This is a genomic window from Geobacillus sp. WSUCF-018B, assembly GCF_002809985.1.
Taxonomy (GTDB): Bacteria; Bacillota; Bacilli; order Bacillales; family Anoxybacillaceae; genus Geobacillus; species Geobacillus thermophilus.
The window spans coordinates 1-55,564 of sequence record NZ_PIJF01000029.1 but is presented as its reverse complement, the minus strand read 5'-3'; the positions used below and the strand labels follow the sequence as shown (position 1 = coordinate 55,564).

Annotated in this window: 52 protein-coding genes and 2 CRISPR repeat arrays; of the genes, 3 read left to right on the top strand and 49 right to left on the bottom strand. The window is 50.8% G+C overall.

Annotated features, from left to right (window positions below):
* Positions 1-190, top strand: a 190-nt coding sequence (locus CV944_RS17610) for a hypothetical protein (RefSeq protein WP_233204990.1), incomplete at its 5' end; no start/stop codon positions are given.
* A 210-nt stretch (positions 191-400) separates the two neighbouring features.
* Here the strand turns inward: CV944_RS17610 and CV944_RS10135 are convergent.
* From CV944_RS10135 to CV944_RS09915, 45 genes are all read right to left on the bottom strand, one after another.
* A complete protein-coding gene (locus tag CV944_RS10135; RefSeq protein WP_044743599.1) occupies positions 401-1,303 on the bottom strand; it encodes an Rpn family recombination-promoting nuclease/putative transposase in 903 nt (300 codons plus the stop codon).
* Between the two features lie 174 nt (positions 1,304-1,477).
* Positions 1,478-2,494: a CRISPR direct-repeat array (repeat unit 30 nt; unit sequence GTTTCAATCCCTCATAGGTACGATAAAAAC).
* Between the two features lie 182 nt (positions 2,495-2,676).
* Positions 2,677-3,612, bottom strand: a complete 936-nt coding sequence (locus tag CV944_RS10130) for an AEC family transporter (RefSeq protein WP_100664129.1) — start codon at positions 3,610-3,612, stop codon at positions 2,677-2,679.
* Positions 3,613-3,687: 75 nt separating this feature from the next.
* Entirely contained in the window at positions 3,688-4,374 is a 687-nt protein-coding gene (locus CV944_RS10125) for a response regulator (protein ID WP_021321534.1), read from the bottom strand.
* 72 nt (positions 4,375-4,446) lie between these two features.
* A complete protein-coding gene (locus CV944_RS10120; RefSeq protein ID WP_100664125.1) occupies positions 4,447-6,045 on the bottom strand; it encodes an ATP-binding protein in 1,599 nt (532 codons plus the stop codon).
* Between the two features lie 75 nt (positions 6,046-6,120).
* Positions 6,121-7,647, bottom strand: coding sequence for a tripartite tricarboxylate transporter permease (locus CV944_RS10115; protein WP_100664124.1), 1,527 nt, complete (start codon positions 7,645-7,647; stop codon positions 6,121-6,123).
* Between the two features lie 13 nt (positions 7,648-7,660).
* Positions 7,661-8,116, bottom strand: coding sequence for a tripartite tricarboxylate transporter TctB family protein (locus CV944_RS10110; RefSeq protein WP_015375035.1), 456 nt, complete (start codon positions 8,114-8,116; stop codon positions 7,661-7,663).
* Positions 8,117-8,168: 52 nt separating this feature from the next.
* Positions 8,169-9,209 carry a Bug family tripartite tricarboxylate transporter substrate binding protein gene (locus tag CV944_RS10105; RefSeq protein ID WP_100664123.1) on the bottom strand — a complete coding sequence of 347 codons (1,041 nt, stop codon included), beginning with the start codon at positions 9,207-9,209 and terminating at the stop codon, positions 8,169-8,171.
* 372 nt (positions 9,210-9,581) lie between these two features.
* Positions 9,582-10,511, bottom strand: coding sequence for an Rpn family recombination-promoting nuclease/putative transposase (locus CV944_RS10095; protein WP_100664121.1), 930 nt, complete (start codon positions 10,509-10,511; stop codon positions 9,582-9,584).
* Positions 10,512-10,611: 100 nt separating this feature from the next.
* Positions 10,612-10,976: a CRISPR direct-repeat array (repeat unit 30 nt; unit sequence GTTTCAATCCCTCATAGGTACGATAAAAAC).
* Between the two features lie 180 nt (positions 10,977-11,156).
* A complete protein-coding gene (locus CV944_RS10090; protein ID WP_100659019.1) occupies positions 11,157-12,317 on the bottom strand; it encodes a mannitol-1-phosphate 5-dehydrogenase in 1,161 nt (386 codons plus the stop codon).
* On the bottom strand, positions 12,317-12,760 hold the full coding sequence (locus CV944_RS10085; protein ID WP_100659018.1) for a PTS mannitol transporter subunit IIA: 444 nt from the start codon (positions 12,758-12,760) through the stop codon (positions 12,317-12,319). Before CV944_RS10085 ends, CV944_RS10090 begins: the two co-directional genes overlap by 1 nt.
* A gap of 5 nt (positions 12,761-12,765) precedes the next feature.
* Positions 12,766-14,856: a BglG family transcription antiterminator gene (locus CV944_RS10080; RefSeq protein WP_100659017.1), complete on the bottom strand. Its 2,091-nt coding sequence runs from the start codon at positions 14,854-14,856 to the stop codon at positions 12,766-12,768.
* A gap of 6 nt (positions 14,857-14,862) precedes the next feature.
* The gene (locus tag CV944_RS10075) at positions 14,863-15,090 is read right to left on the bottom strand and encodes a hypothetical protein (protein ID WP_050367362.1); all 228 of its coding nucleotides are present in this window, start codon (positions 15,088-15,090) and stop codon (positions 14,863-14,865) included.
* 41 nt (positions 15,091-15,131) lie between these two features.
* Complete coding sequence (locus CV944_RS10070; RefSeq protein ID WP_100664120.1) at positions 15,132-16,580, bottom strand: PTS mannitol transporter subunit IIBC; 1,449 nt, start codon at positions 16,578-16,580, stop codon at positions 15,132-15,134.
* 138 nt (positions 16,581-16,718) lie between these two features.
* The gene (locus tag CV944_RS10065) at positions 16,719-17,222 is read right to left on the bottom strand and encodes a PIN domain-containing protein (RefSeq protein ID WP_100664119.1); all 504 of its coding nucleotides are present in this window, start codon (positions 17,220-17,222) and stop codon (positions 16,719-16,721) included.
* The gene (locus tag CV944_RS10060) at positions 17,215-17,511 is read right to left on the bottom strand and encodes a UPF0175 family protein (RefSeq protein ID WP_227412591.1); all 297 of its coding nucleotides are present in this window, start codon (positions 17,509-17,511) and stop codon (positions 17,215-17,217) included. The genes CV944_RS10065 and CV944_RS10060 overlap by 8 nt, the downstream gene beginning before the upstream one ends.
* Before the next feature lie 120 nt (positions 17,512-17,631).
* A complete protein-coding gene (locus CV944_RS10055; RefSeq protein ID WP_100659015.1) occupies positions 17,632-19,095 on the bottom strand; it encodes a CoA-acylating methylmalonate-semialdehyde dehydrogenase in 1,464 nt (487 codons plus the stop codon).
* Between the two features lie 201 nt (positions 19,096-19,296).
* A complete protein-coding gene (locus CV944_RS10050) occupies positions 19,297-20,484 on the bottom strand; it encodes an iron-containing alcohol dehydrogenase (protein WP_100659014.1) in 1,188 nt (395 codons plus the stop codon).
* 279 nt (positions 20,485-20,763) lie between these two features.
* Positions 20,764-22,476, bottom strand: a complete 1,713-nt coding sequence (locus CV944_RS10045; protein ID WP_369806432.1) for a sigma 54-interacting transcriptional regulator — start codon at positions 22,474-22,476, stop codon at positions 20,764-20,766.
* Positions 22,477-22,774: 298 nt separating this feature from the next.
* Complete coding sequence (locus CV944_RS17865; protein WP_255407699.1) at positions 22,775-22,897, bottom strand: hypothetical protein; 123 nt, start codon at positions 22,895-22,897, stop codon at positions 22,775-22,777.
* Between the two features lie 71 nt (positions 22,898-22,968).
* Complete coding sequence (locus CV944_RS10040; RefSeq protein ID WP_100659012.1) at positions 22,969-23,970, bottom strand: C-terminal binding protein; 1,002 nt, start codon at positions 23,968-23,970, stop codon at positions 22,969-22,971.
* Between the two features lie 61 nt (positions 23,971-24,031).
* The gene (gene dgoD / locus CV944_RS10035) at positions 24,032-25,180 is read right to left on the bottom strand and encodes a galactonate dehydratase (protein ID WP_100659011.1); all 1,149 of its coding nucleotides are present in this window, start codon (positions 25,178-25,180) and stop codon (positions 24,032-24,034) included.
* A 4-nt stretch (positions 25,181-25,184) separates the two neighbouring features.
* Positions 25,185-25,841 (bottom strand): bifunctional 4-hydroxy-2-oxoglutarate aldolase/2-dehydro-3-deoxy-phosphogluconate aldolase, encoded by a 657-nt coding sequence (locus CV944_RS10030; protein ID WP_100659010.1) that lies wholly within the window; start codon positions 25,839-25,841, stop codon positions 25,185-25,187.
* A gap of 11 nt (positions 25,842-25,852) precedes the next feature.
* Positions 25,853-26,809, bottom strand: a complete 957-nt coding sequence (locus CV944_RS10025) for a sugar kinase (RefSeq protein ID WP_100659009.1) — start codon at positions 26,807-26,809, stop codon at positions 25,853-25,855.
* A 50-nt stretch (positions 26,810-26,859) separates the two neighbouring features.
* Positions 26,860-28,026: a UxaA family hydrolase gene (locus tag CV944_RS10020; RefSeq protein WP_100664118.1), complete on the bottom strand. Its 1,167-nt coding sequence runs from the start codon at positions 28,024-28,026 to the stop codon at positions 26,860-26,862.
* A complete protein-coding gene (locus CV944_RS10015) occupies positions 27,998-28,318 on the bottom strand; it encodes a UxaA family hydrolase (protein ID WP_063192768.1) in 321 nt (106 codons plus the stop codon). The genes CV944_RS10020 and CV944_RS10015 overlap by 29 nt, the downstream gene beginning before the upstream one ends.
* 48 nt (positions 28,319-28,366) lie before the next feature.
* Positions 28,367-29,323 (bottom strand): U32 family peptidase, encoded by a 957-nt coding sequence (locus CV944_RS10010; RefSeq protein ID WP_013145105.1) that lies wholly within the window; start codon positions 29,321-29,323, stop codon positions 28,367-28,369.
* 49 nt (positions 29,324-29,372) lie between these two features.
* Positions 29,373-30,287: a dihydrodipicolinate synthase family protein gene (locus tag CV944_RS10005; RefSeq protein WP_100659007.1), complete on the bottom strand. Its 915-nt coding sequence runs from the start codon at positions 30,285-30,287 to the stop codon at positions 29,373-29,375.
* A gap of 14 nt (positions 30,288-30,301) precedes the next feature.
* The gene (locus CV944_RS10000; RefSeq protein WP_100659006.1) at positions 30,302-30,922 is read right to left on the bottom strand and encodes an urease accessory protein; all 621 of its coding nucleotides are present in this window, start codon (positions 30,920-30,922) and stop codon (positions 30,302-30,304) included.
* A gap of 3 nt (positions 30,923-30,925) precedes the next feature.
* Entirely contained in the window at positions 30,926-32,161 is a 1,236-nt protein-coding gene (gene larC / locus CV944_RS09995; RefSeq protein WP_100659005.1) for a nickel pincer cofactor biosynthesis protein LarC, read from the bottom strand.
* On the bottom strand, positions 32,158-32,967 hold the full coding sequence (gene larB, locus CV944_RS09990) for a nickel pincer cofactor biosynthesis protein LarB (protein ID WP_100659004.1): 810 nt from the start codon (positions 32,965-32,967) through the stop codon (positions 32,158-32,160). Before larB ends, larC begins: the two co-directional genes overlap by 4 nt.
* A complete protein-coding gene (gene larE / locus CV944_RS09985) occupies positions 32,964-33,788 on the bottom strand; it encodes an ATP-dependent sacrificial sulfur transferase LarE (RefSeq protein ID WP_011231451.1) in 825 nt (274 codons plus the stop codon). Before larE ends, larB begins: the two co-directional genes overlap by 4 nt.
* Positions 33,789-33,894: 106 nt before the next feature.
* Positions 33,895-35,361 carry an alpha-ketoglutaric semialdehyde dehydrogenase GucD gene (gene gucD / locus CV944_RS09980; protein ID WP_100664117.1) on the bottom strand — a complete coding sequence of 489 codons (1,467 nt, stop codon included), beginning with the start codon at positions 35,359-35,361 and terminating at the stop codon, positions 33,895-33,897.
* Positions 35,362-35,381: 20 nt separating this feature from the next.
* A complete protein-coding gene (locus CV944_RS09975; protein WP_100664116.1) occupies positions 35,382-36,281 on the bottom strand; it encodes a fumarylacetoacetate hydrolase family protein in 900 nt (299 codons plus the stop codon).
* A 70-nt stretch (positions 36,282-36,351) separates the two neighbouring features.
* On the bottom strand, positions 36,352-37,128 hold the full coding sequence (locus tag CV944_RS09970) for an IclR family transcriptional regulator (protein ID WP_100659001.1): 777 nt from the start codon (positions 37,126-37,128) through the stop codon (positions 36,352-36,354).
* 110 nt (positions 37,129-37,238) lie between these two features.
* Positions 37,239-39,440, bottom strand: coding sequence for a dihydroxy-acid dehydratase domain-containing protein (locus CV944_RS09965; RefSeq protein ID WP_100659000.1), 2,202 nt, complete (start codon positions 39,438-39,440; stop codon positions 37,239-37,241).
* Positions 39,441-39,452: 12 nt separating this feature from the next.
* The gene (locus tag CV944_RS09960; protein WP_100658999.1) at positions 39,453-40,718 is read right to left on the bottom strand and encodes a nickel pincer cofactor-dependent isomerase, group 22; all 1,266 of its coding nucleotides are present in this window, start codon (positions 40,716-40,718) and stop codon (positions 39,453-39,455) included.
* Between the two features lie 224 nt (positions 40,719-40,942).
* Complete coding sequence (locus CV944_RS09955; RefSeq protein ID WP_100658998.1) at positions 40,943-42,007, bottom strand: TRAP transporter substrate-binding protein; 1,065 nt, start codon at positions 42,005-42,007, stop codon at positions 40,943-40,945.
* Positions 42,008-42,046: 39 nt separating this feature from the next.
* On the bottom strand, positions 42,047-43,330 hold the full coding sequence (locus tag CV944_RS09950) for a TRAP transporter large permease subunit (RefSeq protein WP_100658997.1): 1,284 nt from the start codon (positions 43,328-43,330) through the stop codon (positions 42,047-42,049).
* On the bottom strand, positions 43,331-43,876 hold the full coding sequence (locus tag CV944_RS09945) for a TRAP transporter small permease (protein ID WP_100659031.1): 546 nt from the start codon (positions 43,874-43,876) through the stop codon (positions 43,331-43,333).
* A gap of 80 nt (positions 43,877-43,956) precedes the next feature.
* On the bottom strand, positions 43,957-44,985 hold the full coding sequence (locus CV944_RS09940; protein WP_100658996.1) for a TRAP transporter substrate-binding protein: 1,029 nt from the start codon (positions 44,983-44,985) through the stop codon (positions 43,957-43,959).
* Between the two features lie 470 nt (positions 44,986-45,455).
* On the bottom strand, positions 45,456-46,403 hold the full coding sequence (locus CV944_RS09935; protein ID WP_100664115.1) for an aldo/keto reductase family protein: 948 nt from the start codon (positions 46,401-46,403) through the stop codon (positions 45,456-45,458).
* A gap of 325 nt (positions 46,404-46,728) precedes the next feature.
* Positions 46,729-47,796 (bottom strand): MupG family TIM beta-alpha barrel fold protein, encoded by a 1,068-nt coding sequence (locus CV944_RS09930; RefSeq protein ID WP_100664128.1) that lies wholly within the window; start codon positions 47,794-47,796, stop codon positions 46,729-46,731.
* 12 nt (positions 47,797-47,808) lie between these two features.
* On the bottom strand, positions 47,809-49,173 hold the full coding sequence (locus CV944_RS09925) for a PTS transporter subunit EIIC (protein ID WP_050367369.1): 1,365 nt from the start codon (positions 49,171-49,173) through the stop codon (positions 47,809-47,811).
* Between the two features lie 23 nt (positions 49,174-49,196).
* Entirely contained in the window at positions 49,197-50,084 is an 888-nt protein-coding gene (murQ, locus tag CV944_RS09920; protein ID WP_033009755.1) for an N-acetylmuramic acid 6-phosphate etherase, read from the bottom strand.
* A 137-nt stretch (positions 50,085-50,221) separates the two neighbouring features.
* On the bottom strand, positions 50,222-51,079 hold the full coding sequence (locus CV944_RS09915) for a MurR/RpiR family transcriptional regulator (protein WP_100664114.1): 858 nt from the start codon (positions 51,077-51,079) through the stop codon (positions 50,222-50,224).
* Positions 51,080-51,236: 157 nt separating this feature from the next.
* On the opposite strand from CV944_RS09915, the gene CV944_RS09910 reads away from it, so the two are divergent.
* Positions 51,237-51,764, top strand: a complete 528-nt coding sequence (locus CV944_RS09910) for a YceI family protein (RefSeq protein ID WP_015375055.1) — start codon at positions 51,237-51,239, stop codon at positions 51,762-51,764.
* Positions 51,765-51,817: 53 nt separating this feature from the next.
* Here the strand turns inward: CV944_RS09910 and CV944_RS09905 are convergent, their stop codons facing one another.
* The 4 genes from CV944_RS09905 to CV944_RS09890 form a co-directional block, all read right to left on the bottom strand.
* Positions 51,818-52,594, bottom strand: coding sequence for a 3-hydroxybutyrate dehydrogenase (locus CV944_RS09905; protein WP_021322426.1), 777 nt, complete (start codon positions 52,592-52,594; stop codon positions 51,818-51,820).
* Positions 52,591-52,896, bottom strand: a complete 306-nt coding sequence (locus tag CV944_RS09900) for a 4a-hydroxytetrahydrobiopterin dehydratase (protein ID WP_100664113.1) — start codon at positions 52,894-52,896, stop codon at positions 52,591-52,593. Before CV944_RS09900 ends, CV944_RS09905 begins: the two co-directional genes overlap by 4 nt.
* Before the next feature lie 2 nt (positions 52,897-52,898).
* The gene (locus CV944_RS09895; RefSeq protein ID WP_100664112.1) at positions 52,899-53,486 is read right to left on the bottom strand and encodes a Uma2 family endonuclease; all 588 of its coding nucleotides are present in this window, start codon (positions 53,484-53,486) and stop codon (positions 52,899-52,901) included.
* A gap of 126 nt (positions 53,487-53,612) precedes the next feature.
* Complete coding sequence (locus CV944_RS09890) at positions 53,613-54,863, bottom strand: esterase/lipase family protein (protein WP_100664127.1); 1,251 nt, start codon at positions 54,861-54,863, stop codon at positions 53,613-53,615.
* 192 nt (positions 54,864-55,055) lie between these two features.
* Between CV944_RS09890 and CV944_RS09885 the strand changes: the two genes are divergently transcribed.
* Complete coding sequence (locus tag CV944_RS09885; protein ID WP_233204989.1) at positions 55,056-55,502, top strand: CBO0543 family protein; 447 nt, start codon at positions 55,056-55,058, stop codon at positions 55,500-55,502.
* Positions 55,503-55,564: the final 62 nt, after the last annotated feature.

Genomic DNA, 55,564 nt, shown 5'->3' with positions numbered 1-55,564 from the left:
GCATTCAAATAGTTTTTGGATAACTTCTTTCTTTGCCCGAAAACGGGTTTTCAGCGTTCGATACATGGTTTCACCTCCTATGTTTATTGTATTCTATTGTCATCCAAAAAAGAAAGAGAAAAACAGAAAAACCGAACGCCATTCATCCCCCACCTATAGAGGTGGAGGACTTCTGGCTAATTTATGTTAAATTCGTGAGAAAACGGTAAAAAATTAGAAGACTGATCATAAAAGAAAAACGCCGTTCATAAATCGAAAAAGTTCCCAAAACACGGCGTTTCCAAAAACCTCCCCTGGGAACGAAACGTCCGAAGGCTCTAACAAGACGGCCGCCGCCCTTTATGAGGGATTTGACGCCATTGCGGGCGGCGACGTTCGCTCTAGCCAGGGGGCATCCGACTTACTGCCTCACCTTTTCAATCATCTCGACCGGCAGCCCAGTCAGTTCGTGAATCGTGTCGACATCGTACCCTTTCGCCAGCATTCTCTTCACCACGTCGAGCTTCCCTTCCTCGATCCCTTGTTGGCGTCCTTGCTTCATCCCCTGTTCGATTCCTTGTTGGATTCCCTTTTCCATCCCCCGCTGTTCGTATGAGACGATGAGTTCCATCACACGCTTTGCTTCCTTCGTCTCCATTTGGCTCACCTCGTGTCGCAGTTGGATTTCCTCCTCTTCGGATAACCGCAAATACGTCTCGAAAAAACCGAACAACAGCCGCTGTTTCGCTTCATCCAGCTCAAGGCGGACGAGCATGCGCAAAAATTCCTTTTTCACGTCGACTTTCTCATCTTCATTATACCCCATTTTGCTTAGCAAGGCAGCGGCGACAGGGTTGGCATGGCGGATGTACGCGCGCCACGGCAGTTTGCATAGCTCCACCGTCAAAAAGCGGAAGTCAAGAACGGTCAAAAACGGAAACTGCATGACCAATGAGGAAGGTTCGTCGTATTGTTCGTCATAGCTGAAGATGGCGATCGGGAGAATGCGGCGGCGGTATTTTTGAAACAAGCGGCTGAAGTAGAGGAACATTCGCTCGGGGAAGGTCCGCTGGGTGTAGCTTTGATGCTCGACATGGACAATGACGAGCCCGTCTTCCCCTTTCACCTTTGTTTCGACCAACAAGTCGACGCGGTGCTTCTCTCCGGCCGTCACATCGGTGAACAGTTCCTCGGAGAGGAAAGAGAGATGGTGAACGTCAATGTACTCGTACACGTCGGGAAAGAAAAGAAGCAAAAACTCCTCAAAAAATGTCGACAGCAGCTCTTTGAACAACCGGTCATGGTCAATTCGCTTCTTCGCCACGTTTTCCCTCCCTGCAATTGTCGGATTCACCGTACTGTATTCGCTCTTCGCGGCCAAATTCCTTCTTGTTTCCCCCGCGTTTTTTTGGCATGTGCCATTTCGCATTTGTCCTTTTCCTATGTCGAGCGGTAAAACAAGCTGAACTCAGCGGTGGTTCAGCTGAGGCGGGGAATAGTTTCAGTTCCTCGTAGGTACGATAAAAGCAATCAATAAGAAGGTGAAGAAACTTGGCTAGGACGGGTTTCAATCCCTCATAGGTACGATAAAAACCATATATCCCAATATTCAATTCATTTGCAATATCTTTGTTTCAATCCCTCATAGGTACGATAAAAACGGAATTAAAGCCTATTTTGAAACGGTTCTCAATGTATAGTTTCAATCCCTCATAGGTACGATAAAAACTTGAAACAGTCGCACCATCTATTCAAGAAAAAATTATGTTTCAATCCCTCATAGGTACGATAAAAACCAAAATAAAGTGGGTCCAAACGTTTCAATCCCTCATAGGTACGATAAAAACCTAATGTAATCTCCGCGTCAAAATAAGCGTCTAGCGGTTTCAATCCCTCATAGGTACGATAAAAACCTAATGTAATCTCCGCGTCAAAATAAGCGTCTAGCGGTTTCAATCCCTCATAGGTACGATAAAAACTCGTGTTTTCAATCATGATTTCCGGGATGTTGAATTCAGTTTCAATCCCTCATAGGTACGATAAAAACATAACCTCGCTTCGCCACCGCATGGCTTGCCTTTTTGGTTTCAATCCCTCATAGGTACGATAAAAACTCTGTACGACGAAAGGATATACACGAGATACGGAGGTGTTTCAATCCCTCATAGGTACGATAAAAACAAGGGGCGAAGACAAGGGAGGAGTACCTCGAGGAAGTTTCAATCCCTCATAGGTACGATAAAAACATCGCCGAAACGCCCCGATCGGGGTTTTTCACTTCGAGTTTCAATCCCTCATAGGTACGATAAAAACACCTTTACGCGGTTGCATGTCTTAGTTGTATAGATTTCGTTTCAATCCCTCATAGGTACGATAAAAACATCGCGATCCGGGAGCACCAACAAGTGCTGAAAAGAAGTTTCAATCCCTCATAGGTACGATAAAAACGCTTTTACTGCCCAACATGCGGCCCGATCGAAAAGAGGTTTCAATCCCTCATAGGTACGATAAAAACCCAAACCATGTGCGTAAAATCAAGCTTTTCCCCTTTTGGCTGTTTTCAGAATAACACGTTTCAAAAATTCTGTCAATACTGTTCAGCCGTGTTGGCTGTAGGATTTTGACGCGAAAAGACATTGTCGTCGATCCCCCGGGATTTTTGCACGATTGGAGGTCGACGACAACTTGCCCCCGTTTTCATCCGCCAATCGGAAACAGCAGACGGGCCGCATATACTGTGCCTGTCACGGTAATGGCGCTCAACAAGGTCGACACCAACACCGCCTGGGCGGCGTAATCGGGGTGGCAGTCATACTCGAGCGCATACAGCGCCGTATTGCGTGAACATGGATACGAACTGGCAATGAGCAATGCCTGAGCCGTCACGCCATCCATTCCTAATAGAAAGATCAAAGACGCAGCCAACAGCGGCGACAATATCAAGCGCCCGAACACACTCACATACACAAGCGGAGGCAAGGCAGTAAACCGAGCGTAGGCGATTTGCGCTCCCAACGTAAAGAGGGCGATGGCTAAAAACGCGTCGGCGACCCGCTGAAGCGGCGTCCATAAAAATGATGGGATTGGGACGTGAAGCCATCGGCAGATCACACCGAACAACAGCGCGTGAAGAACGGGATTTTTCCATATCTCAGCAGCCCATTTCCCACTTTTCCCGTTTCCTGACACGAACTGATACACTCCATATGTATTGGTCAAGAAGTTTTGAAAAATGGTCACGATGATTTGAATCGTCGCCCCGAGCGGATGTTGGTGAAACACCAGCTGGCTGACAGGAATGCCGAAGTTGCCAGAATTGTTCAGCACAACCGTATTTTGAAACACCGCTGCCATACTTCGCTCCAGTTTGAATAGTTTCGCCATGATCCTACTCAAAACCATCAGCCCGCCGTTTTGCAACAGAAGAAACCCTAAGATAGCCGCTAACACCTTTCCATTCAACTCACTGTCGTACACGTTGATGAATGCGACTGCCGGCAGCAGGACATACATGTTCAATTTGGATAATGTATTGAGGTCAAGACGAAAGAAACGGTGAAGCCCTGCTCCCAAGCCGACAATCAACAGCATAGGAACCATCACTTGCAATACAATTCCGCTAAAAACAGCCAAGACGTTTCCCCCGCTTTCTTTGTGCATATGTCGGCTCGATGTTCCTTGTATAACGTTGTTCAGACATCCCGCCTTTTACACTTTTTTTCGATAAATCCGCTCCGGACGACCGACCGATCCATAGACAATATCGGCTAGCACTTGTCCCGTGGAGACAAGGTATTCTAAATATCGACGGGCGGTCGTCCGGCTTGTGCCAATTTGCCGTCCGACTTCTTCGGCCGTCACTCCATCTTGACACCGTTTCACAACCATCAGCACTTTTTCAAGGGTTAGCGGTTGGATGCCTTTTGGAAGCATAGGCTGATCCCTAACCGGGGCCTCCCGCCCGATCAGTTTGTCGACATCCTCTTGATCGATCCACTCTTTTTCTTTCATCCACTGCTGCATTTTATCATAATATTCTTTATATCGATGCAACGTTTCGGCAAATCGATCAAACATAATCGGCTTGATAATATAATCAAACACCCCGCCATGCAGCGCTTGTTTCAAGGCATCCACTTCTCGTGCTGCTGTGATCATAATAATATCGATATTGGAAAAGCGTTCCCGAACCCATTTTAAAAAAGAGAGGCCGTTCATATCCGGAAAATAGACATCAAGCAACAACACGTCGGGTTGCAGCACCTCTGTCAATTCCCTTGCCTCTTCGGCGTTCGTGGCAATGCCGACCACTTCATACCCGTTCACTTTCTCGACAAAGCGCCGATTGATTTCAGCGATGCGGCGGTCGTCTTCAATAATAAGTACACGAATCATCCCCTCTGCTTCCCTCCCTCCGAAATATTGATGCATAAAGGTGTAGAGGCCTTTTATGGGAAATGCTTTCTTTCAGCATGGGTTGGCACGGCCCGACCGCTTCGGAATAATGACGGTAAACACCGTTCCCTCTCCTTGTTTCGACTGATAGGTGATTTGCCCACCAAGCATCGCCAGCGCCTTCTTGACAAGATCAAGCCCATACCCACGGAGGCCGTTGGCTTTGGTCGAAAAGCCGCGGTCGTATATCCGTTCCGCCACATCCGGATCAACGCCTAATCCGTTATCCTCGACCTCAATAATCAAGTCATCGCCGAGGTCGGTCAAAAAAATGGTCACTCGTTTCTCTTCTTTTCCGTTGTGGAGGACTGCTTCCATGGCGTTATCCAACAAATTCCCGATAATCGTCACCAAATGGTCGCGATCGATCCATGGCGGCACATCGCGAAAACTGCTTTCCCGATCAATTTCAAAGGTGATTTTCAGCTCATGGGCGCGGTTGAACTTGCCAATCAGCAGCCCGCCGATGATCGGATCCGGGATTTCTTTCATGACAAACCGGACGATGTTTTGTTGCAAGTCGGTCTCTTTTGCGATCAGTTCAAGCGCTTCCTCATACGATTCCAGTTGAATCAGGCCAGAGATCAAATACAGCTTGTTGGAAAATTCGTGCGTTTGCGCGCGCAAGGCATCGGCATAACTGCGAAGCTGCGATAACTCTTTGGTCAAGCGATACAATTCCGATTTGTTTCGAAACGTCGATACCGCTCCAATCACACGCCCTTGCTTGTCTTTGATCGGAATGCGGTTGGCAATGACGGTTTCTTCCCCTAACACCATTTCATCGTCAAATTCTGCCTGCCCCGTCCGAATGACTTCAGGCAGCCTCGAGTGGGGAATAAGCTGCAAGATCGGCATTCCCAACACATCGCGTTCGTTCTCATACCCAAGCAACTTCAACGCGGTTTGATTGACCATTGTAATCGTTCCCTCTTGATTGATGGCCACCATTCCTTCGCGAATCGCTTCTAAAATCGCCTGCTTTTCTTGGTAGAGCAAACCGATTTCTTCCGGTTCAAGACCATGAATCGATTTTTTCACCGCCCTGGCGATCGCCATTGCACCCACCGCTCCGAGAAAGAGGGCAAAAACGGAGAAGAGAAACATCTTCATACGATACGACCATACTGTACGCTGAATATCCTCTAGCAAAAAACCAACCGAAACAATGCCGATCACATGTCCGTTTTCATCAAAAATCGGCGCTTTTCCCCGGATCGCCGGACCAAGCGAACCGACCGCCTCCGAAATAATGGCCTTGCCTTTGAGCACCTCACCGTTGTCGCCCCCGACCATCGGTTTGCCGATCCGGTCCGGCAGCGGGTGAGCATAGCGGATTCCCTTACGGTTGCCAATCACTACGTACTCCGCCCCTGTCTTTCGGCGAATATATTCGGCAAACGGCTGCAAGCGCACGGACGGATTCGGGTCGCGGAACGCCTCGCGCACAAGCGGGGTGGACGCAACGGTTTCCGCCACGTTCAGCGCCCGCATGCCGATTTGTTGTTTGATAGTCTCCGCGAACATATGTTGGAATAAAAACGTAAGAAACACGATGACAAACAAAAGCAGCGAACAAATGATCATCATCAACCGTGTTTGCAGTTTCATCGTGCTGTCCTCCAAACGGAAAAATGAAAAGAAAGACCATCCTCCACTAAAGGAAGAAAGCCTTTCTTTCTATTATTACATATCTTCATTGACAATGACGGTTTTTCCTCGTAATTTCATGAAAAACGGCACGGCAATCCACAATAAGGCGATGACCAACAAGACGAGCGAAATCGGCTTTTCAACGAACACGAGATAGTCCCCGTTTGATGCCGTCAACGCCCGGCGCATGTTGTTTTCAATCATTGGCCCCAGCACAAGCCCCAACACAAGCGGTGCCAATGGATAGTCGTGCTCTGCAAGCCAGTAGCCAAGCAGACCAAACGCCAGCAACAGGAACACATCAAACGTCGTCACTTGCACCGCATACACGCCGAATACAGAGATGGCGATAATGAGCGGCAACAAATATTTCGTCGGCGTCTGGATAATTTTCGCGAACACTTTGACGAGCGGCATGTTGAGAATTAACAACATCACATTTCCGATAAACATGCTCGCAATCAATCCCCAGGCGACAGCTGGATGCTCATCGAACAACAGTGGACCTGGCTGGACGTTGTACATAATGAGTGCACCCATGAGGATCGCTGTCGTCCCTGAACCAGGAATGCCCAGCGTCAACAGCGGAATCATTGCGCCCCCAGAAGCCCCGTTGTTCGCCGACTCCGGCGCCGCCACACCGGCGATCGTCCCTTGGCCGAATTTTTCTGGATGTTTGCTGATTTTCTTTTCAAGAATATAAGAGAAAAATGAGGCCAACGTCGCTCCGGCTCCCGGCAGCACGCCGATGAAAAATCCGAGCAGCGACCCGCGGGCGATCGGTCCGGCACTTTCCTTCAAGTCCGATTTGGTTGGCAAGATGCGCCCGATTTTAGCAATTTCCCCTTCGTTCGTTTCCCGATGGAGAATCGCTCTAAACACTTCTCCCAACGCAAACAACCCGACCGCTACGGTTAAAAACTCCAGCCCCCCATACAAATAGGAAATATTGTACGTGAAGCGTGCGACGCCAGAGACGTTGTCGAGCCCGATCGTGGAAAGCAACAAGCCGAACACTGTCATGATCCATGCTTTCGTCATCGATTTGCCAGCCAGTCCGCTCACCGCGGCGAGCCCCAGCAGCATAAGCGAAAAATACTCCGCCGGACCGAACTTCAAGGCGACATTGGACAGCGGCTCCGCTAATAATACAAGGCCGATGAGCGACACAATCCCCGCCACAAACGAGCCGATCGCCGCAATCGCCAGCGCCGCCCCGGCCCGGCCTTGCCGCGCCATTTGGTAGCCGTCCAGCGTCGTGACAACAGACGATGATTCCCCGGGCGTGTTTAACAAAATTGACGTCGTCGACCCGCCGTACATCGCCCCGTAATAGACGCCGGCCAACAAAATGATCGAACTGGCGGCCGCCTGCTCGGGACTCAAACCCGATGTCATCGACGCCGTCACCGGAATGAGCAGCGCCACCCCGCTCATCGGTCCGATCCCAGGAAGCACGCCGACCGCCGTGCCGATCAACACCCCGATAAACGCAAACAGCAAGTTATGCGGCTGAAGCGCTGTCTGAAATCCGTCAAGCAAAAACGATAGTGTGCTCATGATGCCCCTCCCTTCATTGGAACCAAATCGGCCAGCTTGGCAATGTTCCTTGCAACAGTTTCACATAAAGGCCATATACGCCTAACGAAAAACCAGCCGCAATGGCGATCGATTTCCACAGCGCCCCTTTTTCCATCGTTTGAAAGCCGATGACAAGAAAGAGAAATGTCGTGATCACATATCCAACCGTTTCAAGCAACGCCGCATAGAAAATGGCGGCGATGAAAATGACAAGAAACTTTTTATATTGCCGCGGCAGTTTCTCCCCTGTTGCGCCTGAATAATTTCTTGTCTCAAACAGCAGTTTTATGCTTAATAAAACCAACACAAGTCCAAGCAAAAACGGAAACACATTCGGCCCGACAGCGCTGCCGTAGGCGCTTTTCGATATGCGCAAACTTTCCACCATAAACAAAGCACCCACAGCCAAAAACGCCACCGCCGCGATCCGGTCAGCCGTTTTGTTCATCGCTTTCCCTCCCGCTTTTGGAAAAAGGGGAAGAATGCTCTTCCCCCTCGAGTTATTTATGCATCCCAAGCGACTTCAGCAGGTCGCCGATTTGCTGCTCCTGCTCTTGCAAAAACTTCGTAAATTCGTCCGAATTGCGATATTCCGCCGCCCAGCCTTGTTTTTGCAGCTCTTCTTTCCATTTTTCATGCTCAGACAGTTTTTTCAATGTCTCTTCCCAAAACGCTTTTGCTTCCGAAGACATTTCCTTCGGCCCAAAAACCCCGCGCCAAATCGTAAATTCCGCATCAACGCCAAGCTCTTTCATCGTCGGCACGTCTTTCAGCACTCCGCCAAGGCGCTCTGGAGCGGAAACCGCCAACACCCGCACTTTGCCGGCTTTCAAATATTCGCCAACCGAAGACGCATCCGTCGCAATCACATCCGCATTGCCGCCAAGCAGCGCAGCCATCGCTTCCCCGCCGCCATCGTACGAAACATACTTGACTGATTTCGGATCGATGCCCGACTTATAGATCGGCAAAATCGCGACTAAATGATCCATCGAACCTGGCGCCGATCCTCCGGCTACCGTGACCGATTTCGGATCTTGTTTAATGGTATTAAGCAAGTCGGTTAACGTTTGAAATTTCGAATCCGCCTTCACAACAATCGCGCCAAAGTCCTTCGTCAACTGGGCGAGCGGTGTCGTGTCTTTGTAGCCAAACGGGCTGTTCCCTTCTTTTTTCAAGTTGTTGATAATAATCGGCGGGGAGTTGACAAATAGTTTGTAATCGTTTTTCACATCCTGGGTAGCGTATTCGGCCATAAAGACTGCCCCGCCGCCGCCTGGTTTGTTTTCAACCGTCATGGTCTGTTTGACGAGCCCCGTCTCATCCAACACTTTCGTAATCGCGCGGGCCGTTAAATCCCAGCCGCCGCCCGCCCCAGACGGAGCAACAATCGTAATCGGCTTCGTCGGATAGTTTGAGGCCGATGAGCCAGAGTTTGAACCGGACGATTTCGACCCCGCCGATTCATTGCCCCCACAGGCCGCCAAAGCCAGTGTCATCATCCCTGCAGCGAGCAATCCCCACCATTTCGTTTTCTTCATTTCTCCCTTGCCCCCTTGTTTTTTTGATAACGTTTTCAAACTCAACCTTACCATGCCCCAGGGTGAACGTGAAGTTTTTGAAAATAAAATGAATTTTGTGCATTTTGTTCATGGACGTATAATCAACATGACCTGATATGGCCAAGACGCCTCGGGGAACGCTGGAGTCTCAAAGCAAAAAAAGACCGCCAGCCTTCAAGGCCGACGGTACATAAAACGTTGGCACGGTACATACTTTCTGATTTTTGTTCCTCCTCTTTCATGTGACCGGACGATCATCCGTTTTCTACAATCGATCACTTACGAATCAGTGATTTCCTCTACCTCTTTTGCCACCGCCAACCGTCCTCGTTAGATAGCCGCCTCTTGTGTTTAATTTCCCTGCTCTTCAAGCAATTCCCAAACATCTTGCTCTGGAAGATCCACCAACCGAGCAATATCTTCCACCTTCATTCCTTTGCGCGCCATGTTGCGGATCAGTTGTTTCATTCCTTGCTTCATTCCTTGCTTCATTCCTTGTTTCATTCCCTGTTTGATCCCTTGTTCAATCCCTCGTTTGATCCCTTCTTCCAACCCCTGTTTCCTTCCCTTTTGCTCATAGGAAATGATCAGCTCCAACACTTGCTCTTTTTCTTTCGTTTCCATCGCCCTCACCTCTCTTTGTAGTTGTTGCTCTTCCTCCTCCGACAGCTTCACATATGTTTCAAAAAAGCCCAACAAGAGCCGCTGCCTCGCCTCATCCAGCTCCAATCGCACCAACATGCGCAAAAACTCTTTTTTCAACTCAATTTTCTCACTTTCAGTATACCCCATTTTGCCAAGGAGGGCAGCCGCAATCGGATTGTCATGCCGGATATAGTCTCTCCAATGTTTCTTGCGCAGCTCCACGGGGAAAAAGCGAAACTGCAGCACGTCGCCAAAGGGAAACGCGATTGAGAACACGGACGGTTCCTCGCGGAGGGTGTCATGGCTGAAGACAGCGATCGGAACGATGCGGGTGCGGTATTTTTCAAACAAACGGCTGAAATAGATAAACATGCGCTCTGGAAACGATGGTTGCACGTAGCTTTGATTCTCCACATGAACAATGATCAGCCCGTCTTCCCCTTTCAGCTTCGTCTCGACCAATAGATCGACGCGGTATTTTTCGCCTGCCGTGACATCGGTAAACAGTTCTTCGGACAAAAAGGACAAATGGCGGAAATCGATATGCTCGTGGATGTCGGGGAAAAAGAGAAGGAGAAACTCTTCGAAGAACGTTTGAATCAGCTCTTTGAACAATCGGTCATGGTCAATGGCCATTCGATCACCCCTCTTTGAACGTGTTCGATTCTATCCATTCGCAAGCAGGGGGTGAAAATCCTGCATCGGGGACAGAAAAAGTTGTACCGTACTGTATAGCGCTTCAGTCCCCCACAGGTACGATAAAAACGTATTCCTGTACCACGTGATTTAACTGTTGAACAGATGTTTCAATCCCTCATAGGTACGATAAAAACACAAAAGCAAATGACAGCCCAGCGATCAGACCCGCAGGTTTCAATCCCTCATAGGTACGATAAAAACTTTGTCCAACCGGGACAAAATAATTTATGTTCGACATGTTTCAATCCCTCATAGGTACGATAAAAACTTTGGCCAAGATGTAAAAACTTTTTCGTTTGAAGGGAGTTTCAATCCCTCATAGGTACGATAAAAACTCATTGATCGCGTAACGTTGCAAAACGACGTATTGAAGTTTCAATCCCTCATAGGTACGATAAAAACCCAAACCATTCGCATAAAATCAAGCTTTTCCCCTTTTGACTGTTTTCAGAATATCACGTTTCAAAAATTCTGTCAATACTGTCGAGCCGTGTTGGTTGTAGGATTTTGACGCAAAAAAACATTGTCGTCGATCCCCCGGGATTTTTGCACGATTGGAGGTCGACGACATTTGCAAGACGGTCAGTTTTTGTTTTTCTCCATTCTTCCGTACTCGTCCTTCACCGCCGCCACGAGCGGGTGCCCACTTTCAAGCCCCGCGTATTGCCGAAGCGCGCCTTCGATTCCATGTTGGGCGATTGTTTGTTGAAGGGCGGCGGCTTCCACGTCGCGGTCGTCATCGAACCGCAGGAGGGCGGCGATTCCTTTAGCCAAGCCGTGCGGGACGTTGCCGAATAAGGCGCAATATTGCACGGCTGGCGCGACGAGGCGGTCGTTCGGCCCAAGTTTGCGGATCGGCGAGCGGGCGACACGGATGATGTCGTCGGACAGCGCCGGGTTCATGAAGCGCCCGATCGTCGTCTCGATATACGCGCGGTGCTCATCTGCCTTCCAACCGTGCTTTTTCACCAACACCGCTCCGGATTCGCTGAGCGCCTGTTCGACATCCGCCCCAATGGCGCTGTCTTTCATCGCGTCTTGCACGGTTTCGTATTGCTTGAGGTAGCCTAAGTAGGCGGCAAGGGCATGGCCGGTGTTGACAGTAAATAACTTTCGTTCAATATACGGCCCTAAGTCAGCGACAAAATGCGCTCCTTGAATCGGCGGAACCGCGCCGATGACGTTGCGCGTTTCAATCGCCCATTCGAAAAACGGCTCGACCGTCACCGCCAGCGGATCATCGTTCGTTTGGTTTGGCACGATGCGGTCAACCGCGCAGTTGAGAAAGCCGACCGACTCGCCCGCCAGCTGTTGTTCGGCTTCGGAAAGATGGGCAAACACGTGCTGCTTCAACGTCTCCGTGCCGCCGATCATATTTTCGCACGCAATGACATGAAGCGGAGCTTGCCGGGCGGCCAGCCGCTGCTTGAGCCCGGCGGCGATGACCGGGGCGATGGCCGGCAAAATGTGCGGGCCGACGGCGGTCGTGACCAAATCAGCGGCGGCGATCGCCGCGATGACTTGCTCCCGCTCTGTTTGGCTGTTCAACGCCGAGACGCCGCGCACCCATTGTTCTTCTCGCTGCTCGCCGGCGACAATGACGCGATACTCCCCCCGCTCCTTGAGCAGGCGGACGATTTGTTCGTTGACATCGACAAAAACGACCTTATATCCCGACGCTGCCAGCAAGCTGCCGATAAAGCCGCGGCCGATGTTGCCAGCGCCAAAATGAACCGCCTGCATCAGCCGTTCACCTCATGGAGCAGCGCAAGAATGTCTTCTTCTGTTTTGGCGTTCGCCATCGCTTCGACATTGTCCGCTTCCGCACAGACGAGCGCCAGTTTTGACAGAATATCCAAATGCTCCCCGTCTTTGCCGGCAATGCCGATCACGATCAGAGCCGTATTGCCGCCGCCAAAATCGACGCCGCCCGGGACTTGCACGATCGAAATGCCGGACTGTTTCACGAGCGCTTTGGCTGCTTCCGTTCCGTGCGGAATGGCGACATTGTTGCCGATATACGTTGATGTCAGTTCTTCCCGCTCAAGCATCGCATCAACATATGCCGGGGCGACATATCCTTGCTTGACCAACACCTCGCCAGCAAGGCGGATCGCCTCTTCTTTCGTTTTTGGTTGCGCATTGAGCACAATGTTTTCTTTGTTTAAAATCGAATGGGTTACCATCGTTTTCACTCCTTCATTGATGTCCAGTAATGATCAAAAAATTGCTCCAAATGGGCGCTGACAAGTGAATACACTTCTTCCTCGCCGCCATGCGTCAAAACGGCAAGGCTTTGCTCATCTTTCACCAGCAAGGAGCTGACCTCGCTTAATACAGCGAGCATCTCCTTATCGGCATCTGATGGCCCAAGCAGCAACACAACCGTGTTGATCTCCATCGGCTCCCCGTCCATGCCGGGCACCGTTTGCGGCGCATCAAGTCGGTACATCGTCAGAGATGGACGAAGGACAGCGAAGCTTCGAGCGTGGTAAAGCGCCAGCGTCGTGCCAGGGACGCCAAGCCCGCCAAGCGACTCGCGGCGCCGCAGCTCCTCGATGACGACATCGGCATCGACGATGACGCCACTTCGTTCAAGACGGCGGCACGCGTCCGCCAATAGTTCATGAACAGAGCGCCCCTTGACCACCTCGAGGGAAAAACCGTCCAACAGGTGGACGATCGTCTCGCTGATGCGCCGGACCGCCTTCATCGCCTCGAGCGCTGGCCTGTTTCTCTGTGCGATTGACTCTTTCCTCATCCGCTTTTCAGCGGCTGATTTTCGCTCTAAAAATTCACGGATTGCCCGCGCTTCCTCTTCCGTCAACATCGGGCTGACGGTGAAATATGGGCCGCCTTCATCGGCCAGCGGCACGGTCGAGACGACAAGGTCATACGCGCTTGCATCTTTCTCTTTCCATTCAAACACGGACGCTTGTTCCAGCGAAACAATGTCCGGAATCTCTTTTTTCAGCCTCGTCGCTAAAATTTTCGCCGTCCCAAGCCCGCTCGAACAAATGACGAGCACCCGCCACCCTTTTCTCTCCCGCATGAGCGCGGAGGCAAAATGGAGCACTAAATAGCCGATCTCCTCCTCAGGCATCGGGACGTTGCCAAACAGTTGCTTTGCCCCTTCTGCGACAATGGCGAACAGCTCCGCATAGTCCCGCTTAATTTGCTCAAGCAGCGGATTGGATACCCCCATCCCGTGCTCCAAGCGGTACAGGGCTGGCTTCAAGTGGACGACCAAATCTTCATACAGCGTGCGGTCGGCGGACAAATCGACGCCAAGTTCGCGGCTGACAAAGCGGATGAGTTGCTGCGCTTTCATGCCAACCGCCAAACTTGCCTCCTCCATCATCGTCCCTTGGCGGCTGCGCCATTTCGCTCCCATCAAGTGCATCGTCATATAGCCGATCTCCTCGCTGGGGATGGCAACGCCAAAGACTTTTTCCAACGATTCGGCGAGCACGCGAGCGATTTCGTATTCGTTCGTCGCTTGAAGCGTCTGCAAATCCCGCGGATCGAAGTGGATCGCTTCTCCCCGCTTGATGCGCTCGATCGCTAGAGCCAAATGGACGACAAAGGCGATGTACGAGCTATCGGCCATCGTAAACGGGAGCGTTTCTTTCACTTGCTCGATTTGCTGCTCAATGATGGCGAGCTTTTTTCTGTCCACAAGCCCGAGCAGCTTCTCCGCCACGGTGTCAAGCGGAGCGTCCGCTCGTTTTTGGATCGTCTCTTTCATCAATGCCAAAAATTCGTGTTCATCAACATGGCGGAACAACAAATCGCTCATCAAGCGCCGTTTCGCCGATTCTGAACCGGCCAGTTCCACCCCGTATCCACGCTTGCGGATGAGCGAAAGTCCATACGTCTCGATTGTTTGTTCCAATTTGTCCAAATCAAAGCTGACGGTCGCCACCGTCACATTCAAGTCGTTCGCCAATGAAACAAGTTTCACCGGCTCGGCCGCTTCCAACAGGGCGATTAAAATCATGAGCTGCCGCTCTTCCGGTGTATATTCATGATGGGAAAGACGGAGCAGCTCTGTGGCCAGCGCCTGTTTGTTTTCTTCCCTTCCGATGAGCCGAACGCCGACTCCTGCCTTTTTCACCAACTCCAGCCCGTAACGACGCAACACCGATTCGAGCCCTTGCAAATCGCGGTGAACCGTACGGGCGCTGACATTCAGCTCCTCGGCCAGTTCGCCGACGGTCAAATCACGGTCGCTTGCCAACAAACGCTCAAGCAGCTTCCGCTCCCGTGCCGATACGTACATCGCCGTTCACCTCCCATCTTCGGTCGTATTGTTGACAGGTTTAAATTGGCCAATCGGTTCTTCATCTCTTATTGTAAGGGCTTTTTTCTTGATTTGACAATGAAGAGATGTTTCATTTTCGTCATTGTTATTGTTGACAGTTTTTAATTTCACATTCATGATTCCTTTTTCGGCGCCAAAACCAACCCTGCTGGCCGGAAAACCGACTCGAAACAGCAGGCTGCCGTAAAACAAAACGCAGGGGGAACGCCATTTCCCCTGCGTTTCATGCCGATTTACGCGTTCTTTTTCAATTGTTCAATCAACTCATCGTACTTCGGGCTGTTTAAGAAGTTTTCGACCGATACGTGGTAGGCGTTCGGCAATTTTGCTTTTGCACGGTCGGTTAAATTTTGATGGGTGACGACGATATCGGCGTCGGCCGGCAGCTGGTTGATCGCCGTGTTCGTGACTTCAATGTCAAGGCCGGCTTTTTGCATTTTGTTGCGCAAAATCGATGCTCCCATCGCACTCGACCCCATTCCGGCGTCACAGGCAAACACAATTTTTTTCACCCGGCCAGGAACGGCTTGCGCCACCGCTGGCGAAGCCCCTTCATTTTGTTGCAGCGCGGCAGCCACTTGGCTCTTTTTCCCTTTCAGCTGCTCCATTTTCTCTGCTGCTTTCGCCAAATCTTCTTCCTCTTCGGATTGTTTCGCCGCTTTTAAGAAAATCGAAGCGACGAGGAACGACACCGCTGCAGCGACGAACACGCCGGCTAGCACGCCGAAATAATTCCCTTTCGGCGTCATCGCCAGCAAGGCGAAAATGCTTCCCGGCGACGGCACCGCCACCAGCCCGGCGTTGAGGATGGTAAACGTGAACACCCCACTCACGCCGCCCGCCATGGCTGCCAAAATCAAAATCGGTCGCATGAGAATGTACGGGAAGTAAATTTCATGAATCCCGCCAAGGAAGTGGATAATGACTGCCCCCGGCGCCGATTGTTTCGCCATCCCCTTGCCAAACAGCCAATACGCGAGCAAAATGCCAAGTCCTGGACCTGGGTTCGTCTCGAGCAGGAACAAGATCGATTTTCCCGTTTTCGCCGCCTGCTCGACGCCAAGCGGGCTTAAAATGCCGTGGTTGATCGCATTGTTCAAGAACAGCACTTTCCCTGGCTCGATGAACAAGTTCGCCAGCGGCAACAAATGCCAGTCAATGATTTTTTCCACTCCCGCTGCTAATGTTTTGCTGATGAGCGAGATGACCGGGCCGACTCCTTTAAAGGCGAGCAGCGTCAACACGCCGCCGATAATCCCGGCTGAGAAGTTGTTGACAAGCATCTCAAATCCTTGCTTCACTTTCCCTTGGAACAATCCATCCACTTTTTTGATCACATAACCGCCAAGCGGCCCCATGATCATCGCGCCTAAAAACATCGGAATGTCCGAACCGACGATGACTCCCATCGTCGCCGTCGCCCCGACAACGCCGCCGCGGACGTCATACACCATTTTGCCGCCCGTATAGCCAATCAACAGCGGTAACAAATACGTAATCATTGGCCCGACGAGCTTGGCAAACGTCTCGTTCGGCCACCAGCCCGTCGGGATAAATAGGGCGGTAATCAGCCCCCAGGCGATAAACGCCCCGATATTCGGCATAATCATGCCGCTCAAATAACTGCCAAACCGCTGAATCTTCACGCGGAAGCCTGTTTCGTTTCCGGTTGTATGCGTCATAACGTCGCTCCTCCTTTTGCTTGACTGTACCTTTATCTTAAAACGCTTACAACCGGCCTTCAATGAGAAGTAAACGCGATTTTGTCAAGGGGGTTGTTGACAGGGGTTAAAAAAGAAAACCCCGCGCGGCGGGCGGGGTTACAGCGTTTCTTCTGCCAACGACAACGCCTCTCGATAGAGACGTTGGGAGAGATAAAATCCATTTTCAAGCAAAGTGTCTAACAGCGGCTTGACTTCCGCTATTTTCCTGTTTTTCTTTCCCAGAATCAAAACTCCGATTGTACCGATAGGCCGTAAAAGGAATTGTTTCGACAATGATCTGGCAGCATGCTCATCAATCACAACGACTTGAGCACCAAGTTCTTTCGCTCCAATAATAACTTCTAACTCCCCGGCATGGAATTTTCCATATAAACTTTCAACAAGGCTGCGATTTTTTACATGGTATAGTCGAAACACCCCCTCGCTGACCAATCGTTTGAGCTCCTCTTTTCCATAATGGCGTGGGGCATGGTGATGAACAATTTCTTGATAGACAGCTTCCGGAACATATACTTCATCAAATAGTTCAGACAAAAGAGTCAATTGACCAACGATCGACAGACCTATAATCGGTGTAGAATTAACCGTAACCCTACTCATTGTGATCCCTATTTTCTTTGCTCAATTTTTGCACCGTGTCCCAATCATCTTTGATGTGTTCCTCCGTATATTCCATCCAAGGAATCGCCTTCGAACGCAATACATCGATAAATTCCCCTAAGGATTTTCCTGCCAATTCAGCCGCTTTCGCCAGCGTCACCTGTTTTCCAACAAACAAACCAATCGCCAATGAAAGCTTTATTTTCGCCTCAACGGTGCTGCCTTCCAATTCATTAATGGCGGGCAAAAACTCTTTCGGCAAGTTCACCTGAAAGTAGTCCATGGCCATGAAACTCACACCCTTTTTTATTTTATTCTATCACACTTCGCGCCTTTTGAATGCCGTCACGACTCAGTGTGAGGTGATAAAAAAGCAGCCCGAATCCAAGCGGGCTGCTTCATTGTTTTCCTATTCATATCTCGCCGTCACCATTTTCTTTCTCGTATAAAACTCGACGCCGTCGCGGCCGTTGGCGTGGAGGTCGCCATAGAACGAGTTTTTGTAGCCCGAGAACGGGAAGAACGCCATCGGCGCCGGGACAGCGACGTTGACACCAAGCATGCCGGCATCGATTTCTTCACGGAACTGGCGGATCGCTTTGGCGCTGTCCGTGTAGATGCAAGCGCCGTTGGCGAATTCCGACCGGTTGGCGATCTCAATCGCTTCGTCCAAGTCGCGGGCGCGGACGACGGACAGAACCGGGGCGAAAATTTCATCCGTCCAAATCGTCATGCCCGGTTTGACATGGTCGAAAATCGTCGGGCCGATGAAGTACCCTTTTCCGCTTGTCGCCGAGTCGCGGCGGCCGTCGCGGACAAGGAGCGCCCCCTCTTTTTCGCCGATTTCGATGTATTTGATCGTCCGCTCTTTATGCGACTCGCGGATGACCGGGCCTAAAAAGACGCCTTGGTCGAGCCCGTTGCCGATTTGGATGCGGTCAGCGGCTTCTTTGAGCCGTCTCACTAGCTCATCAGCGATATCGCCCACAGCAACGACAACGGAGCATGCCATGCACCGCTCACCTGCCGAACCGAACGCGGCGTTGATGATGTTCGTCACCGCCATGTCGAGGTCGGCGTCCGGCATGACGATCGAATGGTTTTTCGCGCCGGCGAGCGCCTGAACGCGCTTGCCGTGAGCGGCGGCTGTTTTGTACACATATTCGGCGACCGGCTGCGAGCCGACGAACGAGACGGCTTTAATGTCTTTATGCTCCAGGATGCCGTTGACCACCTCGTGCGCTCCGTGGACGATATTGAGCACCCCTGCCGGCAGGCCGGCTTCGGTGAACAGCTCTGCCAAACGGTTGGCGAGCATCGGCGTCCGCTCGGACGGCTTCAGCACGAACGTATTGCCGCAGGCGATGGCAAGCGGAAACATCCAGCACGGCACCATCATCGGGAAGTTAAACGGCGTAATGCCGGCAACAACGCCAAGCGGGTAGCGGTACATGCCCGATTCGATGCCGGTCGCGATATCCGGCAGCTGTTGGCCCATCATAAGCGTCGGAATTCCCGCCGCAAATTCGACGCACTCAATACCGCGCTGCACTTCGCCGTATGCGTCTTCGTACACTTTGCCGTTTTCCAATGTCACAAGGCGGGCAAGCTCCTCCCAATGCTCGACAAGAAGCTGCTGATAGCGGAACAAAATGCGGGCGCGGCGCGGAACGGGCACTTTGCGCCATTCGCGGAACGCTTCTTTCGCAGCCGCCACCGCCGCATCAAGCTCCTCGCGCGAAGAGAGCGGCACTTTCGCCAGCACTTCTCCTGTCGCCGGGTTCGGCACGATTTCTTCTTTTCCGGATGTTGATGCGACCCATTGGCCGCCGATAAAATTTTTCAATGTTTTCGTTTCGGTCACGGAACTCATGGATGAAACCACCTTTCTAGTCGATCTTTCAAAAGATTGGTTCATGAACGCACACAAGGGCTATGGATGATCGACGAGCGCTTCCTTTCGCGGAAACGGCCGGCGGGCTGAACGCTTCCAAAAAGCGGCGTTCTTTGCTGTCCGTTTGCTGCTGGTCGCTGTCATGCGTCCTGCAATCGCCATCCCAGCCGTCGGACTCATTTACGAACTTACGGTTTTGGTGTCGTACTGATAGTCATAACAATAATGGTACAAGGCGACGATTTCCTCATGGGTCGGCACTTTCGGATTGTTGCTTGGACTGCCGCTCGCGAGCGCATCGGCCGCCATTTTATCAACCGCTTTGTCAAACGCCGCTTTGTCGATGCCCCACGTTTTCATATTCGGAATGCGCAAATCGCGGCAAAGCTGTTTCACTTCTTCAACAAGCGCCTCAGCTGCTTCCGTATCGGAAACGTCTTTGAGCGGCGGCTTGATGATTCGGGCGATCACCGCCAATCGTTCGATAGCGCTGTCTTTTGTAAACTCCAGCACCCCCGGCAGCAACATCGCGTTCGATACGCCGTGCGGCACGTGGAAAAGCGCGCCGATCGGCCGCGACATGCCGTGCACAAGCGTCACCGAGGCGTTGGAAAACGCCATGCCGGCTTTCATGGCGGCGATCGCCATTTTTTCCCGCGCTTCGATGTCTTGACCGTTTTCATACGCCCGGCGCAAATGACCGACGATCGCTTCGATGGCAGAGAGCGCCAGCGCATCGGTCACCGGGTGGGCGCGTCGGGAAATGTACGCCTCGATCGCATGGCAGAGGGCGTCGACGCCCGTGGCCGCGGTGACGGACGGCGGGCACGAAACCGTGAGCAACGGGTCGACGATCGCCACGGCTGGAAGCAACGCCGGTTGAGAAATCATCATTTTGACATCCGTCTTCGTATTGATAATGACCGTTACTTTCGTCACTTCCGAACCCGTTCCGGCCGTCGTCGGAATGGCAATGAGCGGAAGCGGCTTTTTGACAAACCGTTTCTGATTGCCGACATAATCGCCAATCTCCCCTTCATTTGTCATCATGACGGCGACCGCCTTGGCGGCGTCAATGCTGCTGCCGCCGCCGATGGCGATGACGACATCGCACCGCTCGCTCCGGCAGACGTCAAGCGCCTCTTTCACATGCACATCCGTCGGCTCGCTGTCGACTCCTGTATACTTCACAAACGGCAGCCCTGCTTCTTGCAAATATTGCGCGCAGCGGGCAACCACCCCGATGTTTTCCATCACCGGGTCGCTGACGATGAGCGCTTTTGTCCCAAATGCCTTCGCCTGTTGGCCCACCTCCCCCAACGTTCCGCGTCCATACACCACCCGGCTTGGCATGAGCAACTCGTACACCTTTTCTCCCCCTTTTTGGCAGCGGTTTCACGATCATCTATAAGCAAGTTTCGTGCCAACGAAAAAAAGCACAAACAGCAGGAAAAACCGTTGTCTATTCCCGAGCGTTAACAGACACTTTCCCGACATCCACCGCACATTCCAGACATTTCCCAGACACTTTTATCCTCACCCGCCTGGAGCTCCCAACGTGTCGGTGCAATCCAAAAGGTCCGCCGCATTCTCCCGCTCCTTGGCAGCCAACAATGAAAAAAGAACCAACAGCACCACCGCCGTTGGCTACAATCCGTACTTTTTCAGCTTCTCGTATAACGTCGACCGGTGGATGCCGAGCCTTCTCGCTGCTTCTGCCTTATTGCCGCCTGCGGCGACGAGCGCCGCCGCGATGCGCTCCCGCTCCGATTGATAGACCATTTCCTTCCATTGGTCAGCGATGTTCACACCGCCCGGCAAAGAAACAGCCGCTGTCCGAATGGTTGACAGATAAGGCGGCAAGTGGCCGCGTTCCACGTTCTCCCCTTCGACCATGCTGATGAGCCACTCGACCACATTGACGAGCTCACGGATGTTTCCCGGCCACGAATAGCTGACCAGCACCTCCATCGCCTCTTTCGCAAACGACTTCGGCGCGACGCCAAACTGCCGGCACATCCGTTCCATATGGTAAGCCAACAGCGCCGGAATATCCGTTTTCCGCTCGCGCAGCGGTGGGAGATGAATGCGAATGATGTTCAAGCGGTAAAACAAATCTTCCCGGAACGTTCCATTCCGCACCATCTCCTCGAGCGGCTTGTTCGTCGCGGCAATAATGCGCACGTCCACCACGGTTTCGTATAGCCCGCCGACTTTTTCCACCTTTTTCTCTTCCAAGACGCGCAAAATTTTCGCCTGCATGGCAAGCGGCATATCGCCGATTTCATCCAAAAACAGCGTCCCCCGATGGGCGAGTTGAAACTTGCCGGGCTTGCCCCCTTTTTTCGCACCGGTGAACGCCCCGTCCTCATAGCCGAACAGTTCCGCTTCCAACAACGACTCAGGGATGGCGGCGCAATTCACGCTGACAAACGGTCCGTCCGCATGCGGCCCAGCTTCATGGATCGCCCGCGCCACCACCTCTTTCCCCGTTCCGCTTTCACCGGTAATGAGCACCGTCGACGGCACGCGCGCCGCCCGACGAATCATCTGCTTCACGGCTGCGATCGCTGGGTGGCGGCCAATGATGCGCTCGATTCCTTTCAGGGCAGAAGCGGCCGTCTCCTGTGGTTTCGCTTCCGTCCCTTGCTTCTCCTTCCGGCTCGCCTCACGTGACAGCTCCTGCAGGCGGCGGAAAATTTCGTATACTTCCGATACCCCTTGGAAAATAAGCATCCCGATCGCCCCGATCACCTTGCCGTCGCGCCAAATCGGAATGCGGTGCACCACCATCGGCTGGCCGTAAATCTTTTGGATGTATCCGCGTTCAGGAATGCCGGATTGAACGCAAATGTGCAAACGGGTGTTTTCGATCACGTCCGTCACGTGCTTCCCGACCGCTTCTTCGCGGCGGATGCCGAGAAACTGGCAATACGCCCGGTTGATTTCACGAACCACGCCGTCCTCATCGACGACAACCACCCCTTCGTACGCCGCATCCAGCACCGTTTTCATCGTCTCGGCCAGACGGTGCGTTTCCTCCAGTTCATGCCGCAATCGTTCCAACTCGGCAGCCGAGGTGGAGTCGACTTCCATGTTCATTGTCTCTGCGCCGCTGTCTTCGTGTTCTGCTTCTTCCAAAAACGCTGCTAGGACATCCCTAATCAGGGTCGTGCGGTCTATCTCGCGCGCTGCTGCCCATAGCAGCATCCACTGTGTGCACCGCCCGATCGTTCGGCCGTGCTCATCGATGACATCAACAGCGTCCATCGTATGCGCCACGAGCAGCTCCATCGCTTCCCGCAATGTTTGATGGCAGTAAAGTACTATCGTTGTACCTTGACCGACCGTCATCGCCATTCCCCTTCCGCTATTCTCTCTTCACGTACCGTTCGCCGTTTGTCCCCAAAATCCTTCTTTTCTTTTTCTTGAAAATCATGGAGGACAAACGGTCTTATCAAAAATGAGCTGGCCTAAAGGGGAGCTTCTCCAGAATATAGTGATGTTCCCTTGCAGCACAAAATACACAATAATAAGTTCATTCCGAATAAGAAGAAAAGGGTGTCCCGCTGCTTCTGAGACACCCTCCTCTTGTTTCAATTTTTTAAGTGACATCCGCCATCTCTGCGTCTTCTCCGTCCCGCTTCGAACGACCTGTTCAATCGAGGCCGCCGGCGACGCTCAGCTCATAACGCCGGGAAGCAGGCGCTTGCCGCAACAAGACCGTGCAAAGTTCAGCAGTCGCTGTTTTCGGTTTTCGGCTGTTCGGCCGCGGTTCCAACCTCCCTCATTCAGCACGCCCTTGAATCGAAGTACCGGTTTTCAGATCGACTGTCCTAAGGAATGATGTCCTTATACGAATTGCTTTTCTTTCAACTGGACTTTTTCTTTTACACGAGGGTTGACGAAATAGTTCGGATAATGCCCGGACAGTACATCGGCGACGTTTTGGGCGGTTTTCCGTTTCAACTCCCGTTCGGATTCTTCGGAATACCAAGCGACGTGCGGCGTAATCACAACATTCTCCATCCGAAGCAGAGGGTTGTCCGGCTGAATCGGCTCGCATTCGGTCACATCAAGCCCGGCGCCGGCAATTTTTCCGTCTTGCAAAGCCCGAATGAGAGCCGATTCATCGATGACCGGACCGCGGGCCGTATTGACGATGATCAATTCCTTTTTCGCCAGGTTGAACTGTTCGTCGCTGATCATGCCTTTTGTTTCTTTCGTTAACGGCGCATGGACGGAAATATAGTCCGATTGCCGGAACAAGTCGTTTAGCCCTACAAGCTGAACATTCAGCTCGTTTGCCACTTCTGCCGGAACGTACGGGTCATAGGCAATGACATGCAAGCCGAAAGATTGGGCCTTTTTCGCCAACGCTTGCGGAATTCTTCCCAATCCCACAAGACCGAGCGTTCTCCCCCGCAGCCGGTAAATCGGCTTGCCGACATTAAAATTCCATACCCCGTTTTTCACTTCGTGGTTTAACTTTACAATTTTGCGGGCTAACGAAAGCAAGAGCGCCAACGCATGGTCCGACACCTCGTCCACCGAATAATCTGTTACATTGGCTACAATAATCCCTTTTTCGGTGGCGGCATCCACGTCAACGGTATTGACGCCGACCCCATACCGGGAAATGACTTTGCATTTCTCCAGCTGAGCGATCACGTTTGCCGATATTGGCGCATATTGGTTAATGATGGCATCAGCATCCTTGCAGGCGGCAATGACTTCTTCCTCGGTGCGGCACTGGGCGGCGACAAACTCCACGTTAAGAGGAGAAAGCACCTCTTGCTCGGGCGCTAATGTTTGGAATTCATAGTCTGTCACCACAACTTTGAATTTTTTCATATTGTTCCTCCCCCGCTCTTTTAAAAAATGTAAAAGCCATCTGCTTGCCATTGCGCTGTTCCTACCATTCGGCCACCGAACCATCGGCATGACGCCAAATAGGATTTTTCCAGTTGTGTCCTATAGCTGCCATTTCTCTCACATACTCTTCATTAATCTCAATTCCTAGTCCGGGCCCTTGCGGAATTTTGACATACCCGTTTTGATACTCAAATACAGAAGGATCGACTAAATAATCAAGGAGATCGTTCCCTTGATTGTAGTGGATGCCAAGGCTTTGTTCCTGGATAAAAGCGTTATACGACACCGCATCCACTTGCAAAGAGGCGGCCAACGCAATCGGGCCTAACGGGCAATGCGGCGCCAATGCGACATCATACGCCTCAGCCATTGTTGCAATTTTCCTTACTTCTGTAATCCCGCCGGCGTGGGAAAGGTCCGGCTGAATAATATCGACATACCCTTCTGATAAAACGGTTTTGAAATCCCATCGCGAAAACATTCGTTCTCCGGTCGCGATCGGGATATTTGAGTGCCTAGCGATTTCCCTCAATGCTTCATTATGTTCCGGCAGTACCGGTTCTTCGATAAACATCGGGTGGTAGGGTTCAAGCTCTTTGGCCAACATTTTTGCCATCGGCTTGTGAACACGGCCGTGGAAATCGATGCCGATTCCGAACTCCTTGCCCGCCGCTTGGCGCACGGCAGCCACCCGTTCGACTGCTTCCTCAATCTTTTTGTACGAATCGATATATTGCAGCTCCTCTGTAGCATTCATTTTTACTGCTGTAAACCCCGCTTCTTTTGCTTTTTTAGCCGCTTCGGCAACGTCGCTTGGTCGGTCGCCGCCGATCCAACTGTAAACCCGAATACGATCGCGAACCGGACCGCCAAGCAGTTGATGAACGGGGACATTGAAGTATTTTCCTTTAATATCCCAAAGCGCCTGATCAATTCCGGAAATGGCGCTCATCAAAATAGGCCCCCCGCGGTAAAACCCTCCCCGATAAAGAACGGTCCAATGCTCCTCAATCGCCAGCGGATCCTTTCCAATTAAATAGTCGCTCAGCTCTTCCACCGCCGCGCGCACAGTGTTCGCCCTTCCCTCGACAATCGGTTCACCCCATCCGGCAATTCCTTCATCTGTACTGATTTTTAAAAACAGCCAGCGCGGCGGGACAAGAAACGTCTCGAATTTCGTAATCTTCATTCCCTTATTTCTCCTCTCTTTCCGCTGCGTTTCTCACCGTCTCTACAAATTTCTTTGCTGTTTCCCTGAGAAGATCAAACCGCCCCTCCTCAATAACCTGTTTATTTAATAGAGCACTGCCGACCCCTACAGCCGTGGCACCGTTTCGGATAAACGCCCCCGCATTTTCCAACGTAACGCCGCCGGTTGGCATGAGCGGAATATGACCTAACGGCCCGCTCAGCTCTTTAAAGTATTGAGGTCCTAAGGAGCCAGCCGGAAATACTTTTAACAAATCAGCCCCCATTTGATAAGCCTTGACGATTTCCGTCGGCGTCATCACGCCTGGGATGGAAATTTTCCCGTACCGGTTTGTCACCGAGATCGTCTCCTCATCAAAAATAGGGGAAAAAATAAAGTCCGCACCAGCCTCAATCGCCCGCTTAGCCGTTTCGGCATCCAATACAGTCCCGGCTCCGACAATCGCTTTTGCGCCGAACGTCTCCTTCAGTTCGGCAATCATTTCGAAACCGCCGGGAGTGTCGACCGTCACCTCGAGCACCTCAACCCCCCCGGCGACAAGCGCCTCGGCGATTTGAAAAATTTGCGACCTTTTCGGCTTTCGAATCACCGCCACTAATTTTGAATTTTTCAACCGGCTAAGATGATCAATCTTATCCATCTCTTTCCCCCCTACCGCCTTACATCCGCATGACGAACACCTTGCAAAAATTCTTCCAACTCTTCCTTGTTCGGCAGCCCTTCCACATCCCCGTTCGTTCCAACGACAATGGCTCCGACGGCATTCCCGCGCCTCACCGCCTCGGGAATCGGCTCATTCCGCAACAGTCCGCTGATCACTCCGGCCGCGAACCCGTCGCCCGCCCCGACCGGATCCACAACCTGCGGCACGGCAAAACCTTTGACATATCCGTGTTCGTTTCCGAACCGATAATACGCCCCTTGCTCCCCTAGCTTGATAATGACGAGCTTTTCATTTCCGAAGAAGCTGGCGATTTCTTCAGGCGTGTTCCGTCCCGACAGCCATTTTCCTTCGTCAAGCCCCGGCAAAATGACATCCGCCTCAACGGCCATCTGAAGCAGCACAGGCCTTGCCTCCTCCACCGTCCAAAGTTTCAGCCGGATGTTCGGGTCAAAAACGATTTTCACCTTATGCCGTTTGGCGATATCGATCGCCTTAAAAACCGCTTCCCGGCATGACGGACTCAGAGCTGGGGTAATCCCTGTCACATGAAGGAATTTGGCACGAGCGATATACTCCTCATCAAGATCGCCTGGGGACAGTAAACTCGCCGCCGAGTGTTGGCGGTAATAGTAGACTTTTATATTGGTTGGCGAGCGGTTTTCCTTAAAGAAAATCCCGGTCGGAGCTTCATCCGTATAAATGCATCGGGACGTGTCGACCCCTTCGCCCCTGATCAATTTGTGGATGTATCTTCCAAACGGGTCATTCCCAAGTTTGCTGAACCACCCGACAGAATGGCCGAGCCTTTGCAATCCGATGGCAACATTCGATTCTGCTCCCCCAATTTGCTTCGAAAAATTGTTGCTATACTCAATTGGGGTCATGGCTTCAGATGTAAATAAAACCATCGTTTCTCCAAACGTGACGACATCAAGCGTCTTCATGATGAGTCCCTCCACATATTCACTTTCATCACAACAGTCCGGAACATAGGTTAAAAGGTCGGCCCAATTCTCCAAATGCCGAAATCATGCTGTTTTAAGATTTCGGATTTAGTCAGCTTCCCTGAGGCCGTCAGAAGCAATTCGTCGAAAATTCTCTGCCCCACCGATTCGAGCGATTCTTTCCCCTCAATGATCGTACCGGCGTTGACATCCATATTTTCTCTCATTCGCTCAAACATCGGGGTGTTCGTCGCGATTTTGATCACCGGCGCAATCGGCGATCCGGTTGGCGTGCCGCGCCCACTCGTAAACAATACGATCTGCGCCCCGCCAGCAACCATTCCTGTCAGCTGCTCAATATCATGCCCCGGAGTGTCCATCCAAACGAGCCCTTTTTTTGTCGGACGCTCAGCATAATTGATCAGCTCTTGCAAAGGTCTCGTTCCAGCTTTGGCTGCTGCTCCAAGCGATTTTTCTTCGAGAGTGGTGAGTCCCCCCTTTCGGTTTCCAGGGCTTGGATTCCCAGTGCGGATGTCCACTCCCATCATAATGGCCCGTTTCTCCATGGCCTCAATTACCTCGTATACTCTTTTCGCCACCCGGTCATCGACCGCCCGGTTGGCCAAAAGATGTTCTGCCCCGATCAGCTCGGTCGTTTCTGCCAGGATGACGGTCCCTCCTCGGTCAACAACCATATCGCTGACATACCCAACGGCCGGATTAGCTGAAAGCCCGGAACACGCATCCGACCCTCCGCACTCTGTTCCGACGATCAGCTCGCTGATATCAAACGGCTCACGCACTAAAGCCGAAGCATCTTGCACCATTTTGGCAGCGATTCTCGCCGCCTCGGCGATGGCGCCCAATGTTCCGCCATGGTCTTGAATGGATACAAGCTCAACCGGTTTGCCGCTTTTCGCAATTTCTTGGGCCACGCTTCTCCCTTGATGGGTTTCACAGCCAAGCCCCATCACCACGACGCCGTATACATTTGGGTTCGCTCCCATGCCGACATACGTGCGAAACGTCTGTTCATAATCCACGCCGACTTGGGCGCATCCGTGCTGATGGATGAAAGACACCGTGCCGTGGATCAGCTCCGTCACTTGTCTTGCCGCCTGAGTAGCACACACAATGGTCGGTAAAATGAGCACATGGTTTCGAACTCCCACCCGTCCATCAGGACGTCTATACCCCCAAAATTGAGCGTTTTCCATGCTTTCGATCTCCCCTTCCCCTTTTTCCTTCCACGTTATGGACGTGAACGTGCTCTCCTTCGGCAATATCATTCGAAGCAACCCCGATTACTTCCCCATACTTTAAAACATCTTCTCCTTGTTTGATTGGCACAATGGCAAACTTGTGTCCAAACTCAATAGGTTGCTTTATGGTGATGTCCTGTTCCCGGTTTTGATAGGTAATTTTTACGACGCTTCCAGCTGGAATAAAATCCAAGGCAGTGGCGACGTTGTCTTTTGGGTTTAAGATTACGAAACGATAGGGCGACATTGTATCCCTCCCTCTAGAAATGTTGATCTATCAAGGCTCCTTTCCTACTTAGACCTTGGCATTTTGCACGCCTGTCACTGGAACGCCTAACCCTTCAGCGCCTAATTTTGACGTAACCGCTTCCGGATAATATTGTTCAACGATCCGCATTCCTAGCGCCGCCCGACGCACTCGTTCCCGACATAATTCAATGTTCACCGATTCCAAGTGTTTCCCGGATGGATAGACGTCTGGATGGTTGCGCAAACCGAACTTAATATAAACAGGCGCCAAAATACGGATGATCTCAGGGATCTCATAATGTCTAATGAATCCACCGAATCCGTCGGGTACTTCTACGTACACATCAAGAGGAAGGTTAACCGTCTGGCGGATCGCTGCCAGCTTCGGCAAAGTTAAGGCAGTCGGAACGTTATATGTGTCAGCCCCCAACTGCTCCATCAGCTTAATTGATACCGGATTTGAGGCCATCATTTGTACCGACACCTTGATGACAAAGTTTTGCGGCAATATCCCTCGATGTTTCATTTCTTTTGTTAAAAGCAACAACCCTTCATCTGCCACTAAAGCCCCTCTTACTCCTAACTGGGCTGCTCGTTTCAGGTCCTCAATAGCATAAACTAGCTGATCCATTCCTTCATGGCGAAGCCCAGCCGCTTTTCCAGAGGAAGTGAACGGCAACGCACTGATGTCCCAAGTGCCCCTCGGGCCGACGAACAGGCTGAGTTCAATCCCCCGGCTCGCGCACATTTGACACATATCGCTGATCTCCTCATCTGTCAAGAGCATGATTCCACTTCCCTGCGATACTCGGTGAATCGTGACCCCTAGACGATCCGCTTCCTCAAGCACCGCCTCAAGCGCCCGCGGCCCTTCAACGCTCGGAATCTCCACGCGATATTGTGCCCCATCGGGGAAGCGTTTGGCGGAAGTAGGAAGATCGTAACAGTCACCACCTGGATAACCTAGCGATTCAAGAAACTCTCGTGTTTCCTTCATAAACATGTTGACCACCCCTTCATTTTCTATGTAGCCATTCTGAAAACGCTCTTTTCTATTTTCTTACTTTGTTTATATGAAGATTATGTTTATTCAGAAACATATGGACACGTTCTTTCAAATCCGCGCACTCTTTTAAAGGCAGCCTCAGTGCTGTCTGCCGACCTAAAATCAACTGATGAACGGCCTCTTTAATCGCAAGAAACAGCGGTTGAGAAAGCTCGTAAATCTCCATAAGCTGCAAAATCGATGCGTTTACCCTGAACGTCTCTTCATATTGTTGGGCTTGAAAGCTCTCAAACAGCCTGACGGACAGCTCGGGACAAAACACAGCCGTACCGTTGATAGCGCCGGCAGCCCCCATTTGCAAGGATGGAAAAAGAAGATCGTCAAAAGCGGCAAACACGACGAAATCCTTTCTCTGTTCCTTAATGCGGATCAACTGGCGAATATGTCCTAGTTTCTCTGTCGTGTCTTTAATTCCAGCAATATTTTCCTGATCCAATGCGAGCCTCAACACAAGATCCGAAGACAAATCCTGCCCAGTCAGCAATGGGATATTGTAAATCAACAAAGGGATACGAATGCTTTGAGCCACGCTTATATAGTAGTCATATAGCTGGCGCTCCGTATATTTCCAATAAAACGGGTTAACAACGAGTACACCGCTCGCTCCGATCGATTCAGCATGTTGTGATAAAGAAATTGTCTCCTTTAGCGATGTCGACCCTGTGCCAATGAGAACTGGAACACGTCCATCTATGTATCGTATCATCCGCTCCGCAAAATTTTTCCTCTCTTCGGTCATCAAAGTGGAAAACTCCCCTGTGCTTCCCATATAGAGCAATCCGTGAACGCCTCGCTCAATCAAGTAGTCGGCGAGAAGATAATTTGCTTCCCAATCAAACTCGCCTTTCTCATTGAATAAGGTGACAACTGGAGGAATAATACCTTTCAAGTCATAAGACATTTTTGTTTCCCCTTTCATATATGGCAGTATAAATAATATCCTCCAAAACAAAGGCTGGCCAATGCTGTTGTAAACTCCAGCGCTTTCCCTATATTGAGACGCGCCCTGCCCAGCACAATAGGAAGCGCTAAAGCAGTAGTAAAACAAGCCATTCCAATAATGGTTCCTGCACCAAAAACCAAAATGTATAAAGCCGCGACAGCAACATTATCTACTGTTGACAAAACGAAAATGGTTAAAGCTACACTTCCTGCTAGGCCATGTATTCCGCCAATCGCGATCGATTTAGCGTAGATCATGTTATTTACTTTATCCAAAGAAAGATAACCACTTCGTCTATTCATGGCAAACAACGAGCTTCCCCCTAAATAAACAAGCATCATCCCAACCGCGATTTCAAAACCTGATTCAATTTTCGGAGGAATTTGAAATTTGAGCACAATAACCAACAAACCAACCATAATCAAAACGAAACTATGACCTAATCCCCAACATACACCCGCTAATAAAGAACGAAACAAACTTTTGCTTTTGCTTGCAATAGTTGAAACGGCTATCACGTGATCCGGCTCGAAAGAATGCTTTATCCCCAACAACAGACCAGCTATTAACGTTGAAACGACCCCTGCCTCCATTCGTCATTCCCCTTTTATCCTTCTTCTAGCCTGTTCCGCAGCTTCTGCATAAACGTCTAAAAATGCTACCTGATGAGTGAGGGCTGCTTCCTTCACATCCTCATACTCCGGCATCTGCCTGATCACCTTTCCCTTGTGTATAGCCTGTTTAACGCGAATATTTCCGTACAATGTAGCAACGGTCACAACGTCTCTTTCTAAAACCTCTCGCACCCAGATATCTTTTCGAATGCCAAGAGTCGTTGTCTCTTTCAGCATAAATTGCTCGCACTGCTCTACATGAGTTGCTGAAGTCAAAACCGTCAAAAGAACACCGGGACGGTTTTTCTTCATAAAAACAGGAGTATAAAATACATCAAGCGCTCCTTTTTGAAAGAGCCCATCCATCACATATCCAAGCACTTCTCCTGGCATATCGTCCAGCTGACACTCAAGAATATAAACCGTCTCTTCTTTCGAATGGGATAACGGCAGACTATCCAATCTTGTATGAATCCTCTCCCCGATTACTACCCGCAACACGTTTGGTTGATCGGGCAAGTCACGTGTTCCAGCACCGTATCCAACTGCTGATATTTTCATTGATGGAATTGGTCCGTATGAATTCACTTGACTTTTGATAATCCCAGCCCCAGTCGGAGTCGTCAATTCAAACGGCAAATGGTTAGAAATGACTGGCACGCCCTGAAGAATTTCTAACGTTGCCGGGGCTGGAATGGGATATATGCCATGTGCACAACGAATGGATCCGTATCCTAACGGGACAGGTGCAGAAACAATATAGTCGACATGAAGTTCCGTGAGTGCAATCGCTGTAGCGACAATGTCAACAATAGAGTCAACAGCTCCAACCTCGTGAAAATGAACTTTTTCAATGGGAATGCCATGGATTTTTGCCTCTGCAACAGCAATACAATGAAAAATTTGTTCGCTTCGTTTTTTGACTTCCACGTTTAATTCCGAACGCTCAATCATATCGACAATATCTGAATAATGCCTATGAGCATGATGTCTTTCATGATCATGACTATCCTCGATGTTCTCTAGCATAATGACATCGAATTTCGTAGCAGAAATCCCTTTTTTCATCACCTTGCCCCATTGCAATTGATAACCTGACAGAGGTAATTTTTTCAGTTCCACCTCAATTTTCTCCGGTGGCACGCCCGCATCCACGAGAGCGCCCACCATCATATCGCCGCTGATTCCGGAAAAACAGTCCAAGTACAAAATCTTCATTTTTCTTCTCTCCCTAACGTTTTGGCCTCAGCAACAGCCTGCTCAATAACGGCCATGACTGTAGCAGCATAATACCCCGCACCAAACCCGTTATCAATATTCACGACGGAAACACCGCTTGCACATGAATTCAACATAGTAAGCAAAGCTGAGAGCCCTCGAAAGTTTGCACCATATCCAACACTTGTAGGAACAGCGATAACCGGTTTGGAAACAAGTCCACCGACCACACTCGCGAGTGCTCCTTCCATCCCAGCAACTACAATGACGACACGGGAACGTTCAATCATCTCGATTTTGTCGAGTAATCGGTGAATACCCGCAACGCCTACATCATATATTCGCTTTACTTCGCACCCTAATAACTCAGCCGTTACCGCCGCCTCTTCAGCAACAGAAAAATCTGATGTCCCCGCGCTAACAACCGCTATATAACCTGGTTTTTTTATTTCGACATAATCATGAGAAATCCAATAAAAAATATTGCAATCATTCCGATACTCAAAATGTTCCGTTGGATAACGTTCCTTGAGGTTGGCCGTCAGGTAAGAAGCTTTCTCTTGATCAACGCGTGTAGCAACCACCTTTTTATGAAATCTCATTAATCGTTCAAAAATACCAAGTAAATGCTCCCTTGATTTCCCTTCTCCAAAAATGATCTCCGGAAATCCTTTTCTTCGCTCCCGCTGAATATCTAATGTGGCATATCCGAGATGATCATAGGAGGCTAGGGTTCGATATGCTTCCTCTACCGAAATGCTCCCTTCTTTTAACCTGTTCAGCGTTTCTTTTATAACCTCGCTCATTTCACCATTCCCTTTTCTAACATCTCATTCATACTTCCAGATTTATATCCTCTAAGATCAAGGGTCACATATAAAAAACCTAACTCTTTCAACTTGTTATAAATCGTTTGACGATGCCTGATCACCATTTCCATCTCTTCAGGCAACACTTCGATTCTCGCTATTTCTCCATGGTGACGAACACGAATCTGACGGAAGCCGAGATTGAAAAGGAATTCTTCAGACTGGTCCAGTTGCTCGATTTTCTCTTTTGTAATTTTTTGTCCATAAGGAATACGAGAAGATAAACAAGCGAACGACGGTTTATCCCATGTTTCCAGGCCCATTTCTTTCGATAAAATTCGAATCTCTTTCTTGTATAGCTCCGCTTCTTGAAGAGGACTCCGAACCCCGAGCTGCCTAGCTGCCTGAAGCCCTGGACGATATTCCCCTAGATCATCCATGTTGGAGCCATCAACAACAGTGTAAGTCTCACTATATTTTCTAGCTAATTCTCCTAAATGGGTGTATAAATTGTTTTTGCAGTGGAAACAGCGATAAAGATCATTTTTGACAAAGTCCTCATTCTTGAGTTCATTAATTTGAATTTTTATATGTTTAACCCCTATTTGCTCCGCCAGTTTAGTTGCATGTTGCACTTCACGAGTTGGAAATGTTTCCGAAACAGCAGTCACGGCAAGCACCTGATCGCCCAGTACCTCTTTTGCCATTGCCAATAAAAACGTGCTATCTACCCCGCCGGAAAAAGCAACTAATACATTTCCCATTCCCTTAAGAATATGGATGAGCTGCTCTCTCTTCTGCAATAAATGTTTCTCCAACCCACTCTCCCCCTTTCCGTTGTCATTGTCCATAAAACTATTCGGTGAGAAGGTGTCCCCTAGTAATGGGACACCTATGTGCTATTCTGTAAAACCTATTGCTTAATTAGGCTTTCACAAATACAGTTTTGATTGTTGTGAAAAACTCAATGGCCGCCTGTCCTTGTTCCCGAGAATGTGAGCTTGATTGCTTCATTCCGCCAAACGGTGCTTGGTACTCAACCCCCGCTGTTTCTGCGTTGACTTTGACCATTCCCGCCTCAATATCCTTAATGAAGTCAAGAATATTCCCAATGTTTTTCGTATAGATCGAGGCGCTCAGCCCATATTCTGTATCGTTGGCCAATTCAATCGCCTCCTCAATGCTGTCGACTGGAATCAACACCAATACTGGGCCAAAGATTTCTTCGCGGGCAATCGTCATTTGAAGGTCGACCTCTTCAAAAATCGTCGGCTCGACGTAAAAACCATTGGCCAGTTCGCCTTCTGTACATCTATTGCCTCCATAAATCAATTTGGCGCCTTCAGCTTTTCCCTTTTCAATATAGGATAAAACCGTATTAAGCTGCGATTCACTGGCGCATGGCCCCATCCACGTTTCAGCATCCATGCCATTCCCGATTTTCAGCTGTTTCACCCGTTCAAGAAGTTTTTCTTTAAACGGTTCGTACACTTCCCGCTCAATAAAAACGCGGCTTGTGGCTGTACATTTTTGCCCCGTTGAGCGCAAACCACCGCTGATCGTCCCCTCAACAGCGAGATCCAAATCGGCGTCTTTGGCCACAATAACCGGGTTTTTCCCCCCCATCTCGAGCTGGTATTTGGCCCCGCGCTCAAATGCCGCTCTTCCGACTTGTTTTCCAACCGTGTTGGAGCCGGTAAAGGTGACGCCATCAACATCTGGATGGTTCGCGATCCCTTGACCAATGACGGATCCAGAACCGCACACCATATTGACGACCCCTTTCGGGAAGCCCGCTTCATGGAAGCATTCAATCACTTTCGCCGCTGTCACAGCTGTTTCGCTTGCCGGTTTGAGCACGACCGTATTTCCGTACACAAGCGCCGGCGCCATTTTCCAGATGGGAATGGCGACAGGGAAATTCCATGGCGAAATGACCCCGACAACCCCAAGCGGAACACGGGTCGTAAACATCAACCCCTCACTGTCGCTCGATGGGATCACATCGCCCACTTTCCGCGCTCCTTCACCCGCATAGTAACGCAATATATGAACGCCCCTCATCGTCTCCGCTTTTGCCTCGGCCAAAGTTTTTCCCATTTCTCTTGTCATCGTTTCGGCAATGTCCTCAAGGCGCTGCTCTAAAAGAAGCGCCGCTTTATACAAGTACTCTCCTCTCTCGATCCCAGATCGCTTCCACCACGATTTCTGCGCCTGTTTGGCCGCAGCTACAGCCGCGTTTAAATCTTCCAGTGTCGAACGCGGAACATACCCGACAATGTCATTTCGATTTGCTGGATTGATGCTCGGTTCGACGTTCTTGCTCACCGAACCGACCCAACTACCATCAATGTAGTTTAAATACGTTTTGATTTCTGTTTGCACAGCCATCTTTTCTCCCACTCCCTCTTTTATTTATTAGCAATAGTTTGTTTTACCGGCGATTTTACTGGATTAGATAACACCCCGATCCCGGGAACCTCAATTTCAATTCGATCCCCATCTTCAAGGGTAAACTGATTCGGCGGAACAATACTTGTTCCCGTCAATAATACCGTACCATCAAACACCTCATTGTCGCGAAGCAAAAAAGATACTAGCTCATCGTATCTTCTTCTCAACTGTCTTGTATTGGCGCTTTCCTCAACAACAAGTTGGTCGTTGCGGTAAATGCGACAAATAATTTGCAAGTTATATGGGTCTTCCACTGTCTCCGCTAATCGGATCGCCGGCCCAATGGCGCACGAATGTTTCCATATTTTTGCCTGCGGCAAGTACAATGGATTTTCCCCCTCGATATCCCGGCAGCTCATGTCGTTTCCAATCGTATACCCAACGATTTCCCCTTCTCGGGTGATCACCAGTCCAAGTTCCGGCTCAGGAATTTGCCAGTTGGAATCACTGCGCAAATACACGGGGGCATTCGGGCCAATCGTACGCGCCGCAGTTGATTTCAAAAAGAGTTCCGGCCTTTCCGCGTTGTATACCCGGTCATAGCACGTTTCCTGGCCCGCTGCCTTCTCGACCGTTTCATAGTTTCTCGCCTCACGGCTTTTCTCGTAGGTGACGCCCGACGCCCATACCTCAGGGGCGACAATCGGCGCAAGCAAATTCAATTCCCCTATCTCTTTGTGGATCCCTTGTTTTCCGCTAATCAGCGTTTGAATATAGCTGACAGTCGATATTTGGCGGTGTTTTGCTTCGCGAACCACCTCCATCAAATCGCGGAACGGGAGCGGATACACGATATGATCATCGGTAACCGCGGCGACTATCTCCTGTGAATCTTCTAAGTAGCGAATAATTCTCATAACCCTCTCCCCTTACTGTTTTATATTAAAAAACTCTGTTTTATCATCTTGTCAGAAAGAAGCCGCTTCATTACACAGATAAACGGCTAGGGCTCATATACCCCATTTCTTTTGAGATCTGTTCAGCCGCATTTTGCAGCAGCTGGATTTCTTCCTCGAGCACGGTGTCCGTTATTTTCGCCGAAGGCTGAGAGATGCTGATCGCCGCAATCACATTCCCAGAATGGTCGCGAATCGGAACAGCCACACAAGTGATCCCTGGTTCGTTTTCTTCTTTGTCGAGCGCATAGCCGTTATTCCTTACGTTCTCGAGCTCTTTCAAAAACTCCTCTTCGTTCGTGATCGTGTTTTCTGTGTGGCGCTTATAAACGTAGCCGCGCAGTAGTTCTTTCAGTTCCTGATTGCTTTTGAAGGCGACAAGCACCTTCCCTACTGCGCTGCTGTGAATCGGAACTCTTCTCCCGATTCTGGAGTACAGCACCGTCCCAGATGTTCCTTCGACTTTGTCGATATAAATGCCTTCTTTTCCATCCAAAATCACCAAATGAACCGTGCTCCCCGTTTTAATGGAAAGATCAATTAAATGCTTTTTGGAAATAGAGCGGATGTCAAGATGACGAATGACGAGGTTTCCCCGCTCAAACAGCTTCATTCCTAATCGATATTTCCCATTCTCTGGGTTCTGCTCAATATAATGATGGTGCTGCAGCGTTTTCAACAGTGAATGCACCGTGCTTTTGTGAAGCTGCATCCGCTCGCTGATATCAGTGATTTTTAACTCTGTTTCGTATTCATCAAATAAGTCTAGAATACGGAGAGCACGATCAACTGCCTGAATTAATGGCAATGCTTTCACCCTCTTTGCTAGAATTCTTATGACCTGGGCAACTGAGAAATTCGTCTTAACTTTATTATAATACAGGAGGGTGAAAGGCATAAATCACTTCAATCCTCCCGTTATGATCGTTTGACTGTAGGAAGGACCACATCCTTTTTGTAGTCATACACGGCCTCTTCGGCAATCGGCAGCGGAACAACTCCATGGGCGGCATCGGTATGCCCAATCAATCGGTTGCTCGCCGCAATCCGCCGTTGGCGCTTGCGCATCGCCGCCACGCGTTGGTTGGCGATTTCCGTTCTTTCCTGCTTGATCGATTCAAACTCGAACCGTAGAGTTCCATTTCGGAACGCCAATTCATTGATAAATTCGATTCTCCGCTCACGAAGGCCAATGTAGAGAAGATCCCCCGTTTTTAAATACAAAATGCCTCCGCCGCGAATGGCTTCCGGCGTCATATGTCCGATGGCCGCTCCATACGTGACGCCTGAATAGCGCCCATCGCTGATCAGCGTCGCGATCCGTTTTAGCTGTCTGTTCGCGTTAATATGCTGCATCGGGGTGAACATTTCCGGCATGCCAAATGCCTCTGGCCCCTGGCCGGCAATCACAACCGCGATTTTCAGCGCCCCTTCCCTTGCCATCGCATCAAACAGGTCGTCATATTCATGATCTTTCAATGGCTCAAACAAATGCGGCGCGTTATGTTTCAAGACAGCGAGCAAGCTTTGATGGTGAAAACAACGGTTTTGTTTGATTTTTTCCAATAAATGAACATCAAGCAGCCCCTCGTTGGCATCGTCTTCGTTCTCGTAATACAGGACAAAGGCGACTTTCTTGTCAAACTCGTCAATTTGCCTTGTCGCCATGCCGCTGATTTTCACCACCGCACTTTCAAAGAAGTTGCCTGACAACACGTCGACTCCGCTAAACGGCCGTCTCGGTTTGGATAAGATGACCGGATTGTGCTCGACGTTTTGCGCCGACAGCTGCGCTTGGTTGACAGACAGTCTTTCCCGCCATGTCGTTCCGGTTACCGTCGGAGCATCCACATCCATCGGCACCCCATTGTTCATCAGTTCATGGAATACTGTTTCCATTCCCCGGATCTTCCCGCTGCAGCACTGAACAGCCAGTGCGAAAATGTCTCTTCCTTCCGTTAAACTATAGTCAAATAAATCCGGCACTGGCACTTCATGATGGATGCGATCATACTCCCACAGGTCGAACTGATAGCCCCCATAAAGCATAGCCGCCACAATATGCATCATAATGTTCGTCGATCCGCCGGTGGCGCTGTGGATGCGAATCGCGTTTTTGATGTTGGCCGCCATAATATTGGCCACTCCATACACCGGATCATTCATTAAATGGGCGAGGCTGTCCAACGCCATATTGATTTGTTCCTGCGTCGGCGGGGCGGCGAGCAATTCCAAGGCGGGATGAATCAATCCCAATCCGGCGATCAAATGCCGGGAGCTGTTGCCGGTTCCGTTAAAGGCGCACACTCCGCCTTGGCTGTCACAGGTCGCTACCGCCAACCGTTTTTCATAGTCTTCGTGCTGCTCTTTCGTGATGAGCCCTTTTCCTCTCGCTCGTTCGAGCACCCCTTGAAACGCCGTGTTGGAAGAGCACTGCAAAATATACGCAAGCGCATCCCGCAAGTCATAGGCAATGTCTTCTTCCCCGGCAAGTTCCGCCCGTCGGGCGACTTCTTCCAGCTCGGCATACAACTTAGGCGGAATCGTCCCGCCTTTTAATACATGGGCTGGCGCAAATGTCGCGAAGAAAGGCGGCTCCCCCCGCTCGCGGCGGACGCGGTCAAGATGGGCCAACGCGCTGACTACGCCAAGCGGCTGCTTGTCACACCCTTGAATGACAAACGCCCCGTGGTAGCTGTGCGCTTCCAGTTGGTTTACAATCATTTGCGCCACGGCGTTGCGGCTTTGCAGCGAATAGCTCATGCCTTGATTGCTTTGCGCCGTCCCGTCGCACATCACCGGTGTCGAAAATTGAAACGGCACACCGCCATTTTGCCAAATGCGAATCGCCGCCCGGGCGATCGTTTGAAAATCCATAATGTGGGCCGGATGGTCAGGCGACCCGCCAATAATCGCAATTCTCGGAGCATTATGATGCAGCCGGTCATAAATTTCCTCCAGCGTCCAGTCTGGTTGCACTCCTTTTAGTTCAGGGCCTAAAATTTGTTTCGCCCGGTCGAGCAGCCCGGCGACGCATATCGGCTCGTTGGCCTTTCCTTGGACGTTGTCACGGTATGGATTGACTCGGCTCTCAATGCGCGGGTAAGTAACCGCTGGCATTACACATCCCCCTTAATGTTCTATTGTTATGGAAAAGTCCATTTCCATCGGCGTTGACAAAATTTCAATTTCTTCCATTTGACGCGCCTCATCCAAAAGGCTTTCAGAAACCCAAATCTCCCGAAGCGCCAGCGTGTTTTTGATCCTCACCATTCTCACCTTGCTTAGATCAAAGGCGTTGCATGTTTTAATCGCTGCTTTTACCGCCAACTCTTCCGTTTCGAAAAACATCGGCAGTTTAACTACTGAAACGACCGTGCTCGTCAAAGCATTTGCAAATCCTTTTTCCCAAATGATCTGGTCTTTCACTTTTTTAGTTGTGATATCGGCTAATCCAATGCCATTGGCGTTGCCGTCGGTCTTTTCCGACAAACCTAGGACGACGATTCGCGCAATGTCTGGACCACCGCTTGCATAAGGAGTCGCATACCTGCCGGTAATGTTCGGATCCATGCCGTCGCCGGAAATATCCTTCCCGATTTCATCAACAACAAGCACATCGAGCGGAGTGAACATAATCTTCGGCATAAGCGACTTCGCCTCAATCAACAACTCAGGCTCCACCGTTTCAAACTGCTCGGCCGGAATCGCCACGATTTTGGCTGGGCGATCATACGCATTCTCCAGCACAGCCACGCCAAACACAATGGGTGCCCGTTGAATGGCGATTTTTGCCATCTCAACTACATGCCGCGCCATATACTTAAAGCTATATTGGTGGGCAGCTTCCGCCCCCTTTTGCTTGCCGAGGCCGATCGTAATCATTTTCATTAATCCGCTCTCCACCGGTCCACGAAAAGCCGTATGGGGCTTTACTCGGTTAACGACAACGATTTTATCCGCCTCGTAGGCCAGTTTGTCTATATAAACAGGCAGCCCATTGTCCAACTTCCCGATTTCCACAACATCCATGTTTGAGCGGATCGGAACCCCGACAAATTCCTCTGTCACCCCTAAATGGGCAAGCACTTCTTTCTGTCCTTCCGCCGTCGCCCCTCCATGGCTTCCCATTGCCGGTACGATAAACGGGACGCCGCCTGCTTGCTTTACCGCGTTTGCCACTTCCCGGACAATGATCGGGATATCGGCAATGCCGCGGCTTCCAACAGCGATTGCCACTTGGTCGCCAGGGGAAATGCGTTGGAGAACGTTCGCTTGGCGAATGCTTTGATGCACCGCCTTGGGAACATCCCGAATTTCCGGGGCATAAAAGTTTTGACGAACTTTTGCCATTTTAGGAATGGGCACATCTTTAAGCATTTGCTCAAGAATCTTCATTTTTTCTTCCCTCATTTTCTAACATGGCATTGTTCGCTCTTCTTGCCACCGTGCCAGCTTGTTAGGTGATAAAGTAAAGACGGACATGGAGGTCGGAATTTCTTTATTACAACCTATATAGTTTGGCAAGCCGATCATCACAACAAGCCAGTCTTCTTTCTCCCTCGCTTTACAACAAGAGGCAAGGAAAGAGAGCAACCAGCCATTGCCCTCTTCCAACAACATCATTTTTGATTGCGGATCTTGTCCAGCTCGCCATACATTTCGTTCACTAAATCTTCGCCGAACTCTTTCGCGTATTTCTCAACAACTGGCTTAATGATTTCAGCCATTTTTTCACGTTCTTGATCGCTGACTTCGTTGATGTTTATCCCTGTCTTTTTCAACTCTTCCAATGCTTTTTGATCCTCTTCGCGGCTCAGTTGCCGTTGATATTTTCCAGCTTCAATTGCAGCCTCTTGTAAAATCTTTTGTTCCTCAGGCGATAACTGATCCCAAAACTTCTTGCTGACGAGGAATACAAATGGAGTGTAAACGTGCTTGGTTAAGCTCAAATATTTTTGCACTTCGTAAAATTTATTTGACTTAATCGTTGCCAATGGATTTTCTTGACCATCAATAGTGTTGCTTTCCAGTGCTGTGAACACTTCTGAAAAAGGCATCGGTGTCGGATTGGCGCCAAGCGCTTTAAACGCATCAATATGCACTTCGTTTTGCATCGTCCGCAACTTCAATCCTTTAAAATCGCCGGCTGTCTTGATGGCGTGTTTGCTGTTTGTTACGTTCCGAAATCCATTTTCCCAGTAACCAAGCCCAATCAACCCGTGCTCCGGCAGTTTCTCCAACAATTTTTGGCCTATCGGCCCGTCCAAAATAGCGTCAGCCTCTTCAGGTGTGTTAAAGAGGAACGGAAAATCGAAAATGCCGAACTCTTTGATCATCCCAACAAGCGGTGAAGTCGATGGGATTGTAACTTCTTGTGTTCCAGCCTGAAGTGCTTCTGTCATTTTTAAGTCATCGCCTAAAGTAGCACTGAAGTATGTTTGAACTTTCATTTTGCCGCTGCTTTTTTCCTCAACAATCTCTTTGAACTTGAGCAATCCTTGGCCTTGTGGATGGTCTTCGTTCAAGCCAATTCCCGCTTTAATCACTCGCGGTTGAATTCCTTCCGATTCGGTCTTGGCGGTATTCCCCCCTTGAGTCGTTCCTGAACTGCACGCGGTCAGGAAAAGCAAGCCCATAGCTATGCAGCCGGTCATTATCTTTCGGATCACATTTCTTTTTTTCATAGTCCTCGCAACCCCCTTACTATTTAATAGGAATATTCATCAACTGCCCGTAAACCACCCAAGCGGCACCGTGACGAGAGACGGGAAGAAAATCAACAGAAGCAACAGAAGCGTCTCCACCAGCAAAAACGGCCAAACTCCTTTCATGATGTCCTCCATGTTGATTTTCGCCACCCCGCAGGCAACGTTCAGCACCGTGCCAACCGGCGGCGTGAGCAGCCCAATGCAGTTGTTTAAAATAAACAATACCCCGAAGTACACCGGATCGATTCCCGCTTTTTCAATAATCGGCATCAGCACCGGCGTCAAAATGAGCACTGTCGGCGTCAAGTCCATCGCCGTTCCGACCAACAGCACCAAGGCGTTAATGGCCAAAAGCAGCGCGAGCGGATGGTCGATGAGCGGCGCGAGCACATCTGTCACGATCGACGGAATGTTGGCGACTGTAATGAGCCAGGCCGACACCATGGCGGCCGCCACCAAAAACATGACGACGCTCGTCGTTTTCGCCGCGGCCACGAGCACGTGGAACAAGTCTTTCACTTTCAGCTCGCGGTAAATGCACAGACCGACAAACAACGCGTAAAACGCGGCCACGACCGCCGCCTCGGTCGGCGTAAACACCCCTCCGCGCAGCCCGCCGACAATGATCACCGGCAGCAGCAGCGCCCAAAACGCCTCGCGGGTCGCCCGCCAAATCTCTTTCGCCGACTGACGTGGAAGCACTTCCACTTGATCTCTTCGGGTCACCCACCACCAGCAGATGGCCAGTGAAATGCCAAGCAAAATCCCGGGAACAATGCCGGCCATAAACAGCTTCGTGATCGACACGCCGCTTGTGACCCCGAAAATGATCATCGGAATGCTCGGCGGGATGATCGGGGCGATGATGCCGCCGGCAGCGATAAGGCCGGCTGACCGGTTGCGGTTGTACCCAGCTTTGACCATCATCGGGATGAGAATCGCCCCAAGCGCCGCTGTATCGGCCACCGCCGACCCCGACAACCCGGCGAACAACACGCTCGCGATGATCGCCACATACCCGAGCCCGCCGCGGATATGGCCGACAAGCGCCATCGCAAAGCGGATGATCCGCTTCGAAATGCCCCCGGCGTTCATGAGCTCCCCGGCGAGCATAAAGAACGGAATCGCCATCAGCGGAAAGCTGTCTGCGCCGCTGATCAAGTTTTGCGCGATGATTTGCGTATCAAAAATGTCCAAATAAAACATCAAGGCGACGCCGCTGACCAAGAGCGCAAACGCGATCGGCATCCCGAGCGCCATGACCCCTAACAGCGACCCGATAAAAACGACCAACGCCATTTACCGCTCACCTCCAGCGGCGCCTTGCGTTCGCCCGTGCGCCCATTCTGCCGCTTCGTGCTCGACGGGAGCGGCCGTCATGATTTCTTCTTCCGATTCTTTCATTCTCGTCAGCTCCTCAATCGCCCCGGGGCGAAACAGCGCCTGATACAAATGGTACAAAATAATGAGGCCCATGCCGATGCTCACGACAAGCCCGGTCCCATAAATGAACGCCATCGGCAGGCCGGTCGCCGGAGCCCGGCTTCCGACGCTGCTGAGCGTAATTTTCCAGCTTCCGTCCAACAGTAAATAAAGCACATACAGCACGATGACATTGCTGATAACAAATACGATGCGCTTAGCACTGGTCGGCAGTTTTCTTACCAATGTGTCGACGCCTAAATGGTCATGGTCCTTCAAAGCGCCAATGGCTCCAAGAAACGACATCCAAACGAAGAGAAAGCGCGACATTTCTTCCGACCACGTGATGCCGGAGTTAAATGCGTAGCGGAGCACGACGTTGCCGAATACCAAAATGCACATGAAAGCAAGCGTCGCGGCCATCAATACATTCAGAGCGCCATCCAAAAATTTCCCTGCCTTTTTGAACAATTCTCCATCACCCTTTTGACTTTTGGCTTATCTTATTCCGCCTCTGCTTTGATTCTCTTATACAAGTCTTCGGCCCAGTCATATTTTTTGAACAGCTCGTCATAGAGCGGCTGCACAGCTTTTTCCATCTGCTTCACAAACTCATCGTTAGGAGTGGTGAATTTAATCCCATGCTCTTGCAAAAACTTCTTGTCTTCTTCGTAACTTTTTTCCATCAGCTCAAATTCATAGTTGGCTGCCTCTTTAGCTGCTTCTTGAATAATTTTCCGTTGTTCGTCCGTCAAGCTGTCCCAAAACTTTTTATTGACCACATACACATTTGGGCTAAACATATGCTTGGACTCTAATACATCTGTTTGAACTTCGTACCACCCGGAAGCCCGCAATGTCGCAATTGGGTTGTCTTGCCCATCTACCACTTTTTGCTCTAAAGCAGTGAACACTTCCGAAATCGGCAATGGTGTCACGTTAGCTCCCAACAGTTTTCCAATCGTAATATAGTTCGGGATATTAGGCATCCGCAGGCGCAATCCTTTAAAATCGTCGATTGAGTCGATCGTTCTATTTGAAGAAAACATCCGGAACCCATTTGCACTCCACGCCAGCGGAACAACACCATGTTTCGCCTCAAGCTCTGCAGTAATTTCTTTCCCGATCGGACCATTCAACACTTTTTTAACATGTTCAAAATCTTTGAATAAGAACGGCCATTCAGGAACTCCCATTTTGGGGATGTCATTTTGCATAATCAACCCCGGAATCCCCATCTCAATCGTGCCATTGCGAACACCGTTGTAAAACTCCTGCTCTGCACCTAAAGCACTATTAGGATAAATCTCGACCTTAAGACTGCCGCCAGATTTCTCTTCAACGATCTTTTTAAACTTTTCACGCAACGCAACATTTTGCGGGTGACTTTCGGCAAAATAATTGGCCACCTTGATTACCCTAGTTCCACCTGTTTTCCCTCCGGCCGTTGATTTGGATCCGGAACTCCCACAACCGGAAAGTAACAGAAGCAACAGGGATAAGATCACCGAAAAAACTGCCATTCGTCTCATGATACCATCAACTCCTTTTGCAACGCTGTTTTTATTAGAGAAAAAATATGAGGGTTAACTACTACTAAGTTGGAGATTAAGCGCTTTCAGAAAACACTTTCAAAAGACGAGTTTCTGACCTGTTTCTAAACGTCGGAAGATGCCTGTTTAAAAAACTGCCATCGTGTGGTTTGATATAGTAAAAATCAGTTTTGAAAACAATGAAAAAAATTAAAAACATCTAAATCGATTTTGTTTTATATTATAAAACATCGTTTATCAATGTAGTTCATCAGGCCTGATATTTTTATGTTAATCAAAATTTTCCGAACAGTCAATATAAAAAATAAAATTTGCCCTTATTTTTGTACAATGGCGCTGTTTATTTCAACAAAGGCAAATAAAAGTCCTCCTAAACACAATCAACAGCCATAAAAAATGCCATCCTCCCGACGCAAACCTTATCTTCGGGAGAACGGCTCGTTGGCCTGTTACGCCAAAACCCCCTCAATCTTCTCCAGCACCTCATCACTGAGCACAACATGGACCGCCTTGACGTTCTCTTCGACTTGTTCCGGGCGGCTGGCGCCGATTAAGGCGCTGGCGACGTTCGGCTGGCGCAGCACCCAAGCGAGGGCGAGCTGGGACAACGTAATGCCAAGCTCAGCGGCGACTTTTTCGAGCTGTTCGACTTTCGCCAACACGTCATCATTCAGCAGCCGCTGAATAAAGGCGTTCGCCTTCGGGTCGGCGGCGCGGCTGTCCGCTGGCGGTTGTTGGCCGCGCTTGTATTTGCCGGTCAGCACCCCTTGCGCGAGCGGCGAGAAGACGATTTGACTGATGCCGTTTTGTTCGCACACCGGGATGACTTCCTTTTCAATATAGCGGTGGAACATGTTGTATTGCGGCTGATTGACGACGATCCGGTCGAGCAGGTAGCGGTCGGCCACGCCGAGCGCCTCTTGAATTTGCTGGGCCGTCCATTCGCTCACGCCGACATACAGCACTTTTCCTTGGCGGACGAGGTCGTCGATCGTACGCAACGTCTCCTCGACCGGTGTTTCTTTGTCATAGCGGTGGCAATAGTAGATATCGACATAATCCAGTTGCAGCCGCTTTAAGCTCGCATGGAGCTGCTCAAACACATGCTTGCGCGACAGGCCGCGGTCGTTCGGGCCGTCGCCCATCGGCCAAAACACTTTCGTCGCGATGACATACGATTCGCGCGGATATTTGCGCAGCGCCTCGCCGACGATTTTTTCCGCTTCCCCGCGCGCGTAGACGTTCGCCGTGTCAAACGAGTTGATGCCAAGTTCGTACGCCTTGTCAATGACGCGGATCGCGGTTTCTTTTTCTACCGAATTTCCATATGTAAGCCAGCTGCCTAAACTAATCTCACTGACTTTCAGCCCCGTGCGGCCGAGTTTTCGATACTTCATTTGCGGTTTCCTCTCCTTTCAGCATCCATCAATGCCAAATTCTTCATGTCCCATTATAATTCTCGACTGCTGATTTGCAAAGACATTTGCCTTACTTTTGATGGGTCTTTTTCTTGAGTTGAGGCGCACCTAGGGACGGGAAATCACCATCCCTTCACGACCCTCGAATGCCAAAGAAGAGCACCGATGTATTCAACGCCGTTCAACTTGAAACATGGGATGTTGAAGTTGCGTTTCCTGTTAAATTGCCTGTCTTCCGCATGATGATGGGACGGCCCTGAGGACAAGTCAACCTTTTCCTTCCTTGTGCCAACTGCACCTCCCTTCAATTACAACGAATAAGGCAAAACAGGCGGCCGCCTTGAATGCGGCGAAGCAACGGTACATCTTCCTTGATCACCCTGCCGATAACATTGACGTTGTCATCAGCAGGAAGATCCGTTAAGGTGATTTGCAGTTCCCCAGCGTAACGACCGTAGCATTCATTGTCAATCGTCACGCTCCCGATCGGCCGCGGCACCGGTTCGGTGGGATGCAACGCCTCCTGCGGCCATGCAAAGGTGCGGCGCGATTCAACTGAGCGAATCACATCACGGGCCGCGTCACGCCGATTCGTGTGCACCGTTTCGACAAGAGACAGCCAGGGGGCTGATACGATCGGCCGGTAGCGAATAGGAATGATTCCTTGCCGCACCCACGCCATTCGCTCGAGCACATCGTCTGACACCGATAAGTCCCCGACGAACACTTTTTCCACCTTATACGTTTCGCGCAGCTCGATATAGGCAGAAACCGGATCCGCTTCCCGATGATCCTCTAACGTCGGCATCCCTTTGTAAAGCGGACCGCGCTTTTGGGCGTTGCCAGGGACAAAGGCCCCGATTGATGCTATGCCGCATTGGCGCAACATTCGGTTTTGTTTCATGAGCGTGTCGCCCGAAAGCCCAGTTTCCGGGCGCGGGTAAAAGTTATGCCATGCTTCCACACCCGCCCAGTCGATTTGTCGTGATGTCAACTCCTGAATTTCGCGTTCTGTGATCGTACTGGCGTTCAATACGACTTTCATCTGCTTCGAAAGCTGCACCGTTTCATCCCACGAGAAGCCGTCGTCAAGCCGCAGTCCGACCATCCCCCACTCGCTGAGTGCCTTGGCAACGTCAGGGTCGGCTGGCAAGTACGAAAGCACGGCGGGGGTGGCGTCTGCTACCACTCCCACGCCGTAGCGGCGGGCGAGCCGGCCGATCCATTTCAGCTTCTCTTGCTCGCCTAGTTCTTTTCCCTTCAAAAGGTGGAGCGAAGTAAACAGTTCCCTCGCTCCAAAACTCACCGCTTTCCGAAACGCTTCTTCGATTTGTTCAAACGGTTGAAAAAGATAAAAGGAAAAGGAAAGCATCGCCATCCCTCTCTATATATTTTCTGCCATTTCCTCTTTAAACCCGAACCAATAGGTAAACAGAAACCCAAACGCATAGGAAATGACCAGTCCGACGAAATACGTCACATATTTCGCATCAGCAATGAGCGGAATCAATGACAGCCCAGACACGCCGATGCCGAGCGCCGCAGTCTTCATTACCGCCTGAAACGCACCGCCGACCGCCGCCCCGAGGCATGCGGTGACAAACGGCCGCCCAAGCGGCAATGTCACCCCATACAACAGCGGTTCCCCGATGCCTAAAAACCCGACTGGCAGCGCTCCTTTAATGATGTTGCGGAGTCTTTGATTTTTCGTCTTCACATAGACAGCGATCGCCGCTCCGACTTGCCCCGCTCCAGCCATCGCCAAAATAGGCAACAGCGGGGTGGAACCAAGTTTTTGAATCAATTCCATATGAATTGGTGTCAGACCGTGATGCAGTCCAACCATGACAAGCGGCAAAAATGTTCCGGCCAACACCGCGCCGGCAATCACCCCACCCACATCGAGCACTGCTTTCAAGCCAGTTGTAATCGCCATCGACAGCCACCCCGCAATCGGCTGTACAGCGATCAAGGTAAATAGGCAGACGATAAGCACCGTAATCAACGGTGTCACAATGATATCGACCGCGTTTGGGACAAATTGGCGAACACGCTTTTCGATGACCGCCATCAACCATGCTGCTAGCAAGACGGCAAACAGCCCTCCCCTCCCTGGTGTAAGCGCTTCCCCAAATAACTTAACATCCGCCAGCGCCGGGTTGAAGACGAGAATGCCGGCAATCGCTCCTAATACGGGAGTACCGCCGAACTCTTTGGCAGTATTGTATCCGACCAGCACACCAAGGGAAGCAAAAATGCCGCCGCCAATCAAAAGCAACAGCTGCAGCCACGTCGTCTGTGGATCAACGCCGGCGTTTTTCGCAAAGTTGGCGATTCCGTTAATGATCCCTGAGGCGACCAGACCAGGGATGAGCGGGATGAAGATGCTGCCGATTTTGCGCAACAACCGCTTTAGCGGCGTTTGTTGGCGAGCTTTGACCTTCGCTTTTGTCCGCTCCGCGATGTCCTCAAGCCCATCCTCGATCACTTCCCCAAGCTCCAGACCAGTCAGCTCGCATAACGCGGCCGCCACTTTGTTGACAATGCCGGGACCGACGACGATTTGCAGCGTTTCGTCTTCAATCACCCCCATGACTCCCTCAACCCGTTTCAGGGCGGCAATATCCGCTTGATCCGGATCACGCAACGACACGCGCACCCGCGTCATGCAGTGAGCGATGCGGGCAATGTTCTCTTTCCCCCCTAAATGCGAAAGCATCGTTGCCGCCATTTGTTGTTCTCGGTTCATCGTTCCTCTCCCCCTTATCCGCGTTATTTAAGCGCGTTGCGCACAAAACCGCCGGCTTTTTGCAGCCGCTCTTTCGCCTCTTCATAACGACACCCACGTAAAATCATCACAATCGCTGTCTTCACCTCCCCATTTGCTTGTTCATAATAACGGGACGCTTCGTCGGCGCTCACTCCCGTCGCTTCCATCAAAATCCGCTTTGCTCGCTCTTTTAGCTTTTCGTTTGTCGCTTGCACATCGACCATCCAGTTGCCGTATACTTTGCCAATGCCAACCATAGAAGCGGTCGAAATCATATTGAGCACCATTTTTTGCGCTGTTCCAGCCTTGAGGCGAGTCGAACCCGCCAGCACTTCCGGACCAGTTTCAATCTCCACTGCCGCATCGGCGTATTGGCTCATTTCCGCCCCATGATTGCAGGCGATGCTTCCTGTTGCTGCTCCTCTTTTCTTAGCGTAGCGAAGCGCACTCACCACATACGGCGTCCGTCCGCTTGCCGCAATGCCAACGACTACATCGTTTGCCGTCAAGCCCACTGCCTCGAGATCGCGGACGGCCGCTTCTTCATCATCTTCTGCTCCTTCAACTGCATTGGCCACCGCTTCTCGCCCCCCGGCGATCACCGCTTGCACCATCTTGGGATCAACGCCGAACGTCGGCGGACATTCAACGGCATCAAGCAAACCAAGCCGGCCGCTCGTTCCTGCTCCAACATAAATAAGTCTTCCTCCTCTCTGAAACGCGGCAATGACAATATGTACGAGCTTCTCAATGGAATCCAGTTGTTTGGCCACCGCGGCCGCCACTGTCTGATCTTCTTCATTCATCGCTTGTAAAATTTCTCTCGTCGTCATTTCATCCAAATGTTTCGTTTTTTCATTGCCTTGTTCCGTAGTTAGACGTTCGAACAATCTCGTCACCTCTTTACCGAAATTAGAAATTATATTTCATATTTATATTATAAATTTATGAAATAAAATATCAATCTATTCTTTTTTTATTTGAAACATTCCCACAAAAAGCAAAGCAGGCTCGTCTCAAGCCCGCTTTATCTTCGCAACCGCACTACTTCTTCTCTTGTCTCGTGAAACCGTTCGATCACCCGGCTTCCCACACGATGGAACGTAATTAAATACAAGGCATCAATCACATTAAGCTGCACCATTCTCGATGCCATGCTGCCGATGCGGTGGTCTTGCTCAACATCCGGCAGCGCCAATTTAATATCCGCTTCTTTATACAGCGGGGACGTTGAATCCAGCTTCGTGATGGCGATGACAGTGGCCTTCTGCTTTTTCGCGAATCGGGCGATCTCCAATACGTCCTTTGTCCTTCCCGACGTCGATACCGCTACCAACACATCTCCTTCGTTCAAATGGGCAACCAATGGAAGCATTACATGGAAATCGGGCGACATCACCGCCATATAGCCAAGTTTCGTGAACTTATAACTGGCATCCATCGCGGCGGCCGCAGAGCCGCCAACCCCATAAAACAACAGCTTGCCGGCGTTGGCAATCGCCGCGGCCGCCTTCTCCAGCTCCCGCTTATCAAGCGTCGTGGTCGCTGCTTCAATCGCGGCCTTATTGACATACGTCACTTTCGTAAACAATTCATACGGGGAAACCGGTTTGTCAAGAATTGGAAAATCGTTAATGCTCATATCGGCCATTGTTAACTCGCGGACAAGCGCCAGTTTCAATCCAGGAAAACTGCCGATGCCGACTGCCTTGCAAAAACGAACGACGCTCGCTTCGCTTGTGTCAGCCGCCTGGGCCAAATCCTTCGTCGTCATATTCGGCACGAGTTCGGCATGGTCGAGAATGTAGGCGGCTATCTTTTTTTCCGCCGGTGAAAACCGTTCCATTTGCTGTTTGATTTTCGCTAAAAGGCCGATTTCATTCATCTTATTCTCCCTTTCCGCACATCATTTTTCTTTCATCTTATCATGGAAAGCCCCCTGTGCTCCATACTAATAATCTTTAATAAAAAATATTTGATTTCGAGATATACATTTGTTATGATAGTGGTGCGAATATGAATCATAAAGAGGAGGAAAAGCGATGACAACATTCCAACTCGACAAAGCGCACAGCTCTGTCGCCTTCCAAGTAAGACATATGATGATCTCCAAAGCGAAAGGGGAATTCACCAACTTTGACGTTGAGGTCGAAGGCGACATCAACGAACTCGAGTCGCTGAAAGTCAAAGCGACGATCGATGCCGCCTCGATCGACACGAAAAACGCCGACCGCGACAACCATCTCCGCTCGGCCGACTTTTTCGATGTCGAGAACTATCCAACCATTACGTTTGTCAGTGAATCCGTGCGCAAGCTGTCCGACACGGAATATGAAGTGACCGGGAAGCTGACGATCCGCGGCGTGACGAGAACGGAAACGTTCAAAGTCGAATACAACGGCCAAGTGAAAAACCCGCTCACCGGCGGCATCTCGGTCGGTTTTGATGTCGAAGGAACGATCAACCGCGAAGACTACGGGTTGGTATGGAACGTCGCGCTCGAAACCGGCGGATTCCTCGTCGGGAAAGAAGTCAAAATCCTCGCGAGCTTTGAATTCGCTCTCAGCTGAACGACCAAGCAACAAGCCCTTAGCCATTTGCGAGGCTAAGGGCTTATCGCGCTTCATTGCGCCGTATACCCGCCATCGATCACGACCGCCTGGCCGGTGATTCCTTTCGCTTGTTCGCCTGCCAAAAAGAGAACATAATGGGCGACTTCTTCAACGGACAAGAGCCGCCGCTGCGGCACGAGCGGGTAAATCACTTCCTCGAGCACCTTCTCAAGCGGCACCTTTCTCGTCGCCGCCAAATCAGCGAGCTGATTGCGGACGAGTTCTGTGTCGACATACCCCGGACAAAGTGCGTTCACCGTAATGCCGTACGGTGCCCCTTCTAGCGCCGCCACTTTCGTTAAGCCGATCACCCCGTGTTTTGCGCTGTTGTAGGCGGCTTTTCCGGCAAACCCGATCAATCCGTTAATCGACGCCATGTTGATAATGCGGCCGTAGCGCTGCTCCTTCATCAGCGGAAACGCATGCTTAATGGCCAAAAACGGGCCGACGAGCATGACGCGGATCAACTGCTCGAACTTCTCGGTCGGAAAGTCTTCAATATTGGCGACATATTGCAAACCGGCGTTGTTCACGACAATATCGAGACGCTCCCACCGTTTGACCGCTTCATGGATCGTTTGTTTCACCTCTTCTTCCGCCGTCACATCACACTTGACGCCGACGGCCTCGCAGCCTAGCTGCCGCAACGACTCTGCCGCCTGTTCCACCTCTTCCTGCTTCAAGTCGGCAAGCACGACGTTCACGCCGTTGGTTGCCAACGTTTTCGCCACTTCATAACCGATCCCCCGCGCCGCTCCGGTGACGAGGGCTGTGCGATGCGCCATCATTCCCCTTCCCCCTGCTTCATCTGGTTATACACCTCATCATACTGCTTCGCCAAGTCAAAATCGAGCTTCGTCAGCCCTTTCGCCCGCCATGAAGACAGTTTCACGGTGATAAGCTTGTAGTCGATCGAAATGAACGGGTGGTGGTTGGCGTCTTCCGAAATCGCGGCGATTCGCCGGACAAACTCGATTCCTTGCAAGTAGTCTTGAAAACGGTATTTTTTCACAATCCACCGCTCATCGACCAGCTTCCAGCCGTCCGCTTTTTCAAGCAGTGCTTGCACTTCCTCTTCCGCTAACCGCATCGTTATCCCTCACCCTCTATATTTTGAAATATGCCAGCCAGCGAAACCGTCAAATCAGCGAACAAAAACGAGACGAGCACATCGCCTTCGCCAAAGACGCTCCGCTTCTCATACCCTTTCTCACCGCGGCCGTACACTTCCACCGTCCGATGCAGCGGGTCGACGATCCAATATTCCTTGACGCCAAACTGTTCGTACAGCTTATATTTTTCGTTCCGATCTTTCAGCGCAGTGCTCGGCGAAAGCACTTCCACTACCAAGTCAGGCGGACCATCGCAGCCTCGGCTGCCAATTTGGCTTTGATCGCAAATGACCGAGATGTCTGGCTGCACGACATGCTTGGCTTGTTCATAGTCGGCCTGTTCATCGAACCGCACATCAAACGGCGCCATGACAACCGCACATCCTTTTTCGCGAAAAAACGCTCGCAAAGCGACATACCATTCACCGACGATAGACTGGCGGACAAATGAAGGGGCCGGTGCCATGTTGTAGGGCACGCCGTTGATCAGCTCCCACCATCCGTCCCACTTGACATAATCTTGATACGTATACCGTTCCTTTTGCCGCTCAGGCGGCTTCACGTCCATTCCCCCACCCGCTTGCTTTGCCCCTATTATACCATCGGACATCCGCGGCCGTCATACAACTCAAGAGCTTGCTCCTCAAAAAAAAGAGCCATCCGATCGAGATGGCTTTTTCGCAAAATACTCGTTTTAAGGCCGCAAACTCGCCAGTTGCTCGGCAAGCCGCAAATAAAAGGCGCGAATATTAAATGACGGATTCGGGTCAACGCCGATGACTTCCAAATGGTCGACGTTGTACGTCCCCATATCATTCCAAACTCCTTTTTTCAACGTCCCGTCATACGGCACGATTCGATCGTTTGATCCACGCTTCGGACCGTTCATCGAAATGGTATTGACAATGCCGTCGTTCCCAAGCCAATGGCTGTCAATGCCAAGCGCCGCATTGCGGTACGAACCGAGAAACGGAGCGCATACGACCGCGCTGAATGCGTTCATTCCGAGTTCGGGATAATAGTTGCCTGTGAGCGCTCCGCGATACGTCCGTTCGGTAGAAAAGCTCAAATAATACGTATTCGGGCTTGCTTGCACCCATTGATTCAACTTCTCAGCCCCGGGAACGGATAAATCGTAGCGGGCGGTATCGGTCGATGTCCAGACAGGGGAGCGCTTGAGCCGTTCAAAATAATGGTCGAACGATTCGCCTGGCTCGCGGCGCAGCCCCCATTGGTCGAGCTTAAAATCGTATATTTCGCTTGTGTACGGCGCGTTGCTGGCGACAGCCGCCGCTTCCAACACCGCTTTTTGCAAGTCAAAAAAGCGATCGGTGAAATCAACCATGTTGACAAGCGTCGTTCCGTCATGAGGGGTGGCGATGGTCGTCACGCTCAACACAAAACGATGTCCGCCTTCAAACAACGGCGACAACGACACGTTGTGCGCCTTGGCGTACTCCCGCTCTTCTTGGCTTCCGTTCTCTAGGAGCGAGACAAGCATACGGGCCGTCTGCCCCCCTTGGCTGTGGGCGATGATATGGATGCGGCCACCCCTTTTCAATTCCGGCAGCAACCCCGGATACGTGCGGCCAAACCGCGCATGGCCGTGCTTCGCCGCATGGACCGCGCCATAATCGACCGTTCCGCCGACAAGCTGGGCGTACGCTTCACACGCCCGGTCCCAGTTGCTCGAGAGCGGTCCGACCGCCAGCGTATACGTTCGATATCCGTTGTCGTTCAGCCATTGTTCGATATCGCCGCGCACGCCGCCCCAATACTTGAATCCAAGCATTTCCTCTCGCCCCCATCCGGTAAACCCATGGAGAAGCACGATGGGTGCATCATTGGCGCGTGGAGATGCCGCTTCCGTCCGCCCTCCCGGGACCGATAGGCCGAACACAAACCATAATCCGAGCAACACAACCATCACCCGGCAGCCTTTCATCATCCTATCCTTCTCCTTCCCTCACATAAACGGAATCTTTTTGTTCATAATTATCTAAATATTCTATATATATTAACCGACTGATTCAATCCCGGCAATTGTCGGGTTTTTCTGTGAGAGAAAGAGAAAAGCGCATGTTTGTGCCGGCGCATTTCGTTTCCCGCCGACAATGGAAGGTGGCTGCACTCTGGCATGGCAGCGTTCCATCACGGCCTCGTACGGATGGTTGGCTATTCTTCTTTCATGCGCGCTAGCCGCCGCGCCTACGTGGCTTCAGCGCTGCTTGCGTCTTGGACGGGGACGTATTTGGATTTGTATTTCGTGGGAAAAGGGCTGTATGCGTTCCCGAAACGGCCCTTTCCTTCTGTCTTTTCGATCGATATTTTCTTTACGGCCGTCGTTCTTCCGCTCGGCACCGTCTTCTTTCTTGCCCTCATGGAGCGGCTTAGCCGCCTTGGGCGCATGGGGCTCATCGCTGCATTGTCGGCATTGGCGGCCGCATTGGAGGCCAAAGCCGAGACGTACGGTTTGTTCACCCACACGGCCGAATGGAGCCATTGGTATTCAGTTGCCGGTTACGGTCTTTTTCTTTCAATAATATGGGTTCATCACCAAAAGATGTACTTGCACCTGTCATGAAAGTATGTTAGCTGTTTCTAGCCGAACCCGCAATGCAAAACGCTGGATATTTCTGTATCCGT

What these genes read in the sequence shown, in the direction of transcription:
- CV944_RS10125 (WP_021321534.1), bottom strand. Translation starts at nt 4,374, where the DNA reads ATGATTCGTGTACTTATTATTGAAGACGACCGCCGCATCGCTGAAATC.
- CV944_RS10120 (WP_100664125.1), bottom strand. Translation starts at nt 6,045, where the DNA reads ATGAAACTGCAAACACGGTTGATGATGATCATTTGTTCGCTGCTTTTG.
- CV944_RS10115 (WP_100664124.1), bottom strand. Translation starts at nt 7,647, where the DNA reads ATGAGCACACTATCGTTTTTGCTTGACGGATTTCAGACAGCGCTTCAG.
- CV944_RS10110 (WP_015375035.1), bottom strand. Translation starts at nt 8,116, where the DNA reads ATGAACAAAACGGCTGACCGGATCGCGGCGGTGGCGTTTTTGGCTGTG.
- CV944_RS10105 (WP_100664123.1), bottom strand. Translation starts at nt 9,209, where the DNA reads ATGAAGAAAACGAAATGGTGGGGATTGCTCGCTGCAGGGATGATGACA.
- CV944_RS10095 (WP_100664121.1), bottom strand. Translation starts at nt 10,511, where the DNA reads ATGGCCATTGACCATGACCGATTGTTCAAAGAGCTGATTCAAACGTTC.
- CV944_RS10090 (WP_100659019.1), bottom strand. Translation starts at nt 12,317, where the DNA reads ATGCAGGCGGTTCATTTTGGCGCTGGCAACATCGGCCGCGGCTTTATC.
- CV944_RS10085 (WP_100659018.1), bottom strand. Translation starts at nt 12,760, where the DNA reads ATGGTAACCCATTCGATTTTAAACAAAGAAAACATTGTGCTCAATGCG.
- CV944_RS10080 (WP_100659017.1), bottom strand. Translation starts at nt 14,856, where the DNA reads ATGTACGTATCGGCACGGGAGCGGAAGCTGCTTGAGCGTTTGTTGGCA.
- CV944_RS10070 (WP_100664120.1), bottom strand. Translation starts at nt 16,580, where the DNA reads ATGACGCATACAACCGGAAACGAAACAGGCTTCCGCGTGAAGATTCAG.
- CV944_RS10065 (WP_100664119.1), bottom strand. Translation starts at nt 17,222, where the DNA reads ATGAGTAGGGTTACGGTTAATTCTACACCGATTATAGGTCTGTCGATC.
- CV944_RS10060 (WP_227412591.1), bottom strand. Translation starts at nt 17,511, where the DNA reads ATGGCCATGGACTACTTTCAGGTGAACTTGCCGAAAGAGTTTTTGCCC.
- CV944_RS10055 (WP_100659015.1), bottom strand. Translation starts at nt 19,095, where the DNA reads ATGAGTTCCGTGACCGAAACGAAAACATTGAAAAATTTTATCGGCGGC.
- CV944_RS10045 (WP_369806432.1), bottom strand. Translation starts at nt 22,476, where the DNA reads ATGGCGATGACGGTCGGTCAAGGTACAACGATAGTACTTTACTGCCAT.
- CV944_RS10040 (WP_100659012.1), bottom strand. Translation starts at nt 23,970, where the DNA reads ATGAAAAAATTCAAAGTTGTGGTGACAGACTATGAATTCCAAACATTA.
- dgoD (WP_100659011.1), bottom strand. Translation starts at nt 25,180, where the DNA reads ATGAAGATTACGAAATTCGAGACGTTTCTTGTCCCGCCGCGCTGGCTG.
- CV944_RS10030 (WP_100659010.1), bottom strand. Translation starts at nt 25,841, where the DNA reads ATGGATAAGATTGATCATCTTAGCCGGTTGAAAAATTCAAAATTAGTG.
- CV944_RS10025 (WP_100659009.1), bottom strand. Translation starts at nt 26,809, where the DNA reads ATGAAGACGCTTGATGTCGTCACGTTTGGAGAAACGATGGTTTTATTT.
- CV944_RS10020 (WP_100664118.1), bottom strand. Translation starts at nt 28,026, where the DNA reads ATGGAAAACGCTCAATTTTGGGGGTATAGACGTCCTGATGGACGGGTG.
- CV944_RS10015 (WP_063192768.1), bottom strand. Translation starts at nt 28,318, where the DNA reads ATGTCGCCCTATCGTTTCGTAATCTTAAACCCAAAAGACAACGTCGCC.
- CV944_RS10010 (WP_013145105.1), bottom strand. Translation starts at nt 29,323, where the DNA reads ATGTTTATGAAGGAAACACGAGAGTTTCTTGAATCGCTAGGTTATCCA.
- CV944_RS10005 (WP_100659007.1), bottom strand. Translation starts at nt 30,287, where the DNA reads ATGTCTTATGACTTGAAAGGTATTATTCCTCCAGTTGTCACCTTATTC.
- CV944_RS10000 (WP_100659006.1), bottom strand. Translation starts at nt 30,922, where the DNA reads ATGGAGGCAGGGGTCGTTTCAACGTTAATAGCTGGTCTGTTGTTGGGG.
- larC (WP_100659005.1), bottom strand. Translation starts at nt 32,161, where the DNA reads ATGAAGATTTTGTACTTGGACTGTTTTTCCGGAATCAGCGGCGATATG.
- larB (WP_100659004.1), bottom strand. Translation starts at nt 32,967, where the DNA reads ATGAGCGAGGTTATAAAAGAAACGCTGAACAGGTTAAAAGAAGGGAGC.
- gucD (WP_100664117.1), bottom strand. Translation starts at nt 35,361, where the DNA reads ATGGCTGTGCAAACAGAAATCAAAACGTATTTAAACTACATTGATGGT.
- CV944_RS09975 (WP_100664116.1), bottom strand. Translation starts at nt 36,281, where the DNA reads ATGAGAATTATTCGCTACTTAGAAGATTCACAGGAGATAGTCGCCGCG.
- CV944_RS09965 (WP_100659000.1), bottom strand. Translation starts at nt 39,440, where the DNA reads ATGCCAGCGGTTACTTACCCGCGCATTGAGAGCCGAGTCAATCCATAC.
- CV944_RS09960 (WP_100658999.1), bottom strand. Translation starts at nt 40,718, where the DNA reads ATGAAGATTCTTGAGCAAATGCTTAAAGATGTGCCCATTCCTAAAATG.
- CV944_RS09955 (WP_100658998.1), bottom strand. Translation starts at nt 42,007, where the DNA reads ATGAAAAAAAGAAATGTGATCCGAAAGATAATGACCGGCTGCATAGCT.
- CV944_RS09950 (WP_100658997.1), bottom strand. Translation starts at nt 43,330, where the DNA reads ATGGCGTTGGTCGTTTTTATCGGGTCGCTGTTAGGGGTCATGGCGCTC.
- CV944_RS09945 (WP_100659031.1), bottom strand. Translation starts at nt 43,876, where the DNA reads ATGGCCGCGACGCTTGCTTTCATGTGCATTTTGGTATTCGGCAACGTC.
- CV944_RS09940 (WP_100658996.1), bottom strand. Translation starts at nt 44,985, where the DNA reads ATGAGACGAATGGCAGTTTTTTCGGTGATCTTATCCCTGTTGCTTCTG.
- CV944_RS09935 (WP_100664115.1), bottom strand. Translation starts at nt 46,403, where the DNA reads ATGAAGTATCGAAAACTCGGCCGCACGGGGCTGAAAGTCAGTGAGATT.
- CV944_RS09930 (WP_100664128.1), bottom strand. Translation starts at nt 47,796, where the DNA reads ATGCTTTCCTTTTCCTTTTATCTTTTTCAACCGTTTGAACAAATCGAA.
- CV944_RS09925 (WP_050367369.1), bottom strand. Translation starts at nt 49,173, where the DNA reads ATGAACCGAGAACAACAAATGGCGGCAACGATGCTTTCGCATTTAGGG.
- CV944_RS09915 (WP_100664114.1), bottom strand. Translation starts at nt 51,079, where the DNA reads ATGAATGAAATCGGCCTTTTAGCGAAAATCAAACAGCAAATGGAACGG.
- CV944_RS09910 (WP_015375055.1), top strand. Translation starts at nt 51,237, where the DNA reads ATGACAACATTCCAACTCGACAAAGCGCACAGCTCTGTCGCCTTCCAA.
- CV944_RS09905 (WP_021322426.1), bottom strand. Translation starts at nt 52,594, where the DNA reads ATGATGGCGCATCGCACAGCCCTCGTCACCGGAGCGGCGCGGGGGATC.
- CV944_RS09900 (WP_100664113.1), bottom strand. Translation starts at nt 52,896, where the DNA reads ATGCGGTTAGCGGAAGAGGAAGTGCAAGCACTGCTTGAAAAAGCGGAC.
- CV944_RS09895 (WP_100664112.1), bottom strand. Translation starts at nt 53,486, where the DNA reads ATGGACGTGAAGCCGCCTGAGCGGCAAAAGGAACGGTATACGTATCAA.
- CV944_RS09890 (WP_100664127.1), bottom strand. Translation starts at nt 54,863, where the DNA reads ATGAAAGGCTGCCGGGTGATGGTTGTGTTGCTCGGATTATGGTTTGTG.
- CV944_RS09885 (WP_233204989.1), top strand. Translation starts at nt 55,056, where the DNA reads ATGGCAGCGTTCCATCACGGCCTCGTACGGATGGTTGGCTATTCTTCT.